Origin of the sequence: Luteimonas dalianensis, assembly GCF_049339425.1 — a bacterium.
Classification (GTDB): Bacteria; Pseudomonadota; Gammaproteobacteria; order Xanthomonadales; family Xanthomonadaceae; genus Luteimonas; species Luteimonas dalianensis.
Genome location: NZ_JBMPPO010000005.1, coordinates 1 through 55,829, shown reverse-complemented (window position 1 = coordinate 55,829; position 55,829 = coordinate 1). Strand labels below are relative to the sequence as shown.

At 69.9% G+C, this 55,829-nt stretch carries 52 protein-coding genes and 1 tRNA gene (1 of these 53 running past the window's edge); 17 read left to right on the top strand and 36 right to left on the bottom strand.

Translation table 11 applies throughout. From position 1 onward, the window contains the following. Positions 1-810, top strand: the 3' portion of a protein-coding gene (locus ACOZ90_RS08505) for a hypothetical protein (RefSeq protein WP_422893230.1). The gene continues 210 nt to the left of window position 1, outside the view; only the last 810 of its 1,020 coding nucleotides appear in the window; the start codon falls outside the window, past its left edge; its stop codon occupies positions 808-810. 86 nt (positions 811-896) lie between these two features. Further along, entirely contained in the window at positions 897-2,117 is a 1,221-nt protein-coding gene (locus tag ACOZ90_RS08500; protein WP_422893229.1) for a PQQ-dependent sugar dehydrogenase, read from the top strand. A gap of 15 nt (positions 2,118-2,132) precedes the next feature. Here the strand turns inward: ACOZ90_RS08500 and ACOZ90_RS08495 are convergent, their stop codons facing one another. Then, positions 2,133-3,152, bottom strand: a complete 1,020-nt coding sequence (locus ACOZ90_RS08495) for a polysaccharide deacetylase family protein (protein WP_422893228.1) — start codon at positions 3,150-3,152, stop codon at positions 2,133-2,135. Here ACOZ90_RS08495 and ACOZ90_RS08490 point away from each other — a divergent pair. After that, on the top strand, positions 3,151-4,074 hold the full coding sequence (locus ACOZ90_RS08490) for a glycosyltransferase (protein ID WP_422893227.1): 924 nt from the start codon (positions 3,151-3,153) through the stop codon (positions 4,072-4,074). The two genes, ACOZ90_RS08495 and ACOZ90_RS08490, sit on opposite strands and share 2 nt — an antisense overlap. Positions 4,075-4,098: 24 nt before the next feature. Here the strand turns inward: ACOZ90_RS08490 and ACOZ90_RS08485 are convergent, their stop codons facing one another. The 9 genes from ACOZ90_RS08485 to ACOZ90_RS08445 form a co-directional block, all read right to left on the bottom strand. Further along, positions 4,099-5,667, bottom strand: coding sequence for a class I adenylate-forming enzyme family protein (locus ACOZ90_RS08485; RefSeq protein ID WP_422893226.1), 1,569 nt, complete (start codon positions 5,665-5,667; stop codon positions 4,099-4,101). After that, complete coding sequence (locus ACOZ90_RS08480; protein ID WP_422893225.1) at positions 5,667-5,924, bottom strand: acyl carrier protein; 258 nt, start codon at positions 5,922-5,924, stop codon at positions 5,667-5,669. Before ACOZ90_RS08480 ends, ACOZ90_RS08485 begins: the two co-directional genes overlap by 1 nt. A gap of 75 nt (positions 5,925-5,999) precedes the next feature. Continuing rightward, entirely contained in the window at positions 6,000-6,713 is a 714-nt protein-coding gene (locus ACOZ90_RS08475) for an acyltransferase (RefSeq protein WP_422893224.1), read from the bottom strand. A 255-nt stretch (positions 6,714-6,968) separates the two neighbouring features. Then, a complete protein-coding gene (locus ACOZ90_RS08470; RefSeq protein WP_422893223.1) occupies positions 6,969-8,228 on the bottom strand; it encodes a pyridoxal-dependent decarboxylase, exosortase A system-associated in 1,260 nt (419 codons plus the stop codon). Positions 8,229-8,232: 4 nt separating this feature from the next. Then, the gene (locus ACOZ90_RS08465; protein ID WP_422893222.1) at positions 8,233-9,708 is read right to left on the bottom strand and encodes a TIGR03013 family XrtA/PEP-CTERM system glycosyltransferase; all 1,476 of its coding nucleotides are present in this window, start codon (positions 9,706-9,708) and stop codon (positions 8,233-8,235) included. A 177-nt stretch (positions 9,709-9,885) separates the two neighbouring features. After that, positions 9,886-11,151, bottom strand: a complete 1,266-nt coding sequence (locus tag ACOZ90_RS08460; protein ID WP_422893221.1) for a porin family protein — start codon at positions 11,149-11,151, stop codon at positions 9,886-9,888. 65 nt (positions 11,152-11,216) lie between these two features. Further along, positions 11,217-11,957: a P-loop NTPase family protein gene (locus tag ACOZ90_RS08455; RefSeq protein ID WP_422893220.1), complete on the bottom strand. Its 741-nt coding sequence runs from the start codon at positions 11,955-11,957 to the stop codon at positions 11,217-11,219. A gap of 40 nt (positions 11,958-11,997) precedes the next feature. Next, on the bottom strand, positions 11,998-13,590 hold the full coding sequence (locus ACOZ90_RS08450; RefSeq protein WP_422893219.1) for an XrtA system polysaccharide chain length determinant: 1,593 nt from the start codon (positions 13,588-13,590) through the stop codon (positions 11,998-12,000). Continuing rightward, entirely contained in the window at positions 13,590-14,207 is a 618-nt protein-coding gene (locus ACOZ90_RS08445; RefSeq protein WP_422893218.1) for an XrtA/PEP-CTERM system exopolysaccharide export protein, read from the bottom strand. The genes ACOZ90_RS08450 and ACOZ90_RS08445 overlap by 1 nt, the downstream gene beginning before the upstream one ends. A gap of 121 nt (positions 14,208-14,328) precedes the next feature. On the opposite strand from ACOZ90_RS08445, the gene galE reads away from it, so the two are divergent. Next, the gene (galE, locus tag ACOZ90_RS08440; protein ID WP_422893217.1) at positions 14,329-15,360 is read left to right on the top strand and encodes a UDP-glucose 4-epimerase GalE; all 1,032 of its coding nucleotides are present in this window, start codon (positions 14,329-14,331) and stop codon (positions 15,358-15,360) included. Here galE and ACOZ90_RS08435 read toward each other — a convergent pair. From ACOZ90_RS08435 to ACOZ90_RS08405, 7 genes are all read right to left on the bottom strand, one after another. Next, positions 15,350-16,186, bottom strand: a complete 837-nt coding sequence (locus tag ACOZ90_RS08435; protein ID WP_422893216.1) for an alpha/beta hydrolase family protein — start codon at positions 16,184-16,186, stop codon at positions 15,350-15,352. The genes galE and ACOZ90_RS08435 overlap by 11 nt on opposite strands. Beyond that, the gene (gene thiD, locus ACOZ90_RS08430) at positions 16,183-16,992 is read right to left on the bottom strand and encodes a bifunctional hydroxymethylpyrimidine kinase/phosphomethylpyrimidine kinase (protein ID WP_422893215.1); all 810 of its coding nucleotides are present in this window, start codon (positions 16,990-16,992) and stop codon (positions 16,183-16,185) included. Before thiD ends, ACOZ90_RS08435 begins: the two co-directional genes overlap by 4 nt. Positions 16,993-17,072: 80 nt before the next feature. Then, a complete protein-coding gene (locus ACOZ90_RS08425; RefSeq protein WP_422893214.1) occupies positions 17,073-18,761 on the bottom strand; it encodes a SulP family inorganic anion transporter in 1,689 nt (562 codons plus the stop codon). A 4-nt stretch (positions 18,762-18,765) separates the two neighbouring features. Then, positions 18,766-19,017: a helix-turn-helix domain-containing protein gene (locus ACOZ90_RS08420; protein WP_422893213.1), complete on the bottom strand. Its 252-nt coding sequence runs from the start codon at positions 19,015-19,017 to the stop codon at positions 18,766-18,768. Positions 19,018-19,109: 92 nt separating this feature from the next. After that, positions 19,110-20,510, bottom strand: coding sequence for a PhoH family protein (locus tag ACOZ90_RS08415; RefSeq protein WP_422893212.1), 1,401 nt, complete (start codon positions 20,508-20,510; stop codon positions 19,110-19,112). 45 nt (positions 20,511-20,555) lie between these two features. Further along, positions 20,556-21,038 (bottom strand): peroxiredoxin, encoded by a 483-nt coding sequence (locus ACOZ90_RS08410; protein ID WP_422893211.1) that lies wholly within the window; start codon positions 21,036-21,038, stop codon positions 20,556-20,558. A 10-nt stretch (positions 21,039-21,048) separates the two neighbouring features. Then, a complete protein-coding gene (locus tag ACOZ90_RS08405) occupies positions 21,049-21,615 on the bottom strand; it encodes a glycine cleavage system transcriptional repressor (protein ID WP_422893210.1) in 567 nt (188 codons plus the stop codon). A 134-nt stretch (positions 21,616-21,749) separates the two neighbouring features. Here ACOZ90_RS08405 and dapA point away from each other — a divergent pair, with 134 nt between their 5' ends. Continuing rightward, the gene (dapA, locus tag ACOZ90_RS08400) at positions 21,750-22,655 is read left to right on the top strand and encodes a 4-hydroxy-tetrahydrodipicolinate synthase (RefSeq protein ID WP_422893209.1); all 906 of its coding nucleotides are present in this window, start codon (positions 21,750-21,752) and stop codon (positions 22,653-22,655) included. A 16-nt stretch (positions 22,656-22,671) separates the two neighbouring features. Beyond that, positions 22,672-23,190, top strand: coding sequence for a hypothetical protein (locus ACOZ90_RS08395; protein WP_422893208.1), 519 nt, complete (start codon positions 22,672-22,674; stop codon positions 23,188-23,190). Between the two features lie 97 nt (positions 23,191-23,287). Here the strand turns inward: ACOZ90_RS08395 and fdxA are convergent, their stop codons facing one another. Further along, positions 23,288-23,611 carry a ferredoxin FdxA gene (gene fdxA / locus ACOZ90_RS08390; protein WP_422893207.1) on the bottom strand — a complete coding sequence of 108 codons (324 nt, stop codon included), beginning with the start codon at positions 23,609-23,611 and terminating at the stop codon, positions 23,288-23,290. 139 nt (positions 23,612-23,750) lie between these two features. Next, positions 23,751-23,826: transfer RNA gene (locus ACOZ90_RS08385), tRNA-Glu, on the bottom strand. Positions 23,827-23,976: 150 nt separating this feature from the next. Between ACOZ90_RS08385 and pcnB the strand changes: the two genes are divergently transcribed. The 7 genes from pcnB (at position 23,977) to sugE (ending at position 30,244) form a co-directional block, all read left to right on the top strand. Then, the gene (gene pcnB, locus ACOZ90_RS08380; RefSeq protein WP_422893206.1) at positions 23,977-25,299 is read left to right on the top strand and encodes a polynucleotide adenylyltransferase PcnB; all 1,323 of its coding nucleotides are present in this window, start codon (positions 23,977-23,979) and stop codon (positions 25,297-25,299) included. Beyond that, positions 25,296-25,799 carry a 2-amino-4-hydroxy-6-hydroxymethyldihydropteridine diphosphokinase gene (folK, locus tag ACOZ90_RS08375; RefSeq protein ID WP_422893205.1) on the top strand — a complete coding sequence of 168 codons (504 nt, stop codon included), beginning with the start codon at positions 25,296-25,298 and terminating at the stop codon, positions 25,797-25,799. Before pcnB ends, folK begins: the two co-directional genes overlap by 4 nt. A gap of 82 nt (positions 25,800-25,881) precedes the next feature. Next, positions 25,882-26,691: a 3-methyl-2-oxobutanoate hydroxymethyltransferase gene (panB, locus tag ACOZ90_RS08370; RefSeq protein ID WP_422893204.1), complete on the top strand. Its 810-nt coding sequence runs from the start codon at positions 25,882-25,884 to the stop codon at positions 26,689-26,691. Positions 26,692-26,701: 10 nt separating this feature from the next. Next, a complete protein-coding gene (gene panC, locus ACOZ90_RS08365) occupies positions 26,702-27,565 on the top strand; it encodes a pantoate--beta-alanine ligase (RefSeq protein WP_422893203.1) in 864 nt (287 codons plus the stop codon). Between the two features lie 100 nt (positions 27,566-27,665). Continuing rightward, on the top strand, positions 27,666-28,046 hold the full coding sequence (gene panD, locus ACOZ90_RS08360) for an aspartate 1-decarboxylase (RefSeq protein ID WP_422893433.1): 381 nt from the start codon (positions 27,666-27,668) through the stop codon (positions 28,044-28,046). Position 28,047: 1 nt separating this feature from the next. Then, positions 28,048-29,568: a glucose-6-phosphate isomerase gene (gene pgi, locus ACOZ90_RS08355; protein WP_422893202.1), complete on the top strand. Its 1,521-nt coding sequence runs from the start codon at positions 28,048-28,050 to the stop codon at positions 29,566-29,568. A gap of 355 nt (positions 29,569-29,923) precedes the next feature. Then, positions 29,924-30,244, top strand: coding sequence for a quaternary ammonium compound efflux SMR transporter SugE (sugE, locus tag ACOZ90_RS08350; RefSeq protein WP_422893201.1), 321 nt, complete (start codon positions 29,924-29,926; stop codon positions 30,242-30,244). Positions 30,245-30,282: 38 nt separating this feature from the next. Here the strand turns inward: sugE and rnt are convergent, their stop codons facing one another. The 13 genes from rnt to ACOZ90_RS08285 all read right to left on the bottom strand — a co-directional run bounded on the left by rnt (position 30,283) and on the right by ACOZ90_RS08285 (position 43,724). Then, entirely contained in the window at positions 30,283-30,912 is a 630-nt protein-coding gene (gene rnt, locus ACOZ90_RS08345) for a ribonuclease T (RefSeq protein ID WP_422893200.1), read from the bottom strand. An 11-nt stretch (positions 30,913-30,923) separates the two neighbouring features. Next, positions 30,924-31,490 (bottom strand): elongation factor P-like protein YeiP, encoded by a 567-nt coding sequence (yeiP, locus tag ACOZ90_RS08340; RefSeq protein WP_422893199.1) that lies wholly within the window; start codon positions 31,488-31,490, stop codon positions 30,924-30,926. A 7-nt stretch (positions 31,491-31,497) separates the two neighbouring features. Then, entirely contained in the window at positions 31,498-32,268 is a 771-nt protein-coding gene (locus tag ACOZ90_RS08335) for an SDR family NAD(P)-dependent oxidoreductase (protein ID WP_422893198.1), read from the bottom strand. Between the two features lie 30 nt (positions 32,269-32,298). Then, a complete protein-coding gene (locus ACOZ90_RS08330; RefSeq protein ID WP_422893197.1) occupies positions 32,299-34,881 on the bottom strand; it encodes a sensor domain-containing protein in 2,583 nt (860 codons plus the stop codon). A 1-nt stretch (position 34,882) separates the two neighbouring features. Then, positions 34,883-35,794, bottom strand: coding sequence for a hydroxymethylglutaryl-CoA lyase (locus ACOZ90_RS08325; protein ID WP_422893196.1), 912 nt, complete (start codon positions 35,792-35,794; stop codon positions 34,883-34,885). Next, positions 35,791-37,809 (bottom strand): acetyl/propionyl/methylcrotonyl-CoA carboxylase subunit alpha, encoded by a 2,019-nt coding sequence (locus ACOZ90_RS08320; protein WP_422893195.1) that lies wholly within the window; start codon positions 37,807-37,809, stop codon positions 35,791-35,793. Before ACOZ90_RS08320 ends, ACOZ90_RS08325 begins: the two co-directional genes overlap by 4 nt. A gap of 1 nt (position 37,810) precedes the next feature. Further along, positions 37,811-38,596, bottom strand: a complete 786-nt coding sequence (locus ACOZ90_RS08315; RefSeq protein WP_422893194.1) for an enoyl-CoA hydratase-related protein — start codon at positions 38,594-38,596, stop codon at positions 37,811-37,813. Between the two features lie 55 nt (positions 38,597-38,651). Next, positions 38,652-39,038, bottom strand: a complete 387-nt coding sequence (locus tag ACOZ90_RS08310) for a hypothetical protein (protein ID WP_422893193.1) — start codon at positions 39,036-39,038, stop codon at positions 38,652-38,654. Beyond that, entirely contained in the window at positions 39,035-39,595 is a 561-nt protein-coding gene (locus tag ACOZ90_RS08305) for a bactofilin family protein (RefSeq protein ID WP_422893192.1), read from the bottom strand. Before ACOZ90_RS08305 ends, ACOZ90_RS08310 begins: the two co-directional genes overlap by 4 nt. Positions 39,596-39,746: 151 nt before the next feature. Then, a complete protein-coding gene (locus ACOZ90_RS08300; RefSeq protein WP_422893191.1) occupies positions 39,747-41,354 on the bottom strand; it encodes a carboxyl transferase domain-containing protein in 1,608 nt (535 codons plus the stop codon). 108 nt (positions 41,355-41,462) lie between these two features. Further along, positions 41,463-41,867 carry a hypothetical protein gene (locus ACOZ90_RS08295; RefSeq protein ID WP_422893190.1) on the bottom strand — a complete coding sequence of 135 codons (405 nt, stop codon included), beginning with the start codon at positions 41,865-41,867 and terminating at the stop codon, positions 41,463-41,465. Between the two features lie 186 nt (positions 41,868-42,053). Continuing rightward, a complete protein-coding gene (locus tag ACOZ90_RS08290; protein ID WP_422893189.1) occupies positions 42,054-42,413 on the bottom strand; it encodes a hypothetical protein in 360 nt (119 codons plus the stop codon). Between the two features lie 135 nt (positions 42,414-42,548). Continuing rightward, positions 42,549-43,724 (bottom strand): thiolase family protein, encoded by a 1,176-nt coding sequence (locus ACOZ90_RS08285; protein ID WP_422893188.1) that lies wholly within the window; start codon positions 43,722-43,724, stop codon positions 42,549-42,551. A 209-nt stretch (positions 43,725-43,933) separates the two neighbouring features. On the opposite strand from ACOZ90_RS08285, the gene ACOZ90_RS08280 reads away from it, so the two are divergent. Continuing rightward, positions 43,934-46,747: a S8 family serine peptidase gene (locus tag ACOZ90_RS08280; protein ID WP_422893187.1), complete on the top strand. Its 2,814-nt coding sequence runs from the start codon at positions 43,934-43,936 to the stop codon at positions 46,745-46,747. Between the two features lie 33 nt (positions 46,748-46,780). On the opposite strand, the gene ACOZ90_RS08275 is transcribed toward ACOZ90_RS08280, so the two are convergent. From ACOZ90_RS08275 to queG, 4 genes are all read right to left on the bottom strand, one after another. Continuing rightward, positions 46,781-47,935, bottom strand: coding sequence for an isovaleryl-CoA dehydrogenase (locus ACOZ90_RS08275; RefSeq protein ID WP_422893186.1), 1,155 nt, complete (start codon positions 47,933-47,935; stop codon positions 46,781-46,783). A 145-nt stretch (positions 47,936-48,080) separates the two neighbouring features. Beyond that, positions 48,081-49,181, bottom strand: a complete 1,101-nt coding sequence (locus ACOZ90_RS08270; protein WP_422893185.1) for a Glu/Leu/Phe/Val dehydrogenase dimerization domain-containing protein — start codon at positions 49,179-49,181, stop codon at positions 48,081-48,083. Positions 49,182-49,311: 130 nt separating this feature from the next. Further along, entirely contained in the window at positions 49,312-50,871 is a 1,560-nt protein-coding gene (locus ACOZ90_RS08265) for a phospholipase D family protein (protein ID WP_422893184.1), read from the bottom strand. 91 nt (positions 50,872-50,962) lie between these two features. Next, positions 50,963-52,042, bottom strand: coding sequence for a tRNA epoxyqueuosine(34) reductase QueG (queG, locus tag ACOZ90_RS08260; RefSeq protein WP_422893183.1), 1,080 nt, complete (start codon positions 52,040-52,042; stop codon positions 50,963-50,965). Between the two features lie 26 nt (positions 52,043-52,068). Between queG and ACOZ90_RS08255 the strand changes: the two genes are divergently transcribed. The 3 genes from ACOZ90_RS08255 to ACOZ90_RS08245 all read left to right on the top strand — a co-directional run bounded on the left by ACOZ90_RS08255 (position 52,069) and on the right by ACOZ90_RS08245 (position 55,603). Further along, positions 52,069-53,568, top strand: a complete 1,500-nt coding sequence (locus tag ACOZ90_RS08255) for an NAD(P)H-hydrate dehydratase (protein WP_422893182.1) — start codon at positions 52,069-52,071, stop codon at positions 53,566-53,568. Next, positions 53,565-54,059: a tRNA (adenosine(37)-N6)-threonylcarbamoyltransferase complex ATPase subunit type 1 TsaE gene (gene tsaE, locus ACOZ90_RS08250; protein WP_422893181.1), complete on the top strand. Its 495-nt coding sequence runs from the start codon at positions 53,565-53,567 to the stop codon at positions 54,057-54,059. Before ACOZ90_RS08255 ends, tsaE begins: the two co-directional genes overlap by 4 nt. Before the next feature lie 80 nt (positions 54,060-54,139). Next, positions 54,140-55,603 carry an N-acetylmuramoyl-L-alanine amidase gene (locus tag ACOZ90_RS08245; protein ID WP_422893180.1) on the top strand — a complete coding sequence of 488 codons (1,464 nt, stop codon included), beginning with the start codon at positions 54,140-54,142 and terminating at the stop codon, positions 55,601-55,603. The last annotated feature ends 226 nt before the right edge of the window (positions 55,604-55,829 follow it).

Below are 55,829 nucleotides of genomic sequence, written 5' to 3'. Positions count from 1 at the left end.
GGACCGCGCCGGATGCTGTACGACGGCCGGACGGTGCTGACCGGCGTGCTCGTTGACCTCACCGTGCTGCCCGCACATCGCTCGCTGTGGCCGGCGCTGTCGCTGCAGATGGGGCTGATGGAGGCAGGGGCCAGGCGCTTCGGACTGATGTACGGGTTCCCGAACCCGAAGGCCGCGGTCGTGTTCAAGCGCGTCGGATACGTGCCCCTGTGCAGGATGGTCCGCCATGCGCGGGTGCTGCGCCATGGTGACTATGTCCGGCGCCGGCTCCCTGCGCCGCTGGCCGTGCCGGCAGGGTGGCTGCTGGATACCGTGGACCGGATTCGGCCGCGTGCCTGGAGGGGCGGCCTGCGCGGGCGCTGGCAGGACCGGGCCGATGAGGTGCTTGGTGCGCTGTGGACGCCCGCGTCCGCCGGCCGCGGACCAATCGCGATCCGCGACCTGGCTTTTCTGCGGTGGCGCTTCGACGCGTCGCCGCTGGTCCAGGTGCGTTACCTGGTGGTTGAGGACGCCGGCGGCACGCCGCAGGCCTGGTTTGCCTGCGAGTCGCGCGGAAAGGTCCTTTTCGTGCACGATCTCTGGTCGGGCCGTGGCGTCGCCGGGCCGTCGCGGGAGCAGCTTGCGACCCTGTTGCGTGCTGCGCGGGAAGGCGGGTATGGGTCGGTCTCGGTCGAGTTCGGCCCGGCCGCGGTGGACGCGGTATGGCTCGAAGCCGGTTTTATCGCCCGCGAGTCACGCCCGGTGTTCTGGCACCCGTCGACCGTCGACACGCCACCGAGCTGGCTCACCGCAGCCGATGAGGATGAGTAGCCCGTGGCCGCGTGGACGTGCAGCCAGGCGTTGCAATGCCCGCCAAGGGGAACCGGAGTCGTCGAGGGTCCAGGGGAGGTGATGCGATGAAACTGAGGTTTGGCACCGTGCTGCTGCTGGCCGCGTTTGCGCCCGGCTGCGCGGAATCCGCCGCGCCGGTCGCTGCCGGGGGCCCGGGCATCCGGGTGACACAGGTGCTGGATGAAGGCCTGCAGTTCCCGACCGCCGTCGTCAGCCCCCGCGATGGCAGCGGCCGCATGTTCATACTCGAGCGCGAGGGCAGCATCCGCGTACTCGACCGCGAGGGCAAACTGTTGCCGGAGCCCTACTACGTCCGGGACGTGGCGACCATGGACATCGAGCAGGGCCTGCTTGGCCTCGCCTTCGACCCTGGCTTCGGGGAGAACGGCCGGCTCTACATCGCCTACAGTGGCGCCGCCGAGGGAGAGCGCCATGGCCTCGTGCTGCGTCGCCTGCAGGCAGCGGATCCGGCGGCAGACCGGTTCGAAGGCAGCGAGCAGGTGGTGATGCGGGTGGAAGGCCTGGTCGCCAACCACAATGGCGGCGACATCCATTTCGGCCCCGACGGGATGTTGTACTGGGCGGTCGGCGCCGGGACCGGCGAGCCGGCGGACCACGCCCACGCACGCCTGGCGGACAACCTGCTGGGCAAGATCCTGCGGATCGACGTGCGCGATGGCGCGACCGGTGCGAGGAACGCGTGCGGCCGGAAGGGCCGGGCGGCCTACGCGATCCCGGCCGGCAATCCATTCGCCGGAAGGCGCGGCGAATGCGGCGAGATCTACGCCCTCGGGCTGCGCAACCCCTGGCGCTTCGGCATCGACGCCGACAATGGCGACCTTTGGATCGGCGACGTCGGCAAGGACCGCGAGGAGGTCAGCCGCTTCCGCGCCGGCGACAACCCGGACCTGGGTTATCCGGCGTGCCAGGGCAGCCACGACTATCCCTCCACCGGTGCCACCGATTGTCCGGAGCGCATGGGGACACATCCCCCGGTGTTCGACTACGACGTCGGCACCAGCGGCCGCTGCGCGGTGACCGGCGGCGTCATGTACCGCGGATCGCTTCCCGCGCTGAAGGGTGCGTACGTCTTCTCCGATTCCTGTTCCAGCGAACTGCTGGTCGGCAGGCTGTCGGCCGGCGGCGCGCTGGAGGTGGAGTCGATCGACAGTGGCATCGCGCCAGGCTACGGGACGGTGGCGTCGTTTGGCGAAGGCGAGGACGGCGAGCTGTGGTTCATCAACCACCAGAATGGCGGCCTGTATCGCGTGAGTGGCAGGGACTGAGCCGCGCTTGCCGGTTCATGTGGCCAGGCGTTCCCGCGGTGCGCGGAACAGGTGCAGGGCGAGGAAATCGGGCCGGAAACGGCCGGCCCCGTCAACCACGCCCGACTGCTCGAAGCCCAGCCGGCCAAGCAGCCAGGAAGGCCGCTCGGCGACCAGGTTCATCACCGGATCGCTGGTGAAGGCGAGTTCGTAGCCGGCGTCGCGGGTGCGCGCCAGCACGGTGTCGTCGTAGCGCCCATGCGGATAGGACAGGGTCGTGGGCGCCGCGGCGCCGAGGTGGTCGCCGACGATGGCGCGCGCGGTGGTGAGTTCGGAATGGAGGTCTTCGGCACGCGTCATCGGCACATGGGTTTTGCCGTGCACGCCGATCGCGACGCCCCCTGCGGCCAGTTCCAGCAGCTCGGAACGGGTCACCATCTGCCGCATGCCGTCGCCCAGGGCGTCGGTGAAGGGGGCCAGGACGCCCATGCGCTCCGCTGGCCGGAGTGTTTCCAGCACGGCGATGACTTTGCGCAGGCCGTCCAGCGAATCGGTGGGCGCCTGCGGCAGCCCATGTCCGGCGCCGGCCAATGCTGCTGCGAGTGCCGGCACCTGGATCCGGCCCAGGCGGTAGCCGGCCACCAACTGCTCCTGGAAAAACGGCGCGTCGCGATCGACCACGTCGGCGACGGTGAACAACAGCGCCGGCATCCCGGCGGCGCGCAGGCGCGGCAGGGCGTGGGCATGGTTGTCGGCCCAGCCGTCGTCGAAGGTGATCAGCAGGGCGCGATCGGGCAGGGGAATGCCGTGGCGCCGCGCGGCCAGTACCTGGTCGCTGGAGACGACGTTGTAGTGCCGGCGGAAGAACTCCAGGCAGCGTTCGAGCAGGCCTGCGTCGAGCGTGTAATCCGGGTCGCAGGACGACCAGCGCGGGTCACTGCTGGCCAGCACGCGGTGGAACATGATGACCGTCAGCGCCCGGCGATTGCGTATCCGGTGGTACAACCCGAGCAGGCCACTGCGATAGAGCGCGCGCTTGACCAGATCAACAGCCATGACCGACATTCCGGAAACCTCCGTCATCATCCCGACCTGGAACCGCCGCGACATGGTCGCGCGGGCGATCGATTCGGTGTTGGCGCAGACGCGGGCGGTCGAGGAGGTCATCGTCGTTGATGACGGATCCTGCGACGGTACCGGCGAATACCTGGCCCAACGCTATGGAGAACGGATCACCTGCGTGCGGCAGGACAACGCCGGGGTCTCGGCTGCCCGCAACCGTGGCCTGGCGCTGGCCCGGGGACGCTATCTGGCATTGCTGGACAGCGACGACGAATGGCTGCCGGAGAAGAACGCGCGCCAGGTGCGCTACCTCGAGGACAACCCCGGCATCGGCATGGTCCTGTGCAACGTGCTGCGCGTGAACCCCGATGGTTCGCTGATCGACGTCTTCGACCGGCGCAAGCAGATTCCCGTCGACGGCCCGGCGCTGGGTCCGGTGCTGTGCGATCCCGCGCTGGCCCCACTGTCGGCGCTGATGCGGCGCGAGGTGTACGAGCAGGTCGGTGGTTTCGACGAAGGCCTGCGCACCGCCGAGGACCTCGACTTCCTCCTGCGCGTCGCCGCGAACTGGCCGATCGGCGTGGTCGCCGAGCCGCTGGCGCGCGCGTTGCGCGGGCACGACGGGCTTTCCGCGCTGGCTTCGACGGAGGACGATTACATTCGCGTCATGGAGCGGGCCGCGGAGGCCGCCGTCGGCGCCGTGCCCGAGGCGCTGCGCAAACAGGCGCTTGCGACGGCCTACGTGAAGAACGCGGAGGCCTGCATCTGGCGCCGGCGCTACCGCGAAGGCTGGCGACTGGCGCGCAAGGCGTGGGCACTGGCCCCGCCGGCACCGCTGCGCGGCCGGCTGCTGCGCCTGCTGCCAACGACCGCAAAGCGCATGCTGCGCGCTCTGCTGCCACGCCGGGCGAGCTGAGTTGCCGGAGTACGGCGCCGCTGCTCAGGCGTCGTCGCCTGGCGGTTCCAGGCCTTCGGCCTCGGCTTGCAGCGCTGCGCGCCTGATCTTGCCGGTGTTTGTCTTGGGCAGCGCGTCGCGGAACTCGATCAGGCGGGGCACCATGAATTCCTCCAGTCGCGCGCTGCAGTGCGCGATGACCTCGCGGTTGGTCAGCGTGACGTTCTCATCGACGGCCAGGATCGCCTTCAACGCCCTTCCGAGGATTTCGTCCGGAACGCCGACCACGGCCGCCTCGCGGACGCCGGGAAGGGCGTAGAGCACGTTCTCGACTTCCTTGGGGCTGACCTTTTCGCCGCGCGACTTGATGATGTCGTCCTTGCGTCCGACGAAGTACAGGAAGCCTTCGGCGTCCATGCGGAACAGGTCGCCGGTGTGGAGTACTTTTTCCCACGGGTAGCGGCCCGGCCTGAGCGCCTGGGCGGTCGCCTCCGGATTGCGCCAGTAGCCCTGCATGACGTGACCGCCCCGCACGACCAGTTCGCCAACCGTGTCTGCAGGCAGCGGCTTGCCCTGGTCGTCGGCCACCCACGCCTCGGTGAACGGAATGGCAATCCCAACGCTTTCGGGGCGGCGGTCCAGTTCTTCCGGCGGCAGCCAGGTGCAGCGCTTGGACTCGGTCATGCCATACATCGAGTACAGCCGGGCCTGCGGGAAGAGTTCGCGCAGGCGCGCGATGTGCGCGGGTGGAAGCGCGGCGGCGGTATTGGTCAGGAATTTCACCGATGCCGCCCATTCGGGCCTGAAATTGCGCAGCTGCACGATCAGCGCCGCCATCGTTGGCACCAGTGGAAACCCGGTGATGCGCTCGCTCGCCAGCAGCGGCAGGATCTTCTGCGGGAACGCGAAGGACTTTTCCAGCACCAGCGTCGCGCCCAGCTTCACGCACATCAGCAGCTGATAGAGGCCGTAGTCGAACGCCAGCGGCAGCACGCTGAGCACGATGTCATCGGGCGTCATGCGCAGGTACGTGGTGATCGAGGTCGCGGCGTGCTCGATGTTCGTGTGCGTCATCATGACGCCCTTGGGCTGGCCGGTGGAGCCCGAGGTGTAGACCAGCATCGCAAGGTCGATGTCGATGCCGCGCGGCGCCGTGTCGAGTCGGGGGTGAGCTCCGATGAACGAGTCCCACGTGATCTCGCGGCCTGACAGCCCGTCAGTGGCATCGACAACGACTACGCGGCGCAGGCTGGGCACCTCCGCCGCCGCGGCGCGTGCGGCCGGGAGCAGGCTGGCCTGGGTGACCAGCACTGTGGCTTCACAGTCGTTGAGCACCCAGGCAAGCTTGCCTGCCTTGGTGGTGGGATTGATGACGCTGAAAACGCCTCCCGCATACAGGGTGCCGAAGAGGCCCGCGGCGGTTTCCATCCGGTTCTCCAGGAACAGCACGCAGCGCTCGCCGTTGGTGAAGCCCTGCGTGTGGACCAGCGCGGCTGCAAAGCGTTCCGAGGCCTCCGCCAGGTCCGCATAGGACACGTGCCTGCCGCCGCAGATCATCGCGGCGTGGCCTGGCCGATGGGCGGCGTGGGAACGAAGATGCGCCTCGTAGCGCATCAGGCCGCGGTTCCCGTTTCGTCGAGCCTGGTGCTGACGTAGCGGACGAGGTTAGCAACGCTGTCGATATTCTCGGGGACCACGTCTTCATCGTCGACCATGACGCCAAACTCGTCTTCCAGCCAGACGACGATCGACAGGACACCCATTGAATCGACCATGCCGCTGTCCAGGAGGCTGTCCTCGGCCCTGAGGTCTTCCGGGACCGGAAAATGCTCGCCCAGGAAGTTGCGGATTCGGGATTCTATGTCTTCCATGCTTCGGAAATTCCTGTAGGGGATGTGCTGGACCCCATCCAGCGTGGCGGTGATGGGGGCCGGCAGCGGAGGACCTTATCCAGGCGTCGCGCCAGGCGTCGCACGAGCCTGCCGCTGGGGCGGCGGCTGGACCATGTGCTCCCGCCCCGGGGGCGGCGTCAGCGTGCCGATGCGGCGCGCTGGGTTCCCCGCGACGACCGTATATGGCGCCACGTGCCCGGAGACGACCGAGTGTGCAGAGACGATGCTGCCTTCGCCGATTTCGGTTCCGGGCATCACCTGCGCATGGGCCCCGATCCACACGTTGTCGTGCACGATGATCGGCTTGACGTCCTCGGTGTCGGGCGGTGCCCCGGCCATGCGCTGCGCGGGATCGGAATGGTGGCCGCTGGCGTCGCGGAACGACACCGCTCCTGCGACAAGTACCCGGGAGCCGAGCCGGATCTCGCGACCGACCACGAAGCTGACGCTGTGCGACAGGTCGCAGTGGTCGCCGATGGTGAGTTTGGGGCGCTCCACGTAGCGGGCAGCGAAGGTGACGCCGATCTTGCCGCTTATGTGCACGTGGTCGCCTAGCACCAGCTCTCCCCGGCCTTGCACCCATGGCACGTAGATGCCCGTTGTCACCCCGCGGCCGAACCGCGTGCAGTAGGCCTTGAGCAGGGGTTCGGCGATCAGCGTCCGGCGTACGAAGAACACGACCGCGCGTAGTGCCAGGAAGGTCCACAGGTAGGGGAGGATGATCAGCCTGGGCGCGGGCAGGGTGAAACCACGCAGCTTCGCGCGCACGCCCCGGATCGTTCGCGCCACCGGGTGCGGGGAGCCGGCGGCCCAGTGCCGGAATCCCGCGCTGTGCATCCTGGCTGACTGCATGGTCGGGTGGACCCTCTGGACATTCATGCTGGGGTGTTTCCTGGCTGGACCATCGCTCGGTGACGCGCGTTCGCAGACGGGGGACGTCAGGGGTTGATACGGCCAAAGCCCCTGGAGGCGGCCATGTCCAGGGGCGCGGCGCATCTGCTGCGGTTCGCGTGGATCGAATGATCAGACTAGCGCCTCGATCACGTCGGGGTGCCCGAGGAACTGCCGTGGACTGGCGGTGCGCCCATAGGCCCCGGACTGGAACACCACCACCAGGTCTCCCGGCGATGCGTGGTCCAGTTCCACGTTCTCTCCGAGCAGGTCCAGGGGCGTGCACAGCGGGCCGACGACGGAGACCGTCTCGCGCTCGCCACCACCGCCGTTGATCGCGATCGGATAGTTGCGGCGCATCACCTGCCCGAAGTTTCCCGACGCCGCAAGGTGCTGGTGCATGCCGCCATCGGTGACGAGGAAGGTCTTGCCGCGCGAGGTTTTCCGGTCGACCACGCGGCACACGTAAATGCCGGCTTCCCCCACCAGGTAGCGCCCCAGTTCGATCACCAGCCGGGCCTGTGACCCGAAGTCGCCGGCAGCCTGGGCGGCAAGTTCATGCAGCCCGGCGAATATCGGGCCGGTGTCGAGCGCCTGGTCGCGGACGCTGTAGGGGATTCCGAATCCCCCACCCAGGTTGAGCATCCGCAACGGCGCGGGAAAGCTGTCCTGCCATTCCCGGACCAGCGCATAGCTTCGCTTCTGGACTTCGATGATCGCGTCCGGGCGCAGGTTCTGGGAACCGGCAAAACAGTGGAATCCCTCGAATGCCAGCCCCGCCCCTGCGATCCGCCGCAGCAGCGCCGGCACCTGGTCATCATCGACGCCAAACTGCCTGGCTCCCCCACTCATCTTCATGCCCGAGGCCTTCAACTCGAAGGGCAGGTTGACGCGCACGGCGACCCGGGCGGGAATTCCGTCGCGTTCCGAGGCGCGGGCGAGGATATCGATCTCGCGGAACGATTCGACATTCACCAGGATGCCGGCCGCCTGCGCCTGCTGCAGTTCCGCCTCCTGCTTGCCCGGGCCGGCGAAGCTGATGTGCTCGCGCGCCATGCCGGCGTCCAGCGCAACCCGCAGTTCGCCCGCCGAAGCAACGTCGAAGCCGTGCACCTGCGAAGCCATGAACCCCACCAGCGCCGGCATCGGGTTGGCCTTGATCGCGTAGTGGAGCAACAGGCCGGGCGGACAGGCATCGCGCAGACTTCGCGCACGTTCGGCCAGCCGGGTGCGATCGTAGAGGTAGCAGGGTGTCGCGCCGACCTCGCCCACGACGCGTGACAGCGGCCTGCCCGCGACCAGCAGTTCGCCGTTTCCCCCCCGGGGCCACCGTTGGTCCGGGCTTGCATCAGGATCCTCGGCAGCCGGGGTGATCAAACCGGTATCAGTCATGTGCTCAGCGCACTCCCCGTCCGAAGACCACCACCTCGAGGGTCTGCACCAGGATCAGCAGGTCGAACAGGAGGTTGTGGTTCTTGACGTAGAAGAGGTCGTACTTGAGCTTCTCTTCCGCGTCCTGTTTCGACGCTCCATAGGCGTAGCACAGCTGCGCCCAGCCGGCGAGCCCGGGACGGACGCAGTGGCGCAGCTTGTAATAGCGCAGGCACTCGTCGAACTCGGCGACGAATTCCGGACGCTCCGGCCGGGGGCCGACGATGCTCATGTTGCCGCAAAGGATGTTCCACAGCTGCGGCAGCTCGTCCAGGCGGGTACGGCGGATGAACCGGCCGACCCGGGTCACCCGGCCGTCGTCCTTGCCCGCCCAGCGGGCGACGCCATCCTTCTCCGCGTCCGTCTGCATGCTCCGGAACTTGACTAGGTGGAAGGCGTTGCCCAGCAGGCCCACGCGCTCCTGTCGGTACAGGATCGGCTTGCCGGGTCCTGATTCGATCCAGATGGCAGCCGCGACCAGCACCAACAGCGGCCAGGTCAGTGCCAGCATCACCACCGATACGAAGACATCAAATGCGCGCTTGCTCAGGATGCGCGCCGGGGAATTGTTGAAGCCGCCGGAGAACACCAGCCAGGAGGGATCGACGAGGGCAAGTTTGATTTTCCCCGCCTCGCGCTCGAAGAACGTCACGATGTCGATGATCTTGATGCCCATCTGCTGGCACTGCAGCAGATCCTCCATCGGCAGCGCGTCCCGTCGATCATCCGGGCCGAACACGATCTCGTCGATCTGGTGCGACACGGCCCATTGGGCAAGCGGCACGCCGATCGCCACCAACTTGTCGGCATCCACCACCGCATTGCCGTCGCCATAGTGGACGTATCCGACCAGCTTGAAGCCGCGCCGGTCGGCGCGTCGGCGCAGTCGGTGCTCGATCATCGCAGCGCGCTCCCCGGCACCGACCACCAGCACGCGCTGCTTCAGCGTCTCCACGTCGACGAGGCGCGCAAACAGCAAGCGGAATACCGCGACCAGCAGGAAGCTGATTGCCAATGCCAAGGCCAGCACGCCGCGTCCGATCTCGACCTGCGGGACGATGTAATAAAGGACCAGCAGCCCCAGCGTGCCGAGCAGGAACGCGACAGCCTGCCGCGCGATCGCGCCGAACAGCGTCTCGCGCACGTGCGTCTGGTGCATGCCCATCGCGGTCATGCCGAGCATCATCATGGCCGCGAAGACCACCGCGCGCACGATCTGCGTGTTGATCGCGGCGTAGGTATGCAGAGGATCCGGGTGCGCTATGAAGCGCAGGTAGACGGCCAGGAATACCGCGCTGCTGAGCAGAAGCACCTCGGTCAACAGGACCAGGGTGCACCAGTGCGCCGCGGTGCCGCGTATCAGCCGTGGCACGGGATCGTGGTACGCGCCAACTGTCAGGGGCAGGGCCTGCTCGCTGTTGTTCGGTTCTCCCCTGGCCATGCGCCTCTGCCTGTTCCGGAAAAAGTTGGCGAACCCGGCCAGCACGCGCGCGGCCCCTGTTAACCGGAAAGAACGCAAATTCCCGTGCAATCCGGCCCAGGTGGACAAAGGTCACGGGAAGCGCGAGGTGTGCGGGCAGGAGTCCGGGTGGTCTGCGCCAGCGCGCGAAGGCCCTGGTCAACGGTTGCGATAGGTCACGGTGAGGTACCAGACGTTCTGGCTTGCAGAGGCAAGGGAACCGTCGCCGCGGCGCCGGTAGTGCATGTAGTCGAGCGCGCTGCTCCAGTGGCGTGACCACTGCTTGGCAACGCCCAGTCCGTAGCGCCTGTCGTTGGTCCGCAGGCCCAGGTCCGGGAACTCCGAGCGCGCGACGTCGGCGAAGGAATGAACCTCCCACGTGGGTGCGAGGCGGTAGGTCACCTGCCCGAGCAGGCCGCGCCGGGTCTCGTCGAATGTGGTGGCGTCCTGGAAGTCGATCCGCTCGTAGTAGGAGCCCAGGGTGAAATCGGCCCGTTCGCGGTGGTGGGCCCAGTGGAAGGCGATGCGATCCTCCTCGTAGATCGAGGAATTGACCCCCATCGGGGCACTGGAAACCCCGTCGGGCACGCTGGTAATGGCGGTGATGCCGGCAAGGGCGGATTCGGACGCGTCCGTCATCTGGTGCGCAGCCTCGAGCGCCACCGTGTTGCGGGAGCCGAGGACCCAATTGATCCGGCCCCGCAGCAGCGGGTGGGACGCCGAACTTCCGTCCGCGTAGTCGACCCAGGTGTAGCCGGCGACCAGGCCAAAGCCCAGTCGGCGGAGCTCTTGGTCGTAACGCATGTAGGCATCGTAGCGGCGATGGTCGCGCGCGATGAGGTCGTGCGTGTAGTCCACGTCCTGGCCACGCGCGCTGAACGACAGGACGCTGGTCGGGCCGAGCTCGCGGATGGCATGCAGGGCCGCGGCAACGCGCTGGGATTCGATGTCGTCGTCCTCCGCGGCACGGGTGTCGATCCAGCGCAGCTCTGCGCGGCCGAGGAACGCGCGGCTCCAGTTGAACTGCACGTTGGGCCCGAGCGAGAGGACGTTGACCCGCTGGCGGTTGCCGGGGGTATCGGCGGCGAACCGGTCGATCGGGCGCATCTGCAGGCTGTCCTCGACGGTGAAGCTGAAGACCTCCGGGACGATTGACCAGTTCAGGCGCCCGGCCAGGTTGCCCTCGAGCGTGTTGGACTGGGGACCGTCGATGTAGTTCCAGTACTCCAGGCGACCGCCGAAGTTGGCCAGTACCGTCGAAGTCTCCTCGGCCAGCAAGAAGCCGAACCCGGCACGCAGTGCGTTGGCATCCTGCGGATCCGTCGGGGACATCAGCACGTTGTCGTCACGCTCGATCCCGGCGTTGATTTCGTAATCGATGCGGACGGCTCCGGCGTGGAACGGGACCGTTGCGAAGATTGCCATGGCCAGGAGGGAAAGCCTGGTCTTTCGGGTTGTCATGGAGGTGCCTCCCCGTCCCGCCGGACCGGTCAATAGATGTTGTTGAACACCACGCCGGCGACCTTCTCCGGATCGAAATTGGCCGCGGCGTCGTCGATCCGGTCGATCGTGACCTGGCCATGGCCGGCAACGAGGACCACCAGGTCGGCAAGTTCCGACAGGATCCTGGCGTCCGGTGAATCCAGCGCCGGCGGACTGTCCAGGATCAGGTAGCGGTTGGGGTGCGTCCCGCGCAGCGAGTCGATCATCGTCCGCATCCGGGGCGAGCTGAAGTATTCGCCGGTGGTCTCGCGCGGCGTTGAGTTCGGCACCAGGCGCAGCCGCGGCAGCCCGCTGTCGTACTGGATTTCGCCGAGGTCGGAGATGCTGCCATCCAGGTAGTCCATCATTCCACCGTTGGCTGCATCGATTCCAAGCGCCGCGTGCTGGGTCGGGTGCAGCGCGTCACAGTCGATCAGGAGCACGGTCTTGGTGTCGTCAAAGGCGAACGCGGCAGCCAGGTTGCGGGCAACGAAGCTGCCGCCGCAGCCCGGCTGCACCGGCGCGACCAGGATGACGGTATTGCGGCCGTCGCCCATCGCCAGCAACTTCGTGCGCAAGCCGCGGAACGCGTCCGCCTGTGCGCGGACGGAGTCATTGCGATGGATCAGCTGGCGGTCCTCGAGCGCGCGTGTCGACAGCGCCGGCAGCCCGGGACCCGCCGGGGTGACGGAGCGCGAGCCCGGCTCGCCAGGGACGGGGCGGTCCGGCGCTTCGGGACGGGCTTTCACTGATTGCTCCATGGGATTCTGCCTGGCTCCGTGGATGGGTTCAGCCGTGCGACGATATCTTGTAAACGTAGGTCAGCAGGTACAGCAGCAGGACCGCCCCAACCACCATCGTGCCGGTACCCATCTGCAGGTACTGCCTGCGGCGTTCCCGCGATGACGGGTAGGCGGGGATCGAGGCGAGCAGCGGATAGCGGCTCATGGCCTCGATCTGCTGCGGGCTGCGCACGCGCGGGTCGTAGCGCACCAGCAGCCACAGCAGGCCGACGGGTAGCGCAATCGCCGCCAGTAGGCCTGCGCCGGCAACGTGCATGAAGCGCGGGCCGGTCGGTCGCAGCGGCATCGTCGCCGGGTCCTGCACGCGCAGTGTCAGGCCGCGGTTCTGCTGGTCGAGCCCCATCGAAACGCGCGCGTTCTCGCGGCGGCGCAGCAGGTCCTGGTAGATCTCGCGATTGACTTCGTAGTCGCGGGTCAGTTCGGCGAGTGCGCTTTCCGACGCCACGATCCGGCGGCTCCGGTCGAGCTCGCCGTGGAGCAGGCTTTCCGCCACGCCCATCCGTGAGCGGGTCGCCGCCACCTCGCGCTGGGTCTGGGCGAACTGGCTGCGCAGCTCCTCGTAAAGCGGATTGGCGCGGGAGTCCACGTTGGCGGGAGACTGCCCGGACGCCGCGCGCCGGCGCTCATCGTCCAGCTGGCGCTGGATGTCCTCCATCTGGTGCCGGGTGCGCACGACGTCGGGATGGCGGTCTGTGAATGTCAGCAGTAGGCGGTCAAGCTCGGCCTGCAGTTCGATCAGTCGGGTCCGGTATCCCGTTTCGCGCGTGTGCACGGAGGTAACCGCGGCTTCGCCCGACAGTTGCGAGGCGATCGAGGACGCGCGCGCCTCCTGTTCGAGCAGCGACATGCGCGTCTGCTCCACCTGCGAGCGCAGTGCCGAGATCCGCGAGTTGACGTCGGCCGCGCTGCCGGGCTGGGCGTCGGCATTGTTCGAACGGTACTGCTGCAGGTTGTTCTCCGCCTCGATCAGCTTCTGGTGGTAACCCTGTACCTGCTGGTCGATGAACTCGTAGGCTTCGCGGCTTTCGCGCTCCTTTGTCGCCAGGGTTTCGCGTATGAAGAGCGAGCCCATGGCGTCGGTCACCGTGTAGGCGCGTTTGGGATCGCTGTCCTGGTAGGTGATCTGGACGAGGTCCGCGCGCGGACTGGTGACCTGGGTACGGCCCTGGATCTCCTCCATCAGGCGGTCCTGCTGGATGGGCGTCAGCTCGCCGTCCGCCGTCCAGCCGCCGATTTCGATGATCTCGGACAGGATCTTCCGGCTGTAGATGATCTGGCGGGCCATGCCGACGCGATCGGTCACGCCGGTGGGGACGGCGCGGCCCTCGAGCAGCGGCCGGATGATGTCACTTTCCTGGGCGAGGATCGTCACCGATACCTGGTAGCTGCCGCCGACCACGAGCATCCCCGCCAGGTAGGTGAGGGCGGCGATCGCGGCAAAGATCAGCGACAGCGGGATGAGCCGCCGGCGCCCCTCCTTCAGCAGGAGCCGCGCGTACTCCACCGGCGAGGTCGCCGCGCTCGCGGAGCCTTGGCCGACGGGCCGCCCCCGCGGGACGGGCAGGCTGTTGGACTGCATCAGAATGCCCGCTCCGGCACGGTGATGATGTCGCCGGGAGCGACCGGGAAATTGGTCGCCAGGTCACCGTGGTTGATGATCCTGTCCAGGCGGACGGCGTAGCTGCTGGTGTCCTCGCCGTTGCGGCGGTACAGGTTGGAGCGGTCGGGTGCGGCGAATTCGTTGACGCCACCGGCGGCCAGCACCGCGTCGAGCACGGTCATGCCCTGCCGGTAGGGAAGCGATACCGGCTGGCGCACCGCCCCGGTCACGCGCACCCGGGACAGGTACTCGTGGCTGCGCAGGTCGGTGAGGATGACCGCGACCTGGGGATCGCGCACGAAGGCGGCCAGCTTCTCCTGGATGTCGGCCGCCACCTGGCTCGGGGTGAGCCCGGCGGCCATGACGTCGCCCACCAGGGGCACCGAGATCCTGCCGTCGGGGCGGACGGGAACCGAGATGCCGAGCTCGGGGTTGCGCCAGACCGTGACCTGGACGATGTCGTCCACGCCGATGGCATAGTCCTCGACCGCCGCCTGGCGCGGCTCCGGCGGCGCTTCCACCGCTCCGCCGCCGCTGGTACAGGCGGCCAGTCCGGCCACCAGAACCAGTGCGAACAACTGCCTGAACATGCGCATGCGTGGGCCCCTTTTACGGTCGATGCCTCTGGTAACGCGTAAGCGGAGTTGCACCGGTCACGCCGGACGGCGCAATCCCGCCGGAGGTCGTGGATAATCGGGATCCACCCTGGGGGTACGCATGCGCATCCTTGTCTTCGGCGGAGCCGGCTACATCGGCAGCCACACCTGCGTGGTGCTGGCCGGCCGCGGGCACGACCTGGTCGTGGCCGACAACTTCAGCAACAGCTCGCCCGGCGTGCTTGGGCGGCTGCGGCGCATCATCGGTGCGCCGGTGGCGTTCGAGCAGGTCGACCTGCGCGACCGCGACGGCGTCCGGCGGCTGCTTGCGGCCGGGGGTTTCGACGCGGTGGTGCATTTCGCCGCGCTCAAGGCGGTGGGCGAGTCCTGCGAGAAGCCGCTGGACTATTTCGACAACAACATCTCCGGCACCATCCACCTGCTGCAGGCGATGCAGGAGCACGGGGTCGCTCGCCTGGTGTTCAGTTCATCGGCCACCGTCTATGGCGATCCCGACAGCGTCCCGGTGCGCGAGGATGCGCCGCTGCGCACCACCAACCCCTACGGCCGCACCAAGCTGGTGATGGAGCAGCTGATCGGCGACCTGTGCGCCAGCGACCCGGGCTTCCACGCGGTGAACCTGCGCTACTTCAACCCGGTCGGCGCCCATGCCTCGGGCCTGATCGGTGAAGCGCCCGACGGAGTGCCCAACAACCTGATGCCCTACGTGTGCCAGGTGGCCGTGGGCCAGCGCGACCGCCTGTCCGTATTCGGCGGGGATTGGCCGACGGTGGATGGCACCGGGGTGCGCGACTACATCCATGTTGTCGACCTGGCGCGCGCGCACGCGGATGCGCTGGACTTCCTGGTCCGTGAAGGCCGCAGCGCGAACATCAACCTGGGCACCGGGCGTGGGACCAGCGTGCTGGAGCTGGTGCGGGCGTTCGAGCGCGCCTCGGGCCGCGAGGTGGCCTACGACATCGTCGCCCGCCGTCCCGGCGACGTGGCCGAGGTGTACGCCGATCCGTCGCTGGCCCATGAACTGCTGGGCTGGCGCGCCGAGTACGACATCGATGCCATGTGTCGCGATGCCTGGCGCTGGCAGTCGGAGAACCCGCGCGGTTACGAAGACGGGGAAGGGCTCAGCGGCTGAGCCACTCGGCCACCGGCCCGGGGGATCGCATCCAGCGGAAGTGATCGGCGCGGACGCCCAGGGAGCTGTCGTCGAACGACGCGGTGTCCGTGTCCGCGTGCGGGAGCTTGGATGCCAGGTGCTTGAGCGAAGAGGGCGGGGCCAGCCAGTCGCGCTCGAATGTCACGGCGCGCACCTGCGCCTGGACCGCGGCCATGCCCCTCTCCAGGTCGGCGTCCAGGCCGGCGGCGGCGTAGCTGCCCGCCAGCGCCGAGCGCGACCAGTCGCGCATCACCCCGCGCGACTCACGGCCGCCGAAGCCGAGCCTGCGGCCGGGCAGGGCGCCATTGCGCTCGGCCAGCCATGGCAGAAAGCGGTAGGCCATGGGCAGCCACAGCCGGTGCGGGAGCGGGAACGCCCGCCAGTAGGGCGCACCGCTGGCGACCAGCCAGAGCTGCCGGGCCGCATCGGGTTCGAGCGCCAGCTGGCAACACGCAAGCTGTCCGCCCAGGCTGTGGCCGCCGAGTATGGAAGGAATGCCCGGCCAGGTCCGCCGGACCGCATCGGTGCTGGTCGCGATATCCAGTTCCAGCAGTTCCCGGTAGCCCCAATTGCAGTCGCGGCCAGCGCGCAGGCTGCTGCTGCCCGCCCCGCGCCACTCGTGCAGGAACGTGGCGACGCCGCGTCCCGCCAGCTCCCGGGCGAACGGCAGGTAGTGGCGCGCGCCCACGCCCAGCGCCGGCAGCCACAGCAGGGTGGCGGTCGGCTTCTCCGGGGTGCACGCGTACAGCTGCCAGCGGTGCCCGTCCGCCGCTTCCAGTGCCAGGCCGTCCTGTCCGACGGTCACGCCGGTCCGGCGGCGCCGAAGTGGTCCAGGACCAGCACCTCGCTGCGGCCGGGACAGTAACCGCCGCGCAGGGCGCGGTGCACGTAACCGGTAGCGGCTTCGCAGGCGTCGGCCGGCGACAGGCCGCGGCACAGGTTGGCGGCGATCGCGGCGGCCAGGGTGCAGCCCGTGCCGTGCGCGTCCTGCGGCAGCCGCGGGTGGGTGAACTCTCGGATGTCGCCTTGTGCTTCCGCGAACAGGTCCATGACGTCATCGGCGCCGTCTTCCAGATGGCCGCCCTTCAGCAGCACAGCGTTGGCACCGGCCTGCAGCAGTTCGGCGGCGGCGTCGCGCATGGCCCGGCGGTCAGTGATCGGGTGGCCAAGCAGGAGTTCGGCTTCCGGAAGGTTGGGGGTCAGCAACGCGGCGCCGCGCACCAGGCGCGTGCGCAACGCGTGCAGGGCGTCTGACTCGAGCAGGCGTGCACCGGAGGTGGCGATCATCACCGGGTCCAGCACCCGCGGCGGGTTGCCGTGGGCCTGCAGGGCGTCGGCCACGGCGTTGATGACGTCGGCGTTGGCCAGCATGCCGATCTTCACCGCGCCAACGTGGAAATCGTCGAAGCAGGCGTCGATCTGCGCGCGCAGGAAGTCCAGTGGCGGCACGTGCACCGCGGTGACGCCCCGGGTGTGCTGGGCAGTCAGCGCGGCGATGGCCGACAGGCCGTGCACGCCGTGGGCCGCGAAGGCCTTGAGGTCGGCCTGGATGCCGGCGCCGCCGCCGGAATCCGAGCCCGCGATGGTGAGGGCGGAAGGAAATGGATTCATGTGGCAATTGTGCCGCAGGAACGTGCCATGCGTTCGAAGCCGCGCGACTCCCGGTCTGCGGCTTCGTGCGCGTGGCGCGCCTACGCAATCGAGCGGGCGATCTTCAATGCGGCGTGGAAATCGTTGGCGAAGTACAGCTCGCCCGGCCGCTCGTGCAGCTGCATGCTGGCCAGGATCCGGTTGGGCTGCGCCTGCAGGCCGGAGATGACCAGCACGATGCCCCTGCGATGGCAGCGCTCGGCCAGCGCCCTGATCGCGTGCACGCCGCTGGCGTCGATGATCGGCACCAGGCGCATGCGCACGATGAACACCTTCGGCGGCCGGCGCAGCGCGTCGAGCAGGTTGTCCAGGCGGTTGGCGGCGGCGAAGAACAGCGGCCCGGTGATCTGGTAGGCCTCCACGCCGTCGGGCAGCAGGCGCCGCTGCTCGCCCTCGGCCAGCCGCGGGCCGCCGTCTGCGTAGAGGTCGTCGTCGAAGGTGCGGATGCCCGAGCTCACCTCCACCGACTCGGACATGCGGTACATGAACACCAGCGCCGCCACCACGATCCCCGCCTGGATCGCCACGGTCAGGTCGAAGAACACCGTCAGCCCGAAGGTGAGCAGCAGCACCACCCGGTCGCCGATGGGCGCGGACATGGTGGCGCGGAAGTTCTCGTGCTCGCTCATGTTCCAGGCCACCACCAGCAGCACCGCCGCCAGCGCGGCCAGCGGCACGTAGCCCATCAGCGGCGAGAGCAGCAGCATGAACAGCAGCAGGAAGCCGGCGTGCAGGATGCCGGCCATCGGCGAGCGCGCGCCGGCGCGGATGTTGGTGGCGGTGCGGGCGATGGCGCCGGTGGCCGGCAGCCCGCCAAACAGCGCCGAGCCCACGTTGGCCACGCCCTGGGCCACCAGCTCGCCGTTGGAGCGGTGGCGCCCGCCGGTCATGCCGTCGGCCACCACCGCAGACAGCAGCGATTCCACCCCGGCCAGGAAGGCGATGGTGAAGGCGCTGGGCAGCAGCTCGAAGGTGCGCTCGAAGGGAATGTGCGGAAAGCTGAACTCCGGCAGCGTATTGGGCAGCGCGCCGAAGCGGCTGCCGATGGTCTCGGCCGGCAGCCCGAAGGCCACCACCACGCCGGTGCACACCAGCAGCGCGATCAAAAAGCCCGGCCAGTCCGGCTTCCACCTGCGCAGGCCCACGATCACCGCCAGCCCGAGCACGGTCAGCGCCACCGCCGCCGGCTGGGTGCTCGCGATGTGCTGCGCGTAGGCCGTCCAGCGGCCGATGAAGTCGCCGGGCAGGTCGGCGACCTGCAGCCCCAGCGCGTCGGTGACCTGGCTGGAGAAGATGGTGACCGCGATGCCGGCGGTGAAGCCGGTGATCACCGGCTGCGGCATGTAGCGCATCAGCGTGCCCAGCCGCATCAGGCCGGCGGCGATCAGCATCAGCCCGGCCATCAGCGTGCACAGGATCAGCCCGCCGTAGCCGAAGCGCTCGATCACCACGAACACCACCGGGATGAAGGCCGCCGTGGGCCCGCCGATCTGCACCCGCGAGCCGCCCAGGGCCGAGATCAGGAAGCCGGCGATGATGGCGGTGCTGATGCCCTTGTCGGGCGTGGTGCCGCTGGCGATCGCCAGGGCCATGGCCAGGGGCAGGGCGACGATCGCGACCGTGAGTCCGGCGACGATATCCGCGCGCAGGTCGCCCCAGCCGTAGCCCTCGCGGAATGCGGTGACGAGCTTGGGCTTGAACAGCTTCAGGTAGGCGGGATCGGGCTTCACCGGCTCAGGCGGGATCCTTCAGCCGCACCCCGCGGCCGCGGCCCTGGCCGGGCTGCTCGTTGGCGAGCAGCTCCACGCCCGCCGCGTCCAGCGCCTCGACCACCTTGGTCAGGGTGCTGATGGCCCCGCGCACGTCGCCGCTGCTGGCCTCCATGCGCTGGATGGTGGGCAGGGAGACGCCTGCCATGGCGGCAAGCGAGCGCTGGTCAAGGCCGAGCAGGGCGCGCGCGGCGCGCAGTTGTCCGGGTGAGATCATCAGGGGGCGCAAGGTGGGTGCGCCCCGTATTCTCAATGATCAGGTGCTTCAAGGCAAGTTTCACGCATCCCTATTGATGCATGAAGCATCAGTCAGAGCACCTCGGATGCGTAGTCGGCCAGGCGCGAGCGCTCGCCGCGGCGCAGGGTGATATGGGCGCTGTGGCCCCAGGACTTGAACCGGTCCACCGCGTAGGTGAGGCCCGAGGTGGTCTCGGTCAGGTACGGCGTATCGATCTGCTCCACGTTGCCCAGGCAGACGATCTTGGTGCCCGGGCCGGCGCGGGTGATCAGGGTCTTCATCTGCTTGGGGGTGAGGTTCTGGGCCTCGTCCAGGATCAGCCAGCGGTTGAGGAAGGTGCGCCCGCGCATGAAGTTCAGTGCCCGGATCTTGATCCGGCTGGCGAGCAGGTCGTTGGTCGCCTGGCGGCCCCAGCTGCCGCCTTCCTGGTTGTGGGTGAGCACCTCCAGGTTGTCGGTCAGCGCGCCCATCCACGGCGTCATCTTTTCCTCTTCGGTACCCGGCAGGAAGCCGATGTCCTCGCCCACGCTCACCGTGGCCCGGGTCATGATGATCTCGCGGTAGCGCTGGGCGTCCATGGTCTGGGCCAGGCCCGCGGCCAGCGCCAGCAGGGTCTTGCCGGTGCCGGCGGTGCCCAGCAGGGTGACGAAGTCGATCTCCGGATCCATCAGCGCGTTGAGGGCGAAGTTCTGCTCGCGGTTGCGGGCCATGATTCCCCACACCGCGTGCTGGCTGTTGCGGTAGTCGTCCACGATCTGCAGCGTGGCCTTGCCGCCTTCCACCTTCGCCACCCGGAACTCGGCCTCCTCGTCGCCGGGCAGGTACAGGTACTGGTTCGGATGCCAGTCATCGCCTTCGGCCATGTCCAGCTCGTACCAGGTGCGGCCCTTGTCCGTCCACGACTTGAGCGCCGCGCCGTGGCGCTGCCAGAAGTCTTCGGGCAGGGCGGTAGCGCCGGTGTAGAGCAGGCTGAAGTCGTCCAGCGCGCGGTCGTTCTCGTAGTCCTCGCTGGGGATGCCGGCGATCGCCGCCTTGATCCGCAGGTTGATGTCCTTGGAGACGAACACCACCGGCGTGCCGGTCTCCTCCGCGCGCAGGGCGAGGATGGCGCCGAGGATGCGGTTGTCGGGCGCGACCGCGCCGAACGAGGTCTTGTCCTCCCTGGGCACCGTGGTCTGGAAGCGCAGGCTGCCGATGCTCTGCGCGCCGCGCAGCTGCAGGCCGTTGGGGCGGGTCAGCTTGAGGCCCGAGGCGATCTTGTCCGAGCCCTGGTCCTCGATCAGCTCGTTGATGAAGCGGCTGACCTGGCGCGCGTTGCGCGAGGACTCGGACATGCCCTTCTTGCCGTTGTCCAGTTCCTCGATGACCTGCATCGGCAGGTAGACGTCGTGCTCCTCGAACTTGAACAGCGCCGTGGGATCGTGCATCAGGACGTTGGTGTCCAGCACGTACACACGCTTGCCTTTGGTCATCATCGGTCGGGTGGCTTCCGTGGCTTGGGTCGTGGGGTGGGTGGGCTACTTCCCCGCGGTCAGGGTCTTGAGGGTTTCAAACACCGCTTCGGCGTGGCCGGGTACGCGCACCTTGCGCCACTGGGCGGCGATCCGGTGCTCCGGGTCGATCAGGAAGGTGCTGCGCTCGATGCCCATCACCTTGCGGCCGTACATGTTCTTTTCCCTGATCACGTCGAAGGCGCGGCACAGGGCCTCGTCGCTGTCGCTGACCAGGGGGAATTTGAACCCCTGCTTCGCGCAGAAGTTGTCGTGCGACTTCACCGAATCGCGCGAGACGCCGAGCACGGCGGCCTTGCGGCGCTTGAGCCTTGGCAGCAGGGCGTTGAAGTCCAGGCCCTCGGTGGTGCAGCCGGGGGTGGAGTCCTTGGGGTAGAAGTACAGGATCAGCCACTGGCCGGCATAGTCGCCAAGCGTGGCGCTGGCGCCGCCGGACAGCTGCAGCGGCAGGTCGAGGGTTGCGGGGTCGAGGGTGTCGCCTTCGTTCAACTTCAGCTCCTCAGAACTTCATCGGATCCATGATCGCGTCGAGGTTCAGGTGGTCGCAGAACTCGAGGAAATCGTCGCGCAGGGCGGCGATGTGCATGTCCGCGGGCACGCCGATTGTGATCTGGGCCGAGAACATGTCCGCGCCGGTCTGCATGGCCTGGTAGCGCGAGGAATGCAGGCTCTCGATGGTGATCCCCTGGCGGTCGAAGAAGTCCGCCAGCTGGAACAGGATGCCCGGCTTGTCGGCCGCGATCACTTCCACGATGTAGGGCAGCAGGTTGGACTGCATCGCCTTGGGGCCGGTGCGGTACCAGACCAGCTTCATGCCTTCCTCGCGATCCAGCCGCGAGAGCATCGCCTCCAGCTTGGCCACCGCGTCCCAGGAGCCGATCGCCAGCGCGGTCACCGACACGTCGCGGCCGACCGTGGACAGGCGCGCGTCGACCAGGTTGCATCCGCTGTCGGCAATGCGCCGGCTCACCGACAGCAGCGGTGACTGGGGGTGCGTCGTGTAGGCATTGATGATGAGGTGGTTCTCGTTCGGCGCAGGCCTGGGAACTGGATCGGATTCGGTCAAGGCGGCGTCCGCGGAGAAGGGGGTGTTCCAACATGAATGACGGCCCGGCGGCGCGCGCGGGGCGGGGCCAGCATACTTGCCCGCGCTTTGGAGCCGCAAGTAAGATCGGTGGCGACCGCCCTGGGATCATCGGTTTGCAACTTTCCGGCAGTATTACAGCGCTTGCGACGCCTTTCACCGTCGCCGGCGAGCTCGACCTCGACGCCTGGCGCCGGCTGCTCGGACAGCAGCTGGAGGCGGGGACGGGCGCGGTGGTGGTGGCCGGCTCCACCGGCGAGGCGGCGGCGCTGTTCGAGCCCGAATACGACCTGCTGCTGCGCACCGCGCTGGAGGTGGTGGGCGGCCGGATCCCGGTCATCGCCGGCACCGGCCAGTCCAGCACCGCGCACACGATCGAGCAGACCCGGCGCGCCGGCAGCCTGGGCGCCGATGCGGCGCTGGTGGTCACGCCGCCCTATGTGCGGCCCACCCAGGCCGGCCTGGCCGCCCACTACCGCGCGGTGGCCGACGACGGCGCGCTGCCGGTGATTGTGTACAACGTGCCGGCCCGCACCGGCTGCGACATGCTGCCGGACACCGTTGCCGCGCTTGCCGGGCATCCGCGGGTCATCGGCATCAAGGAAGCCCGCCCCGAGCCGGAGCGGATGGACGCGCTGCTGGCGCTGGCCGACGACGCCTTCGTAGTGCTGAGCGGGGACGACCCCACGGCCGTGCGGGCGATGCTGGCCGGGGCGGCGGGCGTGGTGTCGGTGGCGTCGAACGTGGTGCCGGCGGCCTTCCGCCTGCTGTGCGAGCTGGCGGCCGGCGGTGAGCGCGAGCGGGCCGAGGCGCTGGATGCGCGCCTGCAGCCACTCTACGCGTTCTCCGGCATCGAGCCCAACCCCATTCCGGTCAAGGCCCTGCTGGCCCGCCGCGGCATCGGCCACGGCCTGCGCCTGCCGCTGATGCAGCTGTCGGCCGCCCATGACCACGAGGCCGGGCGCATGCTTGCCCTGGCCGATGAAATCGAACAGACCTGCCGCGATACACTCGCGGCCTGACTTCCTGGAGATCACGATGTCCCCGAGCCCCATCCTGTTGCGCACCGCCGCCGTTTCGGCGCTGGCCGTCGCGGTTCTGGCCACTTCCGGCTGCGGCTGGTTCCGCAAGGAGAACGCGCTGTACGCGCAGGCGCCGGAAAACCGTCCGCTGGAGGTTCCGCCGGATCTGGATCGCCCCAGTGCCGCGGGCGCGCTGGCGGCTCCGGATCAGCCCGTTTCGGTGACGCGCTCGGACATGCAGCCCGGCGCCGCCGCGGCCGCCGCGGGAACCAGCTTCGCCGTTGCCGGCGATCGCGACGCGGTGTTCGCGCAGGTGGGCGAGATCCTGGCGGAGACCGACGGGCTGACCGTGGTCAACAGCGCTCAGCTGCTGGGTACCTACGACGTGAACTACCGGGGCAGCAACTTCATGATCCGGGTGGCCTCGGCCGAGGCCGGCTCGCAGGTGAGCGCGGTCGATCCGCGTGGCCAGGCGGCCCAGGGCGAAGAGGCCCGCAGCCTGATCGCCGCGCTGCAGGCCCGCCTGGGCGGCTGAGCCCGGCCCGAACCCCCGTAGGAGCGCGCATGGCGCGCTCCTGCATGAGGCGAGCCCCTGCGGGAGCCGCGCCGCCGTTCAAAGGTCGGGCGGGCGCTCAGCGCTCCAGATACTTGAGCTTGTCCGGCTTGCCTTCCCATTCCTTGGCGTCGGGCGGGCCGTCCTTCTTGGCCGTGATCACCGGCCACTCCCTGGACAGCTCGGCGTTGAGCTCGATGAAGGCTTCCTGGCCAAAGGGGACGTCGTCCTCGGGATAGATGGCGCCGATCGGGCACTCCGGCTCGCACAGGGTGCAGTCGATGCACTCGTCGGGGTCGATCACCAGGAAATTCGGGCCCTCGTGGAAGCAATCGACCGGGCACACCTCCACGCAGTCGGTGTACTTGCACTTGATGCAGTTCTCGGTGACGACGAAAGGCATTGCGTTCGGATCCCTGTGTACTGGTGCCATTGTAAGGCAGGCGCCCGGCCGGCCCCAAAACAAAGACCCGGCCGGGGCCGGGTCTTTGCTGCGGCCGGCGTCGTGGCGCAGACCGGTCGCGGGGTGGCCCGCGCTTGTGTGGCGCTCCCTACGGGACTCGAACCCGTGTTTCAGCCTTGAGAGGGCCGCGTCCTAGACCGCTAGACGAAGGGAGCGGAGAACTCGGGGCAGGGCCCCTCCGGCGTTGGGGCCGGACTGGCGACCGGTTCAGCCGCGCAGCTTGCTAGTATAGCAGGGTTGAGGGGTTCGCCAATGGCCTGGAGCCTCTCCCGGCCCATGATCCGCCTCGCCAACGAAAAGACTTGATGCCAACACCGAACGACCCCGCCGTACCGCAGCTGCGCAGCATCCCGCGCGACAGCCATTCCATTTCCCGCAAGGACATCAGTTCCGCCGCCCTGCGCGTGCTGTACCGGCTGCGCGAAGGCGGCTACCAGTCCTATCTGGTGGGTGGCGCGGTGCGCGACCTGCTGGTCGGGCTCAAGCCCAAGGACTTCGACGTCGCTACCGACGCCACCCCGGAACAGGTCAAGGCGCTGTTCCGCAATTGCCGGTTGATCGGGCGCCGGTTCCGGCTGGCGCACGTGGTGTTCGGCCGCGAGATCATCGAGGTGGCCACCTTCCGGGCCAACGTCGACGACGGCAGCGGTGACCGCCAGCAGCACGAGGACGGGATGCTGCTGCGCGACAACATCTACGGCAGCATCGAAGAGGACGCGGTTCGCCGCGACTTCACCGCCAACGCGCTGTACTACGCGATCGAGGACTTCTCGGTGCGCGACTACGTGGGCGGCTTCGACGACGTGCAGGCGCGCCTGCTGCGGCTCATCGGCGACCCGGAACAGCGCTACCGCGAGGATCCCGTGCGGATGCTGCGCGCGGTACGGCTGGCGGCCAAGCTCGACTTCCGGATCGAGGAGGGCACCGCGGCGCCGATCCCGCACCTGGCCCACCTGCTGGCCGAGGCGGCGCCGGCGCGCCTGTTCGAGGAATGCCTGAAGCTGTTCCTGTCCGGGCACGCCGAGCAGAGCTTCCTGGGCCTGGAAAGGCACGGGCTGCTGCCGGCGCTGTTCCCCGAGTCCGCGGCGGCGATGGCGGCCAACCGCAGCGGCGCGCTGCGCACGATGGTGATCGCCGGCCTGCGCAACACCGATGCCCGGGTGGCGGCGGAGGAGCCGGTGTCGCCGGCGTTCCTGTTCGCGCTGCTGCTGTGGCCGGCCTACTGCCGTGCGCTGATGGCGCTGCAGGCGCAGGACGTGCAGCCGGCCGAGGCCCAGCGCCGTGCGGCCGACCGGGTCACCGTGCACCAGCTGGATACCGTGGCCCTGCCGCGGCGCTTTTCGCTGCCGATGCAGGAGATCTGGCTGCTGCAGTCGCGCTTTCCGCTGCGCCAGCGCAAGCGGGTGATGCGCACGCTTGCACACCCGCGCTTCCGCGCCGCGTACGACTTCCTGACCCTGCGCCAGAGCGCTTCGGACGAGCATGCCGAAGACGTGGCGTTCTGGCGCGAGGCGCAGGAGGATCCGGATCTGGCGATCGCCGCGCATCCCCCGGCCGAAGGTGCGGACGCGCATGACGCACCGCGCAGGCGCCGGCGGCGCAGGCGGCGGCCCGCCGGCGGCGAATGAGCGCGCCGGTCGTTGCCGTTGTCGGCCTGGGCGGCAACGTGGGCGACAGCGTGCGGATCCTGGGGGAGGCGTTCGGCGAGCTGGGGGAACTGCCCCGGAGCCGGCTGCTGTCGGCCTCGTCCCTGTACCGCACGCCCGCCTGGGGCGTGGAGGATCAGGCGGACTTCATCAACGCCGCGGCCGCGCTGGAGACATTGCTGGAACCGGAGGCGCTGCTGGAGCAGCTGTTCGCGATCGAGCGCCGCTTCGGCCGGGTGCGGGCCGCCGACGGCAGCGACCGCTGGGGGCCGCGCACCCTGGACCTGGATCTGCTGCTGTACGGCAGCGCCGTCGTCGATGAGCCGGGCCTGCGGGTGCCGCATCCGCGCCTGCACGAGCGCGCGTTCGCCCTGGTGCCGCTGCTTGAAGTGCTGCCCGACGCGGTGATCCCCGGTGTCGGCTCGGCGCGTGAAGCGCTGGCGGCCCTGGACGCCGGCGAAATGGAACCAGTCCCGCTGTAGGAGTGCGCATGGCGCACCCATGCAACCGGCACCGGGCCCGATCGGGTGCGACGGTGCAACACCGGTCGGTCATACTAGGGGCATGAATACTCCTGCCCGTCCCGTGACGGTCCCCGACCTTGCCGCCGCCCGCAGCGAGGGTCGCAAGCTGGCCATGCTGACCTGCTACGACGCAGGCTTCGCGCGCACCATGGACGCCGCCGGCGTCGACCTGGTGCTGGTGGGCGATTCGCTGGGGATGGTGGTGCAGGGGCGCGGCTCGACCCTGCCGGTGAGCGTGGACGACATCGTCTATCACACGCGCTGCGTGGCCGCCGGGCTGTCGCGCGCGCTGCTGGTTTCGGATCTGCCGTTCCAGGCCGACGCCACGCCCGAACGCGCGCTGGATGCGTCCACCCGGCTGCTGCAGGCGGGGGCGACGATGGTCAAGCTGGAGGGCGCCGGTCACAAGCTGGAAACGATCGCCTACCTGGTCGAACGCGAGATCCCGGTCTGCGCGCACCTGGGCCTGACCCCGCAGTCGGTGCTGCGCTTTGGCGGTTTCAAGGTGCAGGGGCGCGGCGAGACCGCGGCCGAGCGGCTGCGCGCCGAGGCGCGGGGCGTGGCCGATGCGGGCGCCGCGCTGCTGGTGCTGGAAGGCGTGCCGGCGGAGCTGGCCGCCACCATCACCGCCGAAAGCCCGATCCCGACGATCGGCATCGGCGCCGGCGCCGGCTGCGACGGCCAGGTGCTGGTGCTGCACGACATGCTGGGCCTGGACTCGGGCGCGCGGCGGCCGAAGTTCGTCAAGAATTTCCTTGCCGAAGGCGGGTCGGTGGCCGGCGCGGTGGAGGCTTACGTGGCCTCCGTACGTGACGGTTCCTTCCCTGATGCGGCGCACTCGTACCAGTAGCGCGCTGCCCGTGATCGAGACCGTCGAGCGCCTGGAGACCCTGCGCGCACGCGTTGCGGGCTGGAAGCGGGAAGGGCTGCGGGTCGGCTTCGTGCCGACGATGGGCAACCTGCATGCGGGCCACCATTCGCTGGTGCAGCTGGCGGGGCGGCATGCGGATCGGGTGGTGGCCAGCGTGTTCGTCAATCCCACCCAGTTCGGGCCCGGCGAGGATTTCGACCGCTACCCGCGCACGCCTGAAGAAGATGCGGCCGGGCTGGAGGCGGCGGGCTGCGACCTGCTGTGGATGCCTCCGGTGGAAGCGATGTATCCATTCGGCGCCGGCAATGCGGTGCAGGTGCGGGTGCCCGGCGTCACCGAAGTGCTGGAAGGCGCGCGGCGGCCCGGGCACTTCGACGGCGTTGCCACGGTGGTCTCGCGCCTGTTCAACCAGGTGCAGCCGGACGTGGCCGCGTTCGGGCGCAAGGACTACCAGCAGCTGGCGGTGGTGCGCTACATGGTGCGCGACCTGGCGTTCCCGATCGAACTGCTGGCCGGTGAAACGGTGCGCGAGCCGGATGGCCTGGCGATGAGTTCGCGCAACCGCTACCTGTCCGATGCCGAGCGGGCGCTCGCGCCGGAGATCCACCGTACCCTGCTGGCCATGCGCGACGGGTGGCTGGAAGGCCGGGAGCGGGACGGGGTGGAGGCCGCGGCGCGGGAGCGGCTTGCCGGCGCGGGCTTCGACGTGGACTACGCCGTGATCCGCACGCCCGGGCTGACCGAACCGGAACCCGGCCACCGCGGTGCGCTGGTGGCGCTGGTTGCCGCGAAGCTTGGAACCACGCGCCTGATCGACAACCTGGAGTTCGAGCTGCAGGGCGGCGGGCGCTGAACGCCCGCCCTGCTTTTGTTGCGATGCCGCAACAGCGCCCTATACTGTCCAGTTCCCGCGGAAAATGCCGCCCGCCCGCCGTGACCCGGCCAGCGACGCCATGCAACTGACCCTGCTCAAAGCCAAGATCCACCGCGCCTCGGTGACCCATGCCGAACTGCATTACGAAGGTTCGTGCGCGATCGACGGCCGCCTGCTCGACATCTCCGGCATCCGCGAGTACGAGCGGGTCGAGATCTACAACATCAACAACGGCGAGCGCTTCGCGACTTATGCGATCCGCGCCGAGGAAGACAGCGGGATCATTTCCGTCAACGGCGCGGCCGCGCACAAGGCGCAGCCCGGCGACCTGGTGATCATCTGCGCCTACGGCGCGCTGGACGAGGCCGAGGCGGCGAAGTTCAAGCCCACCCTGGTCTACGTCGACCGCGAAAACCGGCTGACCCACACCAACGATTCGATCCCGGCGCAGGCGGCCTGAGATGGTTGCGCCGGATCCGGCGTCAACCTTGTCACCGCATGCGCGCCGGCTGTCGGCCACGCGCATTGCCGACCTGCTGGCGGTCGAGCCGGGCCGCATTGGCGACCTGTCCCTTCGGGTCGGCCCGATCCACGCCAGCTTTGCCCGCCAGCGCTACGACCGCGAGGCCGTTGCGGCGCTGCTGGCGCTGGCCGGTGAGGCCGGGCTGTCGGCCGCGTTCCGCGCGCTGTTCGACGGGGAAAAGGTCAACCGCTCCGAAGACCGCCCGGCGCTGCACGTTGCGCTGCGGTCGGCGCCGGGTTCCTCCGTGGTGGCGCGGGATGCCGGCGCGCTGGCTGCCCAGGTCCGTGAGCGGATGGCGGCGCTGGTGGAATCGCTGGCCGCTTCGGGCGTGAGCGACGTGATCAATGTGGGCATCGGGGGCTCGGATCTCGGGCCGCGGCTGGTGGTGGACGCGCTCAGGGACTTCCACGACGGCCGCTTGCGGCTGCACTTCCTGGCCAACGTCGACGGCGGCGATGCGGCGCACTTGTTGCGTGATCTGGATCCGGATCGCACCGCGGCGATCCTGGTGTCCAAGAGCTTCGGCACCCAGGAGACGCTGCTCAACGGACGCATCCTGCGCGACTGGCTGGGCGGTGCGGAACGGCTTTATGCGGTCAGTGCCAACGTCGCGAAGGCGGAAGAATTCGGCGTGGCCGCCGAACGGGTGCTGCCGATGTGGGACTGGGTCGGCGGACGCTTCTCGCTGTGGTCGGCGGTGGGCTTCGCGATCGCGCTGGCGGTGGGAATGGAGCGCTTCGGGGAGCTGCTGGCCGGTGCGGCGGAGATGGACGCGCACGCGCTGCAGGCCCCGCCGGAGGCGAACCTGCCGATGCTGCATGCGCTGACGGCGGTGTGGAACCGCAACGCGCTCGGGCTGCCGACGCAGGCGGTGCTGCCCTATGACGGGCGCCTGGAGCTGCTGCCGGCCTATCTGCAGCAGCTGGTGATGGAGAGCCTGGGCAAGGCGGTGACGCCCGGCGGCGAGCCGGTGGCTGTGGAGACGGTGCCGGTGCTGTGGGGCGGGGCGGGGACGAATGCGCAGCATAGTTTCTTCCAGGCGCTGCACCAGGGGACGCAGGCGGTGCCGGCCGATTTCATCGGGGTGGTGAATCCGGCCCACGGGTATGCGGAAAGCCATGCGGTGCTGCTGGCGAATCTGCTGGCGCAGGCGCAGGCGCTGGCGAACGGGTTCGAGTCTTCCGATGTCCAGAAGGCGCATCCGGGCAACCGGCCTTCGACGATGCTGCTGCTGGATGCGCTGACGCCGCGTTCGCTGGGGGCGCTGATCGCGATGTACGAGCACAGTGTGTATGCGCAGTCGGTGCTGTGGGGGGTGAATGCGTTCGACCAGTGGGGGGTGGAGCTGGGCAAGCGGATTGCGGGTGAGCTGTTGCCGGCGGTGAAGGGTGGGCGGGCCGATGTTGCAGATCCGGCCACTGCTGCACTCCTTGCCGAGATCCATTCGCGGCGGGAATAGGTCTGGCGCCCCGTCGTTTTTTCTTGCGGGGGAAGGCCCTTTGGGTTCGCTGGCTTCGGAGGGACGCCGCGCCCTGCCAGCAGGGGTATCGCTTTTCGCGCGGCGGGACATCCTGTCCCGACGCGCGCGCAATACATCCATGTATTGCTTGTCGCGATACCCCTGCTGGCTGGGCGCGGCTCACCCGGGCGTTCAGGTCGGCGCTTTGGTGAGATGGGTCGCGGGCTCTTGCACTGCCCCGGGTTACGGCTGGGTCATTGTGGTTTGCGATAATCTCGCCTGATCAGGAAGCGGGGACGGCCCCGCCTCTCCACTTCACCCGGGGACGGCCCCATCTTTGAATGGAGGCTTTTCCATGTCCTGGGCCATCCTGTTTCTTGCCGGGCTGTTCGAGGTCACCTGGGCCGTTGGCCTGAAGTACACCGAGGGGTTCACCCGGCTGTGGCCGAGCGTGGGCACGGTGGCGGCGATGGCGGTGAGTTTCTACCTGCTGGCGGTGGCCATGCGGTCGCTGCCGCTGGGCACGGCCTATGCGGTATGGGTGGGGATCGGCGCGGTCGGTACCGCGATCCTGGGGATCGTGCTGTTCAACGAGCCGGCCAACGCCGGGCGACTGGTGAGCCTGGGGCTGATCCTGGCGGGGATCATCGGCCTGAAGCTCGCTTCGGGACAGTGAGCGGCTGATCCCGGTGCAGGGGCGCGCCATGCGCGCTCCTACGCGCTGGGCGGCCAGGGCCAGGAGTTGAGGACGGTGCAGAACAGGCGGGCGGTCTGTTCGGCGTCGTAGATCGCCGAGTGCGCCTCGGCGGCGTCCCATTCGAACCCCGCCGCCTGCACCGCGCGGGCCAGCACGGTCTGGCCGTAGGCGACGCCGCCCAGGGTGACGGTGTCGAAGACGCTGAAGGGGTGGAACGGGTTGCGCTTGTGGCCGCAGCGGGCGACGGTGGCGTTGAGGAAGTTGAGGTCGAAGTGGGCGTTGTGGCCGACCAGGATGGCGCGCTGGCAGCCGTGCTTCTTCACCGCGGCGCGGATCGGGGCGAACACGTGGTTGAGGGCCTCGCGCTCGGGCTTGGCCATGCGGAAGGGGTGATCCAGGTCGATGCCGGTCACTTCCAGCGACTGCGGGTCGATCTGGGTGCCTTCGGCCGGCTCGACGTGGGTGCTGGAGGTTTCGCCGAGGATGTAGCGGCCGTCTTCGTCCAGGTCGATCGGCACCACGGCGATCTCGAGCAGGGCGTGGCGGTTCCAGTCGAAGCCCCCGGTCTCCACGTCCACCACCACCGGCAGGTAGCCGCGGAAGCGGCGGGCCATCGGGCTGGCGGGCTGGGGCGTGGAGTCGCTCATGCGGGCCGCGCTCAGCCGGCGCGGCCGGAGAACTCGCCGCTGGTGGTGTTGACCAGCACGCGCTCGCCGGTGGCGATGTATTCGGGCACCTGGATCTCGATGCCGGTGCTCAGCCTCGCCGGCTTGGGCCGCTTGGTGGCGGTGCCGCCCTTGAGCTCGGGCGGGGTCTCGACCACTTCCAGGGCCACGGTCTGCGGCAGCTGCACGCCCACCGGCAGGTCGTCGATGATCTGCACGTGGCAGCCGCCAAGGCCGTCGGTGATGTAGCCGGCGGCGTCGCCGACCACGTCGGCATCGAGCGTGTAGGGGGTGTAGTCCTCGTCGTCCATGAACACGAAGGCCTCGCCGTCGCGGTAGGAATAGCTGGCCTGGCGGCGCGACAGTTCGACTTCGCGCAGGTCGTCGTCGGCGTCGAACGAGGCGTCGGCCTTGGTGCCGCCCGGCACGCTGTACATGGTGAAGCGGAAGCGCACGTTGCCGCCGCGGCCCTGCGGCGAGCTGCGTTCGATGTCGCGGATCTGGTAGACGCCGCCGCCGTGTTCGACGACGTTGCCCTTCTTGATGTCGCTGGCTTTCATCGGATGCTCACTTGGGCGCCAGGCGGACGGCGCCGTCCAGGCGGATGGTCTCGCCGTTGAGGTAGCGGTTGCCGAGGATGTAGCCGACCAGGTCGGCGAACTCGGCCGCACGGCCCAGGCGGGAGGGGAAGGGGATCGAGGCGCCCAGTGACTGCTGCACGTCCTCGGGCATGCCGTCGACCATCGGGGTGTGGAAGATGCCCGGGGCCACGGTGTTGACGCGGATGCCGAAGCGGGCCAGCTCGCGCGCCATCGGCAGGGTCATGCCGACCACGCCGCCCTTGGAGGCGGAGTAGGCGGCCTGGCCGATCTGGCCCTCGTAAGCGGCCACCGAGGCGGTGTTGACGATCACGCCGCGCTCGCCGTCCTCACCGGCTTCGTTGTGCTGCATCACCGCGGCGGCGGCCTTGGCGACGTTGAAGCTGCCGACCAGGTTGACCATCACCGTGGAGGAGAACTTGCCCAGCGGCATCGGCCCCTCGCGCCCGAGCACGCGGCCGGCGCCGATGATGCCGGCGCAGTTGACCGCGGCGTCGATGCCGCCCAGGAACTCCTTCGCCGCCTCGACGCTGGCGGCCACGCCGTCCTCGTCGGTGACGTCGGTGCGGATATAGCGCGCCTTGCCTTCGCCCAGCGCGGCGACCGCGGCGGCGCCCTTGTCGTCGTTGACGTCGAACAGCGCGACCCTGCCGCCGTTTGCCACCAGGTGCTCGGCCACGGCCAGGCCAAGGCCGGAAACGCCGCCGGTGACGATGGCGCGGATGTCGGAAAGCTGCATGGGCGCTCCTGCGTTGGAAAGCCCCGCATTCTACCCGGTCGCGGATGCCGGCTGCGGCGCGGCGATGCGGTGTTCGAGCTCGCTGGGCGTGAGTCCGGGGGCGAACAGGAAGCCCTGGCCCACCTGCACCCCGAGTTCAAGCAGGAACTGCCGCTGCGCCTCCGATTCCACCCCTTCGGCCACCAGGCCCAGGCCCAGGCTGCGGGCGATGCCGGCGATCGCCTGGCATACGGCGACGTCGGAATGGTTGCGCGGCACTCCTTCCACGAACAGCTGGCTCAGCTTCAGGCCCTGGATCGGCAGCCGCCGCAGGTAGTTGAGCGCGCTGTAGCCTTCGCCGAAGTCGTCGATGGTCAGCAGGATCCCCATCTCGCGCAGCTCGGCGAAGGCGTGCAGGGTGTCCGCCGAGTCCTCGATCAGGGCGCGTTCGGTGAACTCCAGCTCCAGCGCGCTGCCGGGCAGCCCGAACTCCTCCAGCACGTCGCGCACGGTGCCGGCCAGGTCGTCGCCGAGGAACTGGCGGTAGGAGACATTCACCGCCACCCGTACCAGGCCGTGGCCGGCGGCCCGCCACTGCGCCACCTGCTTGCAGGCCTCGCTCAGCACCCAGCGGCCGATGCGAACGATGTCGCCTGTGGTTTCGGCGTGGCCGATGAAGTGATCCGGACGCATTTCGCCCAGCTGGCGGTTGCGCCAGCGGATCAGCGCCTCGGCGGCGACGATGGTGCCGCGGCGCATGTCCACCTGCGGCTGGTAGACGAGGTGGAACTCGCCGTTGTCGACCGCCCGCCGCAGCTGGGTTTCCAGCCGCAGCCGATCCTCGCGCGATTCCTCCAGCGTCGGCGAGTACAGCTGCCAGCCGTTGCGAACCCGGCGCTTGCTGTCGTACATCGCCGCGTCGGCATTCTGGATCAGGGTCTGTGGCCGGTCGCCGTCGTGCGGCGCATGGGCGATGCCGATGCTGGCGGTGACGTGGAACTCCTCGCCACCCAGCCGGAAGGCCGGCTCGAACGCGTCCAGGATCCGCTGTGCGACCGCTTCGGGCAGCGCGTCGTCGCCCTCGGGGTGGCACATCACCAGGAACTCGTCGCCGCCGAAGCGCGCCACCAGGCCGTCGGTGGCCACCGACATCGCGATCCGCCGGGCCGCCTCGCGCAGCAGGCTGTCGCCGGCGGAGTGGCCCAGGCCGTCGTTGACCATCTTGAACCGGTCCAGGTCGATGTACAGCACCGCCAGCCGCGCCTGCGCCGGGTCGTCCATGCGTTCGCCCATCTCGCCCAGGATCGCGTCGCGGTTGAGCAGCCCGGTCAGCGGATCGGTTCGCGCCTGCACCCGCAGGGTCTCCTCGGCCTGCTTGCGCTCGTGGATGTCCTGCACGGTGCCGGTGATGCTGATGTTCGCCGACTCGTCGGTCTCCGCCTCGCCGATGATCCGCAGCCACAGCGGCAGGCCGTCCTGGCGCCGGCCCTGCAGCTCCAGGTCGATCGGGCGCGCGTGCTCGGCCGCCGCCCGCAGGGCATCGCTGAAGCGCACCTGGTCGCCCAGGCCCAGGCAGGCCAGCAGGCCGGCCATGTTCGCCGGCGGGGCCTCCTGGCCGAGGATGCGGATGGCCTCGTCGGTCAGGTACAGCGCGTCGCGGCCGACCTCCCATTCCCAGCCGCCGATCCGGGCCAGGGCCTGGGCGCGGCCGAACAGCGCGCTGTCGCGCTTGAGCCGGGTGACGTCGCTGAACAGCGAGATCACCTGGTTCGGGCTGCGCCCGCCCGGCGAGAACAGCGGAACCGTGGTCACCGACAGCCAGCGCAGCCGCCGCTCGGGCTTGTGGTACAGGCCGATGACCGTGCTTTCAGTGGCCTGCCCGGTACGCAGGGTGCGCTGGATCGGCAGGTCGGCCACGCTGATGCGGTGGCCGCCCTCGTCGAGCAGCGTCCAGGTGTCCGGCTCGGGGAACCGGCGCAGGCTGTCTTCCTGCTTCACGCCCAGGATGCGGATGGCCGCGGCGTTAACCTGGAGCAGGTTGCCGTCCGCGTCCTGCACCATGACGCCCTTGTCGATCACTTCCAGCAGCTGTCCGTAGCGAAGCTCGGCCTCGCGCCGGGCGCTCAGGTCGCGCGCCACCGCCACCACGCAGCGGCGGCCTTCGTGCATGAAACCCGCCGAATGCACCTCCACCGGGAACCGGGTGCCGTCAGCGCGCATGTTGGTGACCTCGATCACGTAGGTCGCGCCGCGGTGCAGGGTTTCCAGCACCGGCTTCATGTGATCCTTGGGCAGATCCGGATTGAGCAGTTCGATGGGCTGGCCGACGGTCTCCTCGCGCGAACGCTTGTAGGCGGCCATGCCGGCCTTGTTGAGATCCAGCACGATGCCGCGTTCGTCGAGGATGCTGACCGGGTCGGGAACCGCGTCGAACAGCGCCCGGTAGCGCAGCTGTGCGCTTTCGGCATCGCTGGCGGTCGCTTCCAGGGCGTCGCGCGCCTGGCACAGGAGCGTCCGCAGGCCGGCGGGCAGGGCCGTGTCCCGGCAGGCGGCGGCCAGCGCGGACGCGATCCGCTGCGGCTCGTCTGCGGAACTGTCGCTGGCAGGCGCTGCGCCGGGTGGCCTGTGGCTCATCTCATTGCACGTCCGTGCCCGCCATCGCGCGGCCGACGCGGCTGGAGGTCTGGCGGCCGAGCACGCCGGCCAGCCATTGGCCGGTGGCCGCCAGCGCGTCCAGGTCGATGCCGGTTTCGATGCCCATGCCGTGCAGCATATACACCACGTCCTCGCTGGCCACGTTGCCGCTGGCGCCGCGGGCGTAGGGGCAGCCACCGGTGCCGGCGACCGCCGCGTCCACCACCGCCACGCCTTCCTCCAGGCACGCCAGGATGTTGGCCAGCGCCTGCCCGTAGGTGTCATGGAAATGGACGGCCAGCGCCGGTATCGGAACCTCCCCGGCGACCGCCCGCAGCATGGCCCGCGCCTTGCCGGGCGTGCCCACGCCGATGGTGTCGCCCAATGAAATCTCGTAACAGCCCATCTGGTGCAGGGCACGGGAAACGCGGACGACATCGGCCAGCGGCACCTCGCCCTGGTAGGGGCAGCCGAGTACGGTGGAGACATACCCGCGCACGCGCACGCCGTCCTCGAGGGCGCGCGCCAGCACCGGTTCGAACCGGGCCAGGGACTCCTCGATGCCGGCGTTGATGTTGGTGCGGTTGAAGGCTTCCGATGCCGCGGTGAACACGGCGATCTCCTCGACCCCGGCCTCGCGGGCGCGGTCGTAACCGGTCTCGTTGGGCACCAGCACGGGATAGGCGACGCCGGGGCGGCGCTGGATGGCGGCGAACACCTCGGCGGCATCGGCCAGCTGCGGCACCCACCTGGGGCTGACGAAGCTGGTGGCCTCGACCGTCTTCAGCCCGGTGGCCGAGAGCCGGTCGATGAGCTCCACCTTGGTCGCGGTGGGCACGATCGCCTTCTCGTTCTGCAGCCCGTCGCGCGGGCCGACCTCGACGAGCCTGACGGCGGCGGGCAGGCGGCTCATGCGGAAGCGTCCGGTTCGGGCTCCAGCACGGCGAGCACGGCGTCCGCCTCCACGAACTCGCCGTCGCTGGCGCGCACTTCGGCGAGGATGCCCGCGCGCGGGGCCCGCAGCGTCAGCTCCATCTTCATCGCCTCCATCACCAGCAGCTCCTGGCCCTCTTCCACGGCGTCACCGGCGGCTGCCCGCACCAGCACCACGCGGCCGGGCATGGGCGCGCGGATCCGGCTGTCGCCGGTTTCCCCGCCATCGCCGGCGGGGCGGAACGGCGAATCAAGCTCCAGGCGCAGCCGGCGGCTGCCGTCGTGGATGATCACCCGATCCGCGTCGGTATCGACGCGAAAGCGCTTCGAACCGCCGTCGATGCGCAGCGACAACTCGCCGGCTTCAAGGCGCGCGCCGGCGACCTGGATGTCGCCGTCACCGGCGCCGCGCAGGCGGTAGCTGCCGCCGCTGCCGGAGGCGTGCACTTCATGGCGCGCGTCGCCGGCCTGCAGGATCAGCAGGCGCTCGCCCGCGTGCCCCAGCCGCCAGCCGTCGGCGATGGCCCACGGCGAATCCGGCTCGACCGAACGCCGGGCTGTTTCGCCGGCCGCGTGCTCCTGGCGGAGCAGCTCGGCGGTGGCAGCCGCGGCGAGGACGGCCGGGGAGGGAGGCCCGTCCGGGGGCATGAACTCGTCCGGATTGCGATCCAGGTAGGCGGTGTCGATGGTGGCCTCGACCACGGACGGATGCCGCGCCAGCCGCTCCAGGAAGGCGATGTTCGATTTCGGGCCCTCGACCAGGCAGGCGGCCAGGGCCTCGCGCAGGCGGGCGAGGGCGGCGGGGCGGTCGCGATCGTGGACGATCAGCTTGGCGATCATCGGGTCGTAGAAGATGGTGACCGTGTCGCCTTCGACCACGCCCGAGTCGATCCGCACGTGTTCCGACGGCCGCGGCAGGCGCAGGCGCTCCAGGCGCCCGGAGCCGGGCAGGAACCCGGCCTCGGGATCCTCCGCGTACAGCCGCACTTCGATCGCGTGCCCGTCCTGCGCAATCGCATCCTGCGCCAGCGGCAGCGGCTCGCCCGCGGCCACCCGCAGCTGCCACTCCACCAGATCCAGGCCGGTCACCATTTCGGTCACCGGGTGTTCCACCTGCAGCCGGGTATTGATCTCCATGAACCAGAAGCCGCCGTCCGGGGCGACGATGAATTCGACCGTGCCGGCGTTGACGTAGTCGATCGCCCTGGCGGCCAGCACCGCGGCTTCGCCCATGCGCGCGCGCAGCTCCGGGGTCAGGAACGGGGAGGGCGACTCCTCCAGCACCTTCTGGTAGCGGCGCTGGGCCGAGCACTCGCGCTCGTTGAGGTGGATGACGTTGCCATGGCTGTCGCCGAACACCTGGATCTCGATGTGCCGCGGCGACTCGATGTAGCGCTCCAGCAGCACCCGGTCGCGGCCGAAGGCGCTGGCGGCCTCGCGCCGGCAGCTTTCCAGCGCCGGCAGGAACTCGTCGGCGCCGCGCACGATGCGCATGCCCTTGCCGCCGCCGCCGTGGGCGGCCTTGATCATCAGCGGGAAACCGATGCGTCCGGCTTCCCGCGCGAGCAGCTCCGGCGACTGCTCCTGGCCGGTGTAGCCGGGCACCACCGGCACCCCGGCGGCTTCCATCAGCTCCTTGGCGCCGGCCTTGCTGCCCATCTTCCGCATCGACGCCGCCCCGGGGCCGATGAAGGCGATGCCGGCGGCCTCCACCGCTTCGGCGAACTCCGCGTTCTCGCTGAGGAACCCGTAGCCGGGGTGGATGGCCTGGGCACCGCTCTGCCTGGCGACCTCCAGGATCGCGTCGCCGCGCAGGTAGCTGTCCTGCGGCCGCGGCCCGCCGATCGGCCAGGCTTCATCGGCCAGTCGCACGTGCTGCGCGTCGGCGTCCGCCTCGGAGAATACGGCGACGGTGCGGATGCCCAGCCGGCGCGCGGTGCGGATGACCCGGCAGGCGATCTCGCCGCGGTTGGCAATCAGGATCGTGTCGAACATGTCAGTTGATGGCCCATGCGGGAGCACGTTTGTCGAGGAATGCGGCCAGGCCTTCCTGGCCTTCGGGGGACACCCGCAGCGCAGCGATGAGATCGGCGGTGGCGGCGTCGAGGGCGTCGCGATCCACGTGCGCCTGCACCGAGCGCACCAGGGTCTTGGCCTGGGCGGTGGCGACCGGGCCGGCCTTGAGCAGCAGCGCCACCTGGCGCTGCACGGCGTCGTCGAGCCCATCGGCCGGAACCACTTCGTGCAGCAGGCCCATCCGCTGCGCTGCACCGGCATCGAACACCTCGCCGGTAGCGAACCAGCGCCGCGCCTGGCGGGAACCGATCGCGGAGATCACGTAGGGCGAGATCACCGCCGGCAGCAGCCCGAGGCGGGCTTCGGTGAGGCCGAACTTCGCCCCTTCCGCGCCGATGGCGATGTCGCAGCAGGCGACCAGGCCGACGCCGCCGCCCAGGGCCGCGCCGTGGACGCGGGCGATGGTGGGCTTGGGCAGTTCGTCGAGCGCGCGCATCAGGCGTGCAAGCGCGAGCGCGTCGTCGCGGTTGGTGGCCTCGTCGGCCGACGCCATGCCGCGCATCCAGTTGAGGTCGGCGCCGGCGGAGAACGAACGGCCGCTGCCTTCAAGCACCACCACCCGCACCTGCGGGTCATCGGCAAGCCCGCCCAGGGCCGAAGTGAGGGCGCTGATCAGCGCGGCGTCGAACGCGTTGTGCAGCTCGGGCCGATCCAGGCGCAGCCGTGCAAGCGGGCCTTCGCGCGTGATCGTGAGGGCGTCTGGCATGGGCGGCGGCTCGTTTTCGGGTGGCCGGCCATGATACCGGTTCGCCCCGGGCCGCTCAGTGGCGGGTGCCGCCCCGCTTCGGGCCGCGGCGCATGTCGCTGGTGGGCGTGACTTCCACACTCAGGCTGAAGCTGCGCTCGTCGCCGGGGAACATCGCGCCCACGCCGACCACCTGGCGATTGATTTCCTTGCCGGCCTCGTCGCGCACCACCATCACCACCGAGTATTCCCAGGCGCCGCCGTCGGCGGGGTGGCGGATGGTGCCTTCGACCTGGAGCGCGTTGCTGGACTGGGCCGCGGCCTCGGCTGCCGCCTCGGCCGGCGTGTCGAAGCGGAGGTAGTGCCGGCACGACGGGCAGCGCACCGAGCTCTGCAGGATCGTGGTCTTGCAGTGCGGACAGGTGCGCGTGGCACCTGCCGCACCCGGCCGGCCGTTGCTCACGAGACGGCTTCGGTTTCCGCCCTGGCGCCGGCCTTCGCGTCCTGCTTGCCGCCCTTGCTGCCGCCACGGGCGTCGCTGTCGTCCCAGCCGCACTCGATGTGGCCACGGATGCGCGAGCCGGCGGCGACGGTGAGCGTGCCGGCCTTGAGGTCGCCGTTGAGCATCGCGCTGTCGAGCAGCTCCACCCGCTCGGCCGATTCGATGTTGCCTTCCAGATCGCCCGCGACGGTGACCTTCTCCGCGCGCACCCCGCCGTTGAGCTTGGCGCCGCGCTCGATGGTCAGGTCGCCCTTGACGTTGACGTCGCCCTTGAACTGGCCGGCGATGCGGACGTGGCCGGTGCCCTCGATCTTGCCTTCGATGGTCAGGTTGGCCGCGATCAGCGACTCCTTTGCGGCGGGCGCGGACTGGCGCTGTTGCTGCTGCGGCGGAGCCGAAGTGGGATTGAAGTCGGCCGCGGCCGGACGTTCGTCACGGCGCGGCGCCTGCGCGGGTTCTGAAGCGAACGGAGCCGCGTCCTTCTTCTGCGGGCTGGACGAGGGGTTGAAGATGGCCATGACGGAACTCCTGGAGCTGGATGCGGAACGGGGACAGGAACACCGGCCGCAGGCGGCCAGCGCGGCAACGACGGGGGTCGTATCCCACCGAGCCTAGCACGGAGTCATGGCGCCCCGGCTGTGACGCAATGCCCCGAACCCGAACCCCGTGCTACATCCTGAAGACCCCGAAGCGCGCCGGCTCGATCGGCGCATTGAGCGAGGCCGACACCGCCAGCCCCAGCACCCGGCGGGTATCGGCCGGGTCGATGATGCCGTCGTCCCACAGCCGTGCGGTGGCGTACCACGGGCTGCCCTGGTGCTCGTACTGCTCGCGGATGGGCGTCTTGAAGGCCTCTTCCTCGTCCGCGCTCCATTCCCCGCCCTTCGCCTCGATGCCGTCGCGGCGCACGGTGGCCAGCACGCTGGCGGCCTGCTCGCCGCCCATCACGCTGATGCGCGCGTTGGGCCACATCCACAGGAACCGTGCGCCGTAGGCGCGCCCGCACATGGCGTAGTTGCCGGCGCCGAAGCTGCCGCCGATGACCACGGTGAACTTGGGCACGCTCGAACACGCAACGGCCGTGACCATCTTCGCCCCGTCCTTGGCGATGCCCGCGTTCTCGTACTTGCGCCCGACCATGAAGCCGGTGATGTTCTGCAGGAACACCAGCGGGATGCCGCGCTGGTTGCACAGCTCGATGAAGTGCGCGCCCTTGAGCGCGCTCTCGGAAAACAGGATGCCGTTGTTGGCGACGATGCCCACCGGGTAGCCGTGCAGGTGGGCGAAGCCGGTGACGAGCGTCTTGCCGTAGCGCGCCTTGAACTCCTGGAACTGGCTGCCGTCGACGATGCGCGCGATCACCTCGCGGATGTCGAACGGCCGGCGCGTGTCCTTCGGCACGATGCCGTAGAGCTCTTCGGCCGGATACAGCGGTTCGGTCACGTCGCGCAGCGCGAGCGGGATCGACTTGCCGCGGTTGAGGCTGCCGACGATGTCGCGCGCGATCTGCAGCGCGTGGCGGTCGTCTTCGGCGAAGTGGTCGGCAACGCCCGAGACCGATGTGTGCACGTCGGCGCCGCCGAGCGATTCGGCATCCACCACCTCGCCTGTGGCCGCCTTCACCAGCGGCGGGCCGCCGAGGAAGATCGTGCCCTGTTCCTTGACGATCACCGACTCGTCGCTCATCGCCGGCACGTAGGCGCCGCCGGCGGTGCACGAGCCCATCACCACGGCGACCTGGGGAATGTTCTCCGCGCTCATCCGCGCCTGGTTGTAGAAGATGCGTCCGAAGTGCTCCCTGTCCGGGAACACCTCGTCCTGCAGCGGCAGGAACGCGCCGCCCGAATCGACGAGGTAGATGCAGGGCAGGTTGTTCTCGCGCGCGATCTCCTGCGCGCGCAGGTGTTTTTTCACCGTCATCGGGAAGTAGGTGCCCCCCTTGACGGTGGCGTCGTTGGCCACGACCACGACCTCCTGGGCCATCACCCGGCCGATGCCGCAGACCATGCCCGCGGCGGGCGCGGCGCCTTCGTACATGTCCTCGGCGGCGAGCGGGGCGATTTCCAGGAACGGCGAGCCCGGATCCAGCAGCGCGCTGATGCGGTCGCGCACCAGCAGCTTGCCGCGGGCTTCGTGGCGCTCGCGGGCCTTGTCGCCGCCGCCGTCCGCGGCCCGGGCCAGGCGCCGATCCAGCTCGGCCACCAGCGCGCGGTGCCAGGCGGCGTTGTCGGCGAACTCCTGCGAGCGGGGATCCAGGCGGGAACTGAGTGCGGGCATGCGGCGGCCTCGACCGTGCGACGGGGCGCACAGGATACCTGCTGGCCCGCCGGACGCAGGAAGGCCCGCCGAAGCGGGCCTTCCCGGTGAAGCACGGAGTGGCTGCGATCAGTCGTCGCGGCGAAGCTCGTCGGCTTCCTCGCGGGCACGATCGGCGGCCCGCTCCATGGCGTCGGAGGTGGACTCGGCGGCGCGCGCCGCGGCATCCGCGCCGTCGGCGGCGGCTTCGCGCGTGGCGTCGCCCGCGCGCTCGGCGGCGGCGGCCGCGTCATCGGCGGCGCGGTCGGCCGCTGCTGCGGCGTCGTCGGCCGCGGCGCGGGTGCGGGCTGCGGCTGCGTCCGCGCTTTCGGAGATCGCGGTGCCGGTGTGGTCGAGGGTTTCGGCGGCGGAGGCGCGCGCGCGTTCGGCGGCGGCGGCTGCGTCGTCGGCTTCCTGGCGGGAGGTGGCGGTGTCCTGGCAGGCGGCCAGGGTCAAGGCGCCGGCGGCAAGCAGGGCAAGGGCGGTCTTGTTCATCGTGATGGGGCCTCGTGGGTTGTGTCGCCGACCAGTGTTGGGCGCGGGAGGTGAATGCGCCGTGCAAATGCGGAGGGGCGCTTTGCTGCCGTTCAAAAAAAGGAGCAGCCAAAAAAAAGAACCGCCGGTTTCCCGGCGGTTCCAGTCCTGTTCCGATGTGCGGAAGCGCGTGGCTTCCGCGACGGATCAGATGTCGTCGGCGGCGTCTTCAGCCGCGTCCTGCGCCTCGTCGGCCACGTCGGCGGCGTCCTCGGCCACGTCGGAAGCAGCCTCGGCAGCGTCGGCGGCGGCGTCGGCCATTTCGTCCGAAGCGGCGGCCGAAGCGTCGGCAGCGGCGTCGGCGGCGCGGTCAGCGGCGTCGGCGGCGGTGTCGGCAGCAGCCTGGGCGGTTTCTTCAAACTCGCCGTACGCGGCGTCAGCCTGGGCCTGGGCCTCGGCAGCAGCGTCGGCGGCGTCAGCGGCCGCGTCGGTGGCGGCGTCCTGGTTCGAGCACGCGGCCAGGGCGAAACCCATGGCCAGTGCCAGCAGAGCCTTGTTGATGGACATTGTTCGTTTCCTCGTCGTTGAAATCAAAAGTCACAAACGCGCAGTGGAAAGCGCGCCGGGGAAACATCATGACAATCGATGTTTCGCTGTCAAGTGCCCGTTTGATTCAACGCGTGAAGATGCCGTTAACCCGTTTCAGGCCAGTTCAATCGCGATTGCCGTCGCCTCGCCGCCGCCGATGCACAGCGAAGCCACGCCGCGCTTGAGATTACGGGCTTTCAGGGCGTGCAGCAGGGTCACGACCAGGCGTGCGCCGCTGGCGCCGATGGGGTGGCCGAGGGCGCAGGCGCCGCCATTGACGTTCAGCTTCTGGTGGGGAATCCCGAGGTCTTTCATCGGCGCCATGGCCACGCATGCGAAGGCTTCGTTGACCTCGAACAGGTCGACGTCGTCCACGCTCCAGCCGGCCTTCTTGAGCACGTTTTCAATCGCCTGCACCGGCGCGGTGGTGAACCACTCCGGCTCCTGCGCGTGCCCGGCATGGGCGACGATGCGCGCCAGCGGGGTCAGGCCGCGTGCGGACGCTTCCTCCGCCGAGGCCAGCACCAAGGCGGCGGCGCCGTCGGAGATCTTGGAAGACGAGGCCGCGGTGAGCAGGCCGTCCTTGCCGAAGGCGGCGCGCAGGGTGGGGATGCGGGCCAGGTCGATCTTGCCGGGCTCCTCGTCGGAGTCGATCACGTTCTCGCCCTTGCGGGTCTTGACCGTGACCGGCACGACCTCGTCGGCGAACGCGCCGTCGCTGATCGCGGCCTGGGCGCGCCTGGCGCTCTCGGCGGAGAACGCGTCCAGATCCTCGCGGCTGAAGCCGTACTTGCGGCAGGCCTCGTCTCCGAACACGCCCATGGCCTGGCCGTCATACGGATTGGTCAGGCCGTCCCAGGCCATGTGGTCGAGGAATTCGGCGCTGCCGTAGCGGATGCCGTTGCGCGAGCCGTTGAGCACGTGCGGGGCGTTGGTCATCGACTCCATGCCGCCGGCCACCACCACCTTGGCCGAGCCGGCCTTGATGAGGTCGTGGCCGAACATCGCCGCCTTCATGCCCGAGCCGCACACCTTGTTGATGGTGGTGCTGCCGGCAGCGTCCGGGATGCCGGCCGCGCGCGATGCCTGGCGCGCGGGCGCCTGACCCAGGCCGGCCGGCAGCACGCAGCCCATGATGACCTCGTCGACCTGGTCGGCCGCCAGGCCGGCATGCTCGAGCGCGCCGCGGATGGCAGCCGCGCCCAGGGTCGGGGTGGGGACGCCGTTGAACTGGCCGAGGAAGGAACCGATGGCGGTGCGCTTGGCGCCCAGGATGACGATCTCGCTCATGATGCTGCTCCACCTGCAGGGGGCTGAGGGTATCGATTGATTATCGGCCCTAGTATTGCCCCGCGGCAAACCGCGCCTGCGGGAGGCGCCGGCTGACGCGTTCATCACGGAACCGGGTGCCGGTGATTCCCGGCGCGGGCGTGATGCGGTATAGGTATGGGCATCGGATGACACAGGGATGCAGGGCGATGACGGGACACCGCGGCGGTATGGTATTTCCCCTCCGGGGCGCGACGCGCTCGCTGCTGGCCGTTGCGGTCGGACTGGTACTCACGGCCTGCGGCGGCGGGGGCAGCAACCCGCTGCGCCCCTCGCCGCCTCCCACCGCTCCGCCTCCGACCCCGCCGGCCGTGGTGTACCCGGCCGACCCCGCTTACAGCGACCACATCGTCCTGACCAACGCGCAGGCGGCGATCGACGCCGGCCTGACCGGCGAGGGGGTGCGGGTCGGCGTGATCGATACCGGGGTCAACAGCCAGCACCCGGCGCTGGCCGGGCGCGTGGTGGACAACCTCATCTACGTCAATCGCAACATCAACGACATGTCGGTGGACGACAAGGACGGCCACGGCACCGGGGTGGCCCAGGTGATCGCCGGCGGGCCGTTCGGCTACTGGCCCGGCGGCATCGCCCAGGGGGCGGAAATCGTCTCGGCGCGGATCATCAACGACGAGCCGCCGGATGACGACGGCACCGGGCAGGGCAACGAAATCAGCGGTCCGATCGGGCTCACCCCCATCCACGACGACATGATGGATCGCGGGGTCAAGATCCTGAACAACTCGTGGGGCGGCCTGTACTGGACCAACCTGGACGCCACCGCGCCAATCGCGGCGGAGTACCGGCCGTTCGTGGTGGAGCACGGCGGCATCGTGGTGTTCGCCACGGGCAACGGGGCGTTCGACGACCCCAGCGAAACGGCGATGCTGCCCAGTGTGGCCGGCCGGGGTGGGTCCACCCCCGGCGCCGACCTGGAGGTCGGCTGGCTGGCGGTTGCCGCGCTGGACGGCGCGGACCCCGGGCTGCTGGCGGAATATTCCAACGCCTGCGGCATGGCGATGAACTACTGCCTGGTCGCTCCGGGCACGGTGGTCACCACCGGCACCGACGACCCGTATGACGACCCCGAATACTGGCGCTGGAACGGCACCTCGTTCGCCGCCCCGCAGGTGTCCGGCGCCGCCGCGCTGGTGTGGGAAGCCTTCCCCTGGTTCAACAACGACCTGGTGCGCCAGACCATCCTCGGCACCGCCACCGACATGGGCGAGCCGGGGGTGGACGAGATCTTCGGCCACGGCCTGCTCAACGTGGGCAAGGCGGTGCAGGGGCCGGGCAAGTTCGACTGGGGCACGGTGACGGCCGACTTCGACGACCTGACCTCGGTCTGGGGCAATGACATCACCGGCGCGGGTGGGCTGGTCAAGCGCGGCAGCGGCACCCTCGTGCTGGAGGGCGACAGCAGCTACCGCGGGGCGACCCGGGTTGATGGCGGCGTGCTGCACCTGAGCGGCTCGCTGTCGGATTCGGGCGTCACCATCGGTGCGGACGGTGCGCTCGGCGGCGGCGGCAGCGTGGCCGGCAACGTCACCAACAATGGAACCCTGATGCTGGATGCGGGCGACGGCTTCCAGGTGGGCGGCAACTACGTGCACGGTGGCGACGCGGTGCTCTCGATGACGCTGGGGCACGGCGCGCTGTCGGTCGGCGGCACCGCGGAGATCAACGGCGGCACGGTGCACGTTGCGGGTGCCCGGAGCGGCTACGTTACCCGGGATCGCGAGGCGGTTCTGCAGGCGGCCGAAGGGTTGGATGGCAACTTTGACGGCTGGACATACAACCAGGATGCCCTGTTCCTGCAGGGCAGCCTGGCCTACGACCTCAACAACGTATGGCTCGACATCACCCGCCTGGACGTACTGTCCACCGCGGCCAGCCTCGGCAGGATCACGACCGCCTCGCTGGCGTCGGCCGAGCGGGTCGAGAATGCGTTCCGCGAGATCGATGGCCAGCGGGAGGCGGGCGAGGGCCCGCTGGCGGAGGGGCTGATCCGCGCCGCGGGCGAGTTCCAGGGCATCGGCAACGCCGACCTGGCCCGGGCTTCGCTGGCGAGCCTGTCCGGCGAGCTGCACGCGATGGCCTCTTCGACCACGTTCGATGCGGTCGACATGAACCGCCGCGCGCTGTCCTCGCAGTTCGTCGACAGCGCCGGAACCGACGCGCGCCCGGCCGCGTGGATGCAGCAGCTGGGCGGTGGCGGCCACGGCGGCTTCTCGGGCAGCGAGCAGGCGGTGGACGGCTGGATGATCGGGCGCGACATGCGCCTGGGCAGCGCGATCGCCGGCTTCGCCTTTGGCGAGACCCGCGCGGACAGCCGCCGCGCCGGCAGCCGCGACCGCGGCCATGACCGCCAGGCGCAGAGCCTCGCCTACCTGGGCGTGGCCAGCGGCAATGCCTACGTGCTGGGCCAGGCCGGGTTCGGTCGCTTCGACCGCCAGCTGGAGCGGCACCTGTTCACCGGCCAGCGTTCGATGGGGGTGTTCAGCAACTATGCGGGCGACTTTGCGACCGCGAGCCTGGAGTCGGGCTACCGGTTTGGCGGTGCGGATGTGGGCATCACCCCGTACCTGGGCGCCGAGTACACCCGGATCGAAAGCGACGGCTTCAACGAGCTGGGTGGTGACGGACTGGGCCTGCGCGCGGACGCGTGGACGTCGAGCCGCAGCCAGGCCATCGCCGGCCTGCGTGCCGAGCGCTCGTTGCTGTCCGGGCTGAACCTGCACGGCTATGCCGAGTGGCAGCACACGCTGTCGGCCAACGGCCTGGACGTGCAGGCCGGGTTCACCGGCGCCGACGCCTGGTCGCCGCTGCTGGGGCTGCAGCCGGCGCGCTCCGGTGGCCTGTTCGGCCTGGGCCTGGACGCGCCGGTGGGCCGCAGCGGCGTGGTCACGTTCGGCTTCGACCAGCGCTTCGGCCCGCGCGGCGACGCGCGGATGGTGTCGCTGAAGTACGCGCTGGGGTTCTGACCGCAGGCGCCGGGGCCGTGCGCCCCGGCGCGATTACCTGTCCTCGAACAGCTCGCGGCCGATGAGCATGCGGCGGATCTCGTTGGTGCCGGCGCCGATGGCGTAGAGCTTGGCGTCGCGCAGGATCCGCCCGGTCGGGTACTCGTTGATGTAGCCGTTGCCGCCCAGCGCCTGGATCGCCTCCAGCGCCACCTGCACCGCGGCTTCGGACGCGTGCAGCAGGCAGCCGGCGGCATCGGCACGCGAGCTGTGCCCGGCGTCGTAGTCGCGCCCGACCTGGTAGGCGAAGGCGCGCGAGGACTGCAGCGCGGTGTACATGTCGGCAACCTTGGCCTGCATGATCCCGAAGCTGCCGATGGCCCGGTCGAACTGCCTGCGCTCGCGCACGTAGGGCAGGGTGATGTCCATGGCCGCCTGCATCAGCCCCAGCGGCCCGCCGGTGAGCACCAGGCGCTCGGTGTTGAGCCCGCGCATGAGCACGCGGACGCCCTGGTTGACCTCGCCCAGCACGTTTTCCGCCGGGATCTCGCAGTCCTCGAACACCAGCTCGCAGGTGTTGGAACCGCGCATGCCCAGCTTGTCGAGCTTCTGCGCGGTGCTGAAGCCCTTCATCCCCTTCTCGACGATGAAGGCGGTCATGCAGCGGCTGCCCGCCTCCTTGCCGGCCGTGCGCATGTACACGATCAGCACGTCGGCCTCGGGGCCGTTGGTGATCCACATCTTGTTGCCGTTGGCGATCCAGGTGTCGCCGCGCAGTTCGGCGCGGCAGCTCATCGAGCCGACCACGTCCGAGCCCGCGCCCGGCTCGCTCATCGCCAGCGCGCCCTTCCACTCGCCGCTGCACAGCCGGGGCAGGTACTTTTGCCGCTGCCCCGGGGTGCCGTTGAGGTACAGGTTGGACACACACAGGTTGGAGTGGGCGCCGTAGCTCAGCGCCACCGAGCCGGAGGCCCGGGAGATCTCCTCCATGGCCACCAGGTGGGCCAGGTAGCCCATTTCGCTGCCGCCGAACTCCGCCGGCACGGTCATGCCCAGCAGGCCCATCCCGCCCAGCTTGGGCCACAGCGCCTGCGGGAACGCGTTGTCGCGGTCGACGGCCTCGGCAAGCGGCGCGATCTCAGCCTCCGCGAAGCGGCGAACCGCATCGCGCAGTGCATCAACGTCTTCGCCCAGGGGGAACGTACGCATACACCACCTCGCACCATCGGTGAAGTTGGAGCCCCAAAGCCCCCTTTGGTAAAGGGGGCGCCGCGAAGCGGCGGGGATTCGGAAGTACCAAGCGGGACCCAAAGTTTGCAAAGCAAACTTTGGGCTGATCCAGGCGGGGTCTGGATCAGCTTCCCTTGATGCGGCCCTGGAAGCGCGGCGCGGCGCGGCCCAGCGGCAGCTTGAGCTTGCCGATCAGCTCGATCCGCTCCTCGGCCATGCGGTCGGCGGCCTTGTAGGTGGGGATGCTGTCGCGCTCGGCGATCTCGTAGATGCGGGTCAGGTTGTGGTAGATCGTGCGCATCATGCGCATGGCGCGCTCACGGTTGTAGCCCTCGATCTCCAGCGACACGTTCATCACGCCGCCGGCGTTGACCGCGTAGTCGGGCGCGTAGAGGATGCCGCGGCCGCCGAGCTCGTCGCCGATCTCGTTGTTGGCCAGCTGGTTGTTGGCCGAGCCGCAGATGATCTTCGCCTTCAGCCGCGGCACGGTTTCCTCGTTGACGGTCGCACCCAGCGCGCACGGCGAGTACACGTCGGCGTCGACGTCGTAGATCTCGTCCGGGGCCACCGCCTCGGCGCCGTACTCGGACACCGCCTGGTCGATCAGGCGCTGGTTGATGTCGGTGACGAAGATCTTCGCGCCGCGCTCCTTGAGCAGCTTCACGAACTCCATGCCCACGTGGCCCAGGCCCTGCACCGCGTAGCTGTAGCTGCCCACTTCCTCGTTGCCGAACTTGCGGTTGAGGGTGGCCAGCAGGCCCTGCAGGGTGCCGTAGGCGGTGAACGGGGAGGGGTCGCCGGAGCCGCCGTGAACCTGGTGCACGCCGGTGACGTACTGGGTCTCGCGGAACACGAACTCCATGTCGTTGACGTCGATGCCCACGTCCTCGGCGGTGATGTAGCGCCCGCCGAGCGATTCCACCGCCTGGCCGAAGGCGCGGAACAGGGCCTCGGACTTGTCCTTCGCCGGATCGCCGATGATCACGGCCTTGCCGCCGCCGATGTTCAGGCCGGCCACGGCGTTCTTGTAGGTCATGCCGCGCGACAGGCGCAGCACGTCGTTCAGCGCCTCGGCCTCGGACTTGTATGGCCACATGCGGGTGCCGCCCAGGGCCGGGCCGAGCACGGTGTTGTGGATGGCGATGATGGCCTTCAGGCCCACGTCCTTGTTGTGGCAGTAAACGATCTGCTCGTGGCCGCTGGTGTCGAGTTGTTCAAAGATCATCGGTTGCTCCGCTGCGGCGCGCCCGGGGGCGGATGCACCCGCGCCGGCCGTGGTGGTTGGATGTGTGGCAGTGATGCGAACGCGGCGCCGCCTGGGCGCCGATGCGGGCGGTATTCTACGCCTCTTGCGGTTACAGCTGGGACTCGATCGGCAGCCAGCCGAGCACCCGGGAGATGCTGCGCTGCAGCAGCGAGGCACCCGGTTCGGTGGTCTCGATCGTCGGCGGATCGGTGCTCGCGTCCAGCCAGCGCAGGTCGCCGTCCCCGTTCAGGTACAGCCGGTAGCTCCACTCCGGACTGGACAGCAGCAGGTATTCGTCGAGCAGGGCGCCGGCCAGGGCGGGGTCGTCGAACAGCACGCCCATTTCCGTGTTGAGGTTGATCGAGCGCGGATCCATGTTGAACGAGCCGACGAAGCCGCGGCGGTCATCGACCAGATAGGCCTTCGTGTGCAGGCTCGCGCCGCTGCTGCCGAACAGGCTGGTGGTGTCGGAAGCGTCCGCGCGGGTCTCGTACAGGTGCACGCCGGCCAGCAGCAGCCGCTCGCGGTACTTGCTGTAGCCGCTGTGCACGGCCAGCACGTCGTTGGCGACCAGCGAGTTGGTGATCACGCCCACGTGTGCGTCGTGGCGGCGCGCGGCGTTGGCCAGCGCCACCACGCCCTGGCTGCCGGGCACGAAGTAGGGCGAGATCAGCAGCGCCTTGTGCCGGGCCGAGCCGAGGTCGTCGAGGATGTGGTGGATCAGCCATTGCGAACTGTCCTGGCCCGGGCGCTTGTCGGGCGGGTCGGACAGCACCTGGATCCTGTCCGTCCAGTACGGCGACAGGTTGCGGGTGATGTAGCGGCCCACGTTGTCCGAGGCCTCCACCTGCTCCAGGAACCGCCGTGCCTGCGGGCTGCGGGTTTCCTCGCGGATGCCGGCCATGACCTCGTCCAGGCGCTCGGGCGACTTGCGGTTCAGGGCCGAGATCGGCACCACCTGGTCGCTGTTCCAGAACGTGTCGAAGATCGCGCTTGCCTGTTCCACCGCCGGCCCGAACAGGGCCACGTCCAGGTCGCGGAAGTTGGTGTCCTCGTCGGCGTCGAAGTACTCCACTCCGACGTTGCGCCCGCCCACCACCGCCACCCGGCCGTCGGCGATCCAGGCCTTGTTGTGCATGCGGTGGTTGATCGACCAGCTGCGCTGCACCATCTCCAGCAGCCGGCCGATGCCGTCGCGGTTGCGGAACGGGTTGTACACGCGCACGTCGACGTTGGGGTGTTCGACCATGGCCAGCAGCGCGCCGTCCTTGCCGCGGGTGTTGATGTCATCGAGCAGCATCCGAACCCGCACCCCGCGCTCGGCCGCTTCCCACAGTTCTCGCAGCAGCAGGTGGCCGCTGAGGTCGTCCTGCCAGATGTAGTACATCAGGTCGATACTGCGCCCGGCGCGGCGGGTGGAGATGGCGCGGGCGGCGAAGGCGTCGCGCCCGTCGACCAGCATCACCACGCCGCTCTGGCCGGGATTGCGCGCGAGCAGCGGCGCCAGCTCCCGATCCAGCAGGGTTTCATCCGGCTGCACCGGCAGGGCGTGGCTGGGCGCGCCGGTCGCCTGCGGGGTCAGGTGGTCGGCCAGCAGGATGCCGCTGAGCACCATCACCGCGAGGGTGAACAGTCCCCAGCCCAGGATTCGCTTGACCCGCTTCTTCATCGTGACCGGCGCCACCCCCGACTTCGCACCGCATTGTAGGGACAACCCGGCATCTTCCGGTAGGAGCGCACCATGCACGCATGGCGCGCTCCTACCGGGGTGGGTGGTGGCGGGCAAGCGCCCAGGCGACGTGCTCGCGAACCAGCGGGTCGTCACTGCCGGCGCGCGAGTGCAGGGCGGCAAGGACGTCGGGCGTGGTGGGCGCGTTGCCCAGCGCCACGGCGATGTTGCGCAGCCAGCGGCGGTGGCCGCTGCGGCGGATCGCCGAGCCTTCGGTGCGGCGCAGGAACTCGTCCTCGTCCCAGGCGAACAGCTCCGCCAGGCTGGCGGTGTCCAGGTCGTTGCGGGCGCGGAAGTCGGGCTCGTCGGTGCGCCGGGCGAACTTGTTCCACGGGCACACCAGCTGGCAGTCGTCGCAGCCGAAGATGCGGTTGCCGATGGCCGGGCGCAGGTCTTCGGGAATCGCGCCCTCGTGCTCGATGGTGAGGTAGGAAATGCAGCGGCGCGCGTCCAGCTGGTACGGCGCGGTGATTGCCTGCGTCGGGCACACGTCGATGCAGCGGGTGCAGGTGCCGCAGTGGGCGCTGGCCGGTGCGTCGATGGGCAGCGGCAGATCCAGGTAGATCTCGCCGAGGAAGAACCAGGAGCCGCCGTCGCGGTCGATCAGGCAGGTGTGCTTGCCGATCCAGCCCAGCCCGGCGTTGCGGGCCAGGGCGCGCTCCAGCACCGGCGCCGAATCGACGAACACCCGGAAGCCGAACGGCCCGACCTCTTCGGCGATGCGCGCGGCCAGTTTCTGCAGGCGGTTGCGCATGAGCTTGTGGTAGTCGCGACCCAGCGCGTAGCGGGCCACGTAGGCGCGCTCGCCGTCGGCCAGGGTCTGCCAGGCGCCGTCGTGGTCCTCGGGGCCGTAGTCCAGGCCCACCGAGACCACCCGCAGGGTGCCGGGCACCAGCTCCTGCGGACGCGAGCGCTTGCTGCCGTGTCGGGCCATCCACTCCATGTCGCCGTACAGGCCTTCGGCGAGCCAGCGGCGCAGGTGCTCCTCGTCCTCGCCCAGTTCGATCCCGGCGATGCCGCAGCGCTGGAACCCGGCCTCGGCGGCCAGCGCGCGGATGCGCGCGGCGATCGCGTCGGGGTCGATGGAAGTAATGGCGGCGGGGGCTGGCATGTCGGGGCAAGTATAGAATCCCGGCCATGAGCGCCTCCGATCCGGGCCATTCCGCAAACCTCCACGATCGCGCCGCGCTGCGTGCGCTGGAGGCGGCGGCGACGGCGCATCTGGACGGGGACGGGCTCGCGCTGATGGCGCGCGCGGGACAGGCCGCCTGGCGTGAGCTGCTGCGGCGCTGGCCGCAGGCGCAGCGGATCGTGGTGGCCTGCGGGCCGGGCAACAACGGCGGCGACGGCTACATGCTGGCGCTGCGGGCGCTCGAATCCGGGCGCAGGGTGTCGGTGCTGCGGCTTGCCGGGCACGCGCCGGCAGGCGGGCTGGGCCGCCGTGCCTGTGATGCATTTCTGCAGGCGGGCGGGAAGGTCGAGGCCTTCGACGGCCGGCTGCCCGCTGCCGACGTGCTGGTGGACGCGCTGTTCGGCATCGGTCTCTCGCGCCCGCTGGATCCGGACGCGGCGGCGCTGGTGGATGCCATCAACGCCGCAGATGCGCCGGTGCTGTCGCTGGATGCGCCCAGCGGCGTGGATACCGACACCGGGGCGGTTGCCGGCGCGGCGGTGCGCGCCGATGCGACGGTGCAGTTCATGGCCGCGCACGCCGGCCTGCGCACCGGCGCCGCGCTCGACCACGCGGGCGAGCTGGCGCTGGACGGGCTGGATCTGCCGCCGCAGGTGTTCGAAGGCGTCGCCCCGGTGGCGGCCTGCCTGCAGGCGGCCGACCTTGCCGGCCGGTTCGCGCCGCGCAGTCGCAACGCCCACAAGGGGCATTCGGGCTACCTGCTGTGCATCGGTGGCGACCACGGCACCGGCGGCGCGGTGCTGCTGGCCGCCGAGGCGGCGCTGCGTTCGGGCGCCGGCCTGGTCGGGGTTGCGACCCGCGCCGGGCACGTGCCGGCCACGCTGGCCCGGCGCCCGGAGGTGATGGCGCAGGCGGTGGACGGCGCGGCTGCGCTGCGGCCGCTGCTCGAGCGTGCGGACATCGTGGCGATCGGCCCGGGGCTGGGCCAGTCCGCCTGGGGCTCGGCGCTGTTCGGCGTTGCGCTGGCGTCCGGGAAGCCGCTGGTACTTGACGCTGACGCGCTCAACCTGCTGGCCAAGGGAGGCGTGGATCACAGGCTTCCGGAGGACGCGGTGCTGACGCCGCATCCGGGCGAGGCGGCGCGGCTGCTGCAGGTCGGTACCGCCGACGTCCAGGCGAACCGGATCGCGGCCGCGCGGCGCCTGTGCGAGGCCTTCGGCTGCGTGGTGGTGCTCAAGGGGGCCGGCACCGTGGTCGCCGCGCCCGGCGAGCTGCCGCGGGTGATCGTCGCCGGCAACCCCGGCATGGCAAGCGGCGGCACCGGCGACGTGCTGACCGGCGTGATCGCCGCGCTGCGCGCGCAGGGGCGCGGGGCGTTCGACGCCGCGGTGACCGGCGCGCTGCTGCACGCCGCCGCCGGCGATCTCGCGGCCAGGGCCGACGGGGAGCGCGGGATGCTCGCCTCGGATCTGTTTCCCCACCTGCGCAGGCTGGTGAACCCGTGAGCAACGAGCTCCGCCTGCGCCTGCTGCTGGCCGATGAGGACGCCACCGTGCGCCTGGCGCGGCTGCTGGCCGCCAGCCAGCCCGACCCGGCGGTGGTTTACCTGGGCGGTAACCTGGGCGCCGGAAAATCCACCCTGGCCCGCGCCTGGCTGCGCAGCCTCGGGGTGGAGGGCACCATCCGCAGCCCCACCTACACCCTGGTCGAGCGCTACCGGCTGGGGGATTCGGAGGCGCTGCACCTGGATCTGTACCGGATCGGCTCGGGCGCGGAGCTGGAATTCCTCGGTCTGGACGAGGCGCCGGCCCGGCTGTGGCTGGTGGAATGGCCCGAACGTGGCGCCGGCGGGCTGCCCGCGGCCGACCTGGAGGTCGGGCTGGCGATCAGCGGCAGCGGGCGTGAAGCGGTTCTGCGCGCCGGCAGCGAGGCGGGGCGCGGCTGGCTCGGCGCGCTGGCTGACGGAGGCCAGTTGGCGGCCTTTCCTGAACCGTAACTGCAGGAAGGGTCGGCAGGCCCCGGATTTACAAGGAAAAAACGCTTGCATTACGTTTGCCATGGTGTTTGACTTGCACCATGCGCATCCGCGGAGCCCGAATCCAGGAACTCCTGCTTGGCCTGGCCCTGCTGGCCGGGCTGCTCTGGAACGTCGCCAACGCCGCGGAAATCAACGACTTGCGACTGGACAGCGGCCCCACGGGGACGCGTGCCGAGCTGCTGCTGGGCGGGCAGGCCGAATTCAAGGTGATTTCGCTGGCCAATCCCGACCGGCTGGTGATCGACCTGCCGGGCAGCCGCCTGGCCAGCGGGTTCAAGCTTCCCGCGCCCGCCGGCCTGGTCAGGGCGGTGCGCAGCGGCCAGCCCGAGCCGGGCGTGACCCGCCTCGTGTTCGACCTGGATTCCGCCGTGGTGGCCATGGGGCCGCGCATGGTGCCCTCCGCCGATGGCGCACGGCTGGTGGTGGAGTGGCCGGACGAATCCGGCGCTGGCGGCGATCCGATTGCGGCGCTGATTGCCGACGTATCCCGGCGCGACGAAGCACCCGCGCCGCCGGCGGCCGATCCCACGGAGGCGTCCAACGCGGCCACGGACAGGCTGATTTCGCAGATGGCCGCGTCCTCCGCCACGCCGGCCGAGCCGGTGGCCAAGCCCGTTGCGGCACCGGTTGCAGTGGCACCGCCACAGCCACAGCCCGACCCGCGGCCGGTCGCTGCGACCCCGCAGCCGCCCGTCGTGCAGCCCGTCCCGGGACCGGCGCAGCCCGCCGTCGCCATGCGCCCGCTGGTCATCGCCATCGACGCCGGCCACGGCGGCCAGGATCCCGGCGCCGTCGGCCCCAGCGGCACCCGCGAGAAGGACGTGACCCTGGCGATCGCCCGCGAGCTGGGCCGCCAGATCGACGCCACGCCGGGCCTCAAGTCCTACCTGACCCGCGATACCGACGTGTTCATCCCGCTCAACCACCGCGCCCGGCTGGCGCGCGAGGCGGGCGCGGACATGTTCATCTCCGTCCATGCCGATGCCGCCCACAACCGCAACGCCAAGGGGTCGTCGGTGTACGTGCTGTCGCTGCGCGGCGCGTCCTCGCAGCGCGCGCGCTGGCTGGCGGACAAGGAGAATGCGGCCGACATGATCGGCGGCGTGCGCCTGCAGGAAACCGACGACACCCTGGCCTCGGTGCTGCTGGATCTGACCCAGAGCGGGCAGATGAAGGCGTCCGAGGACGCCGGCCAGCACATCCTGGAAGGCCTCAAGCGCATCGGCAACAACCACAAGCCGCACATCGAGCGGGCCAACTTCGCGGTGCTGCGCACCTCGGACATGCCGGCGATGCTGGTGGAAACCGCGTTCCTCTCCAACCCGGAAGAGGAGAAGCGGCTGATCGACCCGCAGTTCCAGCGCACGGTGGCACGCGCGGTGCTCGACGGGGTCAACACCTACTTCTCCAACCAGCCGCCGCCGGGCACGCTGTTCGCCGCTCGCGCCATGGCCGAAGCCGGCGGCCAGGAAGCCGCCGCCGTCTCGGGCGGCAGCCCCTAGATCCTCCTCTCCGGGATCGCCGATCCCGGCTGCAGAGCCCCGGGCGCGCCACGCCGCTTGAATCCAGACAACGACCGTTGGCCCGGAACCTGAGGGCCCGGGGGGGGGGGGGGGGGGGGGGGGGGGGGGGGGGGGGGGGGGGGGGGGGGGGGGGGGGGGGAGGGGGGGGGGGGGGGGGGGGGGGGGGGGGGGGGGGGGGGGGGGGGGGGGGGGGGGGGGGGGGGGG

Coding starts and splice junctions, on each gene's coding strand:
- ACOZ90_RS08500 (WP_422893229.1), top strand. CDS start 897: ATGAAACTGAGGTTTGGCACCGTGCTGCTGCTGGCCGCGTTTGCGCCC.
- ACOZ90_RS08490 (WP_422893227.1), top strand. CDS start 3,151: ATGACCGACATTCCGGAAACCTCCGTCATCATCCCGACCTGGAACCGC.
- ACOZ90_RS08495 (WP_422893228.1), bottom strand. CDS start 3,152: ATGGCTGTTGATCTGGTCAAGCGCGCGCTCTATCGCAGTGGCCTGCTC.
- ACOZ90_RS08485 (WP_422893226.1), bottom strand. CDS start 5,667: ATGCGCTACGAGGCGCATCTTCGTTCCCACGCCGCCCATCGGCCAGGC.
- ACOZ90_RS08480 (WP_422893225.1), bottom strand. CDS start 5,924: ATGGAAGACATAGAATCCCGAATCCGCAACTTCCTGGGCGAGCATTTT.
- ACOZ90_RS08470 (WP_422893223.1), bottom strand. CDS start 8,228: ATGACTGATACCGGTTTGATCACCCCGGCTGCCGAGGATCCTGATGCA.
- ACOZ90_RS08465 (WP_422893222.1), bottom strand. CDS start 9,708: ATGGCCAGGGGAGAACCGAACAACAGCGAGCAGGCCCTGCCCCTGACA.
- ACOZ90_RS08460 (WP_422893221.1), bottom strand. CDS start 11,151: ATGGCAATCTTCGCAACGGTCCCGTTCCACGCCGGAGCCGTCCGCATC.
- ACOZ90_RS08450 (WP_422893219.1), bottom strand. CDS start 13,590: ATGCAGTCCAACAGCCTGCCCGTCCCGCGGGGGCGGCCCGTCGGCCAA.
- ACOZ90_RS08445 (WP_422893218.1), bottom strand. CDS start 14,207: ATGCGCATGTTCAGGCAGTTGTTCGCACTGGTTCTGGTGGCCGGACTG.
- galE (WP_422893217.1), top strand. CDS start 14,329: ATGCGCATCCTTGTCTTCGGCGGAGCCGGCTACATCGGCAGCCACACC.
- thiD (WP_422893215.1), bottom strand. CDS start 16,992: ATGAATCCATTTCCTTCCGCCCTCACCATCGCGGGCTCGGATTCCGGC.
- ACOZ90_RS08420 (WP_422893213.1), bottom strand. CDS start 19,017: ATGATCTCACCCGGACAACTGCGCGCCGCGCGCGCCCTGCTCGGCCTT.
- ACOZ90_RS08415 (WP_422893212.1), bottom strand. CDS start 20,510: ATGACCAAAGGCAAGCGTGTGTACGTGCTGGACACCAACGTCCTGATG.
- ACOZ90_RS08395 (WP_422893208.1), top strand. CDS start 22,672: ATGTCCCCGAGCCCCATCCTGTTGCGCACCGCCGCCGTTTCGGCGCTG.
- fdxA (WP_422893207.1), bottom strand. CDS start 23,611: ATGCCTTTCGTCGTCACCGAGAACTGCATCAAGTGCAAGTACACCGAC.
- pcnB (WP_422893206.1), top strand. CDS start 23,977: ATGCCAACACCGAACGACCCCGCCGTACCGCAGCTGCGCAGCATCCCG.
- folK (WP_422893205.1), top strand. CDS start 25,296: ATGAGCGCGCCGGTCGTTGCCGTTGTCGGCCTGGGCGGCAACGTGGGC.
- panB (WP_422893204.1), top strand. CDS start 25,882: ATGAATACTCCTGCCCGTCCCGTGACGGTCCCCGACCTTGCCGCCGCC.
- panD (WP_422893433.1), top strand. CDS start 27,666: ATGCAACTGACCCTGCTCAAAGCCAAGATCCACCGCGCCTCGGTGACC.
- pgi (WP_422893202.1), top strand. CDS start 28,048: ATGGTTGCGCCGGATCCGGCGTCAACCTTGTCACCGCATGCGCGCCGG.
- sugE (WP_422893201.1), top strand. CDS start 29,924: ATGTCCTGGGCCATCCTGTTTCTTGCCGGGCTGTTCGAGGTCACCTGG.
- rnt (WP_422893200.1), bottom strand. CDS start 30,912: ATGAGCGACTCCACGCCCCAGCCCGCCAGCCCGATGGCCCGCCGCTTC.
- yeiP (WP_422893199.1), bottom strand. CDS start 31,490: ATGAAAGCCAGCGACATCAAGAAGGGCAACGTCGTCGAACACGGCGGC.
- ACOZ90_RS08335 (WP_422893198.1), bottom strand. CDS start 32,268: ATGCAGCTTTCCGACATCCGCGCCATCGTCACCGGCGGCGTTTCCGGC.
- ACOZ90_RS08330 (WP_422893197.1), bottom strand. CDS start 34,881: ATGAGCCACAGGCCACCCGGCGCAGCGCCTGCCAGCGACAGTTCCGCA.
- ACOZ90_RS08325 (WP_422893196.1), bottom strand. CDS start 35,794: ATGAGCCGCCTGCCCGCCGCCGTCAGGCTCGTCGAGGTCGGCCCGCGC.
- ACOZ90_RS08320 (WP_422893195.1), bottom strand. CDS start 37,809: ATGTTCGACACGATCCTGATTGCCAACCGCGGCGAGATCGCCTGCCGG.
- ACOZ90_RS08315 (WP_422893194.1), bottom strand. CDS start 38,596: ATGCCAGACGCCCTCACGATCACGCGCGAAGGCCCGCTTGCACGGCTG.
- ACOZ90_RS08305 (WP_422893192.1), bottom strand. CDS start 39,595: ATGGCCATCTTCAACCCCTCGTCCAGCCCGCAGAAGAAGGACGCGGCT.
- ACOZ90_RS08300 (WP_422893191.1), bottom strand. CDS start 41,354: ATGCCCGCACTCAGTTCCCGCCTGGATCCCCGCTCGCAGGAGTTCGCC.
- ACOZ90_RS08295 (WP_422893190.1), bottom strand. CDS start 41,867: ATGAACAAGACCGCCCTTGCCCTGCTTGCCGCCGGCGCCTTGACCCTG.
- ACOZ90_RS08290 (WP_422893189.1), bottom strand. CDS start 42,413: ATGTCCATCAACAAGGCTCTGCTGGCACTGGCCATGGGTTTCGCCCTG.
- ACOZ90_RS08285 (WP_422893188.1), bottom strand. CDS start 43,724: ATGAGCGAGATCGTCATCCTGGGCGCCAAGCGCACCGCCATCGGTTCC.
- ACOZ90_RS08280 (WP_422893187.1), top strand. CDS start 43,934: ATGGTATTTCCCCTCCGGGGCGCGACGCGCTCGCTGCTGGCCGTTGCG.
- ACOZ90_RS08275 (WP_422893186.1), bottom strand. CDS start 47,935: ATGCGTACGTTCCCCCTGGGCGAAGACGTTGATGCACTGCGCGATGCG.
- ACOZ90_RS08270 (WP_422893185.1), bottom strand. CDS start 49,181: ATGATCTTTGAACAACTCGACACCAGCGGCCACGAGCAGATCGTTTAC.
- ACOZ90_RS08265 (WP_422893184.1), bottom strand. CDS start 50,871: ATGAAGAAGCGGGTCAAGCGAATCCTGGGCTGGGGACTGTTCACCCTC.
- queG (WP_422893183.1), bottom strand. CDS start 52,042: ATGCCAGCCCCCGCCGCCATTACTTCCATCGACCCCGACGCGATCGCC.
- ACOZ90_RS08255 (WP_422893182.1), top strand. CDS start 52,069: ATGAGCGCCTCCGATCCGGGCCATTCCGCAAACCTCCACGATCGCGCC.
- ACOZ90_RS08245 (WP_422893180.1), top strand. CDS start 54,140: ATGCGCATCCGCGGAGCCCGAATCCAGGAACTCCTGCTTGGCCTGGCC.